The organism is Pararhizobium gei (assembly GCF_029223885.1).
GTDB lineage: Bacteria > Pseudomonadota > Alphaproteobacteria > Rhizobiales > Rhizobiaceae > Pararhizobium > Pararhizobium gei.
On sequence record NZ_CP119409.1, the window covers coordinates 2,311,520 to 2,369,190 of the forward strand.

A 57,671-nucleotide genomic window follows, 5' to 3' on the forward strand; every position below is an offset into this window, starting at 1 on the left:
CGTCTCCCGTGTAACCGCCTTCGTCAAAGCCCAGAAACTTTCCGAGCAAACCCGTTCCGCCGACACTACCACCGCCAAAAATTGAATCCAAAGCCCCGTCAAGCAGGGTGTCGGCGATGCGTGAGAGGGCATTTTTCAATGCGTCTGCCGCACTCGTGCCGCGTACCAGGTCGGTAATGAACCCCTTGGTGACGCCCTTCGCTATCTGCGCGAACTCCTGTGCTGCGCGCCGCAATTCTTGCTGAGATGTCGTCAGCGAGCGCGTTTGCTGTTCGGCCGCTGCCATCTGCGCAGCAAGCGCCTTCAGATTGGCGAGTTGTTCAGGCGATAGCTCAAGCCCGGCTTGCCGCGCCTCGTTTAGAAGATCCTGCTCATGTTTTAGACGAGATGCTGCCTCCGACGTCATGCCCAAGGCTGATTGTTCGACACCTTGACTGGCAACGAACGCATTCGCTTTGGCAATCATCTCGTCGTAGATTTTGACCCTGTCGGCCGCTTTTTCGCGAGCGTCCACTATGCCGCTGTCAAGGCCCGGCATCGCAACGGATGTTTGGTCGAAGGCGCCTCGGATGGTCTCGTCGCCAACGTTGCGCAGACCCTCCCATTCGTTCCGCAGGCCGGCCGGATCGTTGCCACGCTGGCGCAAAAGTTGCTCTGCAAGACGATCCTGTGTCGCCGCGTCAAAGGTATCGGAACCGGACAGTCCTAGCCGATCGCGCAGGCCGCGCAACGTCGTGCGCGTGATCTGGTATCGGCCGAGGGCGGATGAGTTGAAGGTGTTCGAAGGATCCGCGAGCATCTTCGTCTGAAGTGCATCGATGTCGTCGAGGCTCATAAGAACGAGGTTTTTATCGCCGCCTGTGAACTTGCCGTAGCCCAGCGTTTCGTTGTAGCCCCGGCCCCGGTCCGTCCCTTCGGCCGCGCCAATCAGGTCGAGCATGCCTCCCTGTGCCGCGACAGTGTAATCGCGGGAATCGGCGCGGTCGCCCTGGTCGGCGGGCCGGTACAATGTACGGCGTCTGCCGTCATCATTATCCGGCCCAGGCGCGGGGCTCGCATCATTGAGCGCGCGCAGACGGCGGTTCTGTTCCTCGATGATCTTCCGCTCTTCGTCGGCGATCTTCGCCAGTTCGAGCTCAATTTCATGAATGCGGCCCATCGCCAGAGGGCCATCCTCGTTCCAGTAGAACGGGTTCGAACTGTCGCCGTTGGCGATCTGTGCTTTTTTGTTTTCCAGATCGACGCGGCGCAGACCGAGTTTCGCCTGTTGATCATCGAGCGTTCGGGTCTGCTGTTCTGGCAGTTTCTTGTAGGTATCCAGAAAGTCGTTCCATGCCGCCATGGCATCGACAATTGCAGCTTTGATGTTCGTGCTGATTGTCGTGGCGACGATGGCGAATTTCCGATTCACCTCTTCGGCCTTTCGAACCATCTCTTCGTCGAGGACGATGCCGAGATCGTTCGCCGCTTTGATTTGGTCGCGGATGCCCTTTTCGCCCAGGCTGATCAATTTCACGAATTGTTCGCCACCGGAACCGCCGAACACCTCGTCTGCTATACGGATCTGCGCCGCCTCATCGAGTTTTTGCAACTTGCCGATGATTTCGAGAAAAAGCTGATCCGGTTCCTTAAGCTTCTCGGCAAGGCTCACTGCGTTGTAGCCGAGCCGCTGGAACGATTCCCCCGACGATCCGGCGCCGGTCTTGATGAACTCGTCTGCGCGTAGCGAAAGTTCTTTCAGTCCGTCCGTCAAGGCATCGATGCCAATGCGATTTTGCTCCGCGACGAACTTTAACTGCTGAAATGCCCCGAACTTGACGCCGGCAATCTTGGCCTGGTCGCCCATTTCAAGGATGGACCTGGTGCTGTCGATCGCTGCCTCTCGTATGCCTTCGAGCGCGCCGACTCCCGCACCGACGGCGAGGCCGCCAACGATGGCCTTACCGAAACTGCCAATACGGGCAGAGTTTGCCGCCATCACGGAAGCGAAGCGCTGACCGGAATTGCCCATCTTGTCGAACGATCGCGTGGCTTGAGCTTCTGCCTGACGAAATGACCTGTTCGACCTTCGTTCAAAGCCGACGACGGCGACACTGGACTCGTTGAGCGCCTTTGTGAAGCGCTGCGGATCGGCGGTGATTTCGGCAAAAATGCTGCCAACTCTTGCGGCCATTAAGACCTCCGAAATGTGATGGAGACAACAAAAAACCCGCCACTTTTCAGCGACGGGTTTTGATTCGGTGGATGCGGGTCCACGATTATTCGGCGTCAGAACTGACTCGGTTTTCCGAAATCGTCAACAGGGAAAATTGGCGAAGAGAACGCAACAACCTCATGTAATCGCGGACAAATCGATTCAGGCTTGGAGTTTTCGAAGGCCGAAAAAAATTGAAATTCGGGCGTTCAGATTCTTTGAAATGCCAGAATTTCTGGGATTAAACCGACCACATTGCGCCAGTTAATATGGCGGCGGGCCACATTATGGGGCGGCCGGGACGAAGATCCGTTGTTCAATCGCCCTGTCTAAAGCCACCAGTTCCGATGGCGTCAGATCCTTGCGCGTTTCATTCTCCGCTTCCTGGATGGTGAATCCCCTCGGGACAACCTTTGCCTGGATATGAGTCCAGCCAAGGTGCTTCGCGGCAAGTAGGCGACGATACCCGGCCTGTAGGCGGTGGTCTGGATCAATGCAGATCCACTGCAGCATCCCAAGTTTTTCAATTGACGCGGCGAGAGCCGCGATGTCGCCAACGTCTCGGCGGAAGACGTCTTCCAAACTGATGTCTTCGATTGCAACCGTTATAACTCCTGGCGGCTTAAGTCGCAGCCGCTCTGCCTCTTCGCGTGCGGCCTTGGCTTCGGCTTTTAACTCTCTGATTTTTGCCGGGGTAACGACTTTCCCGTCGACGAAAAGTTCTTCGACACGGTCGCGAACTTCTTGGGGGGTAGAGTCAGCCGCCAGTTCATAAAGCGCTTTCACACCCAAATGCGACACCGGTGTCGTATTCCCAGAATAGACCTCCGCGATCTTCATAAACCGCTGGGACGATCTCTCCGTCATCCCAAACTCGGCATCGATCCACCCAAGGAACCGGCCGTGGCCGAGATTTACCTTTTGCCGTACGAGAGCCTGGCCGACGGTGATGACGCTTTCTGCTGCGGATCGAAGGTTGGTCTTGATGATGGCGGCATCTTCGCGGGCCGCCGCCTCGTCTTCGCGGCTTAGAGCCGCATAGAGTCCTTCCGTGGCTGCTTTCTGCGGTGCGGCTTTCTCTTCGCCCTCCATCATGTTCTCCTTCCGTTCCTGTCTGTTTCCGTTTTCCTGCTTCACTCGCTGCGATGCTCGACCCCGGATGAGGGTGGGACCGGAGAGACCGAGAACCGCGTCAGCGGGCTGCTATGGCGGTTTACGCTCTTCGCGGCCCGTCATCCCATCCGGTCGGCCGTGGTGACTGGTTCGCGCGCGCGGCGTTCTTTTGCATCTCGGCTTGCACTGCGTCATGGAGGGCCTGTACCTCTGCCGCTATTTCCTCCTGGCTCAGTCCCCGCTTGGTGAGTTCGTCTATCAAGTTCTTCTGAACGAGTTTCCAGTAGGATTGCCGCTGATCGTACGTCTTTCGACTCTCCAACTTCTCGGCGATGTGGCGAGCCTTTCCGATTCGTGCTGCGATGGGAAAGACAATCACCTGACATGGGGGTGGCCGGAAGTCGAAGCGAAGCAGCGGGGTGTCTTCTTCCTTTTTCATGCTGATCTCCTTTCCTTCGTTACCTGTCGTGGGATCTCGACGCCCTGAGCTCCGTCAGGAGCGAAGGAAGGATCTGACGTAGGAAGATCCTGCAGCGCAGCTGCCCCATCACACGACGAGGAGGTATTCAGGTTAGACTCATCAGGTTCCTGAGACAGGTTACCGGACGTAAATGCGTCCGTACCAAACGACGTGTCTACGTCCCTACAAAACGCCGTGTTTGCGTCCCTACGCGGCCCTTCTACTGCTACCTCTCGTAGGGACGTATTCACGTACTCACGGGAGACGAAGTAGTAGCGGAGAGAATCGCTGATCCCAGTCTTATGGGTAGCGATTAGTCCCGCCTCGCGCAGCGCTTCAATTCCACATTTTACCGCTCGTCGCTTCAAACCGGTCACTTCCGCGATGGTGTCGAATGAGGGAAAGACCTCTGCATTTCTTCCCCATTCATCTACCAATGCCAGCCCCACTCTAAGGGCTGATGCCGGAAGGTCCGACGTGCGCAACTCCCTCCGCCACTTCCACCGATCTGCTTTGAAAATAGCATTTGCGGATCTGATCGAACCCCAGACTTCGGGGTTGTCCTTTTTGAACTTCTGATTTATTTTCATTCATGACTTCCATAGATGGCCGGCTGATCCTGCTCGATCGCGCCGGCCGTTTCTCTCTATCGAGTGACCTGCTGAGCCCATGTCGGCAAGGCCAGTTCTTTGGCGAGACGACGATAGAACGGGCGGTCCTTGATCCAATCCGCAAACCACGTCTTGCGGATCGGCATCAGCCACTGGATGCCGACGCGCTGCCAATCCTTATGGGACGAGAGGGCGTAGAACGCCGCCGCCTCCAGGCACTCCACCTCTCTTTCGGCGAGATTTTCCAGGGTGGCCGTCATGATCTGCTGCATGGCGAATGAAATCACGCTGTCGTTTGGAAACCGGAAAGATTGGGCGTGATCGAAATTCCCCTCCATGACTTCAAGCAGCCATGCCGCTCGGGCTTTCCAATCCCGACATTCCAATGCGGCGGTCACCCATGCTTCTGTGGGTAGATCGTCGCCCGCATCGGCAAGTGACGGATAAACGGGATCGCGCGGGATCGGCAGCGATGGCCGGCGTACAGGAACACCGAACCGCTGCAGAATTTCGACAGGGTTTCCATGTGACAAAGCAGCAAGCGCCGATTTTCGATCGGTTGGCGACCAGATACCCGCAAGTGTCAACGCGGACTCCATCGAGAATACATAACGCTCATCGGAATCCTTTGGAACATCATCGCGCTCCATCACTTCAACCGTGACACCCCACGGGGACGGATACCCAGGGATGACGCGGCTCATGCTGCGTCCCTCCTGCTCATTGCCTCGAAAGCAGAGACGACGGCAGATTTCCGCCAACGGCGGGAGCGAAGCCCGACAAGGTCGCCTTGCGGCAGCAGGCCTTTTTTAACGAGGCGAAAAAGGGTTGGCTGAGAGATGCGATAGGCTCCGGCGATTTCTTTCGCCGTGAGATACTCGTCGTTCAAATCGAACATATGGGACTCCTCTATCGAGGTTAAAGGGGAGAGCTTCCCCCAGTCCGCAAACGCAAAACGGCCGCCGACTGGGAAAAGCTCCGAGTGACGACCGCGATTGGTCAAGGTGATTCGTACATAACAAATGGTTCAGAGACTGTCAACCGCATTATTTGCAACAAATGAAGCCCATGTCTCCATGATCACACGACGCTTATCGAGCGCGCTGCCTCTTCTGTATGCACGTTCCGTCGCGTCTCTAACTATGTGTGCAAGGCACTGCTCTATATCGTCTCGCTGGAAGCTTGTCCGGTCGCCGGCCCAGTCTCTAAAACTGCTGCGAAATCCATGGACGGTCATATGAGGGTCGCCTTCCTTCATGATCCTCCTCAAGCCCATCGTGAGCGCCATCACGGACAATTGTTTCCCTTTCGGGTTCGGAAAGACAAACCCTTCCGCCTTCGGCCTCATCTCCTTCAGGATCTCGACAGCGGCGGCGGAAAGCGGAACGACGTGTTGTCTACCGGCCTTCATGCGCTCGGGCGGGATGGTCCACAGGGCCTTCTCCATATCGATTTCGCCCCATGTCGCGCCGATGGCCTCGCCAGTTCTGGTGGCGGTCAGGATGAGGAAAGCCAGCGCCAGCGGAGACGATGAAGCGCTGTCTCGCAAACGGGAATAGATTGCCGGCACCCGATCGATTTCAGCCGCGGCGTGGTGGCCTCGCTGAAGCTTCGTGCGCTTGGGGAGGAAGTATTCGAGAGACCCGCGTAGGACCGCAGGATTCGGCCCAGGGCGGAGTTTCGCGGCGATGGCAGCACCCAACACCGTCTCAAGCCGGGCGCGCGTCCGTGCGGCTGTCTCGCTTTTGGCGAGCCATATAGGTCGAAGGATCGACAAGACCTCATCCTGCCCGATGGCGGACAAGGGAAGGTCGCGAATGGAAGTGCAGTAGCCGGAATCAAGCCACCGCCCCTGCTCGTCTTTCTGCACGGATAAGGTCATGCGCCACTGTGCTTCGTGTTTCGAGTTGCGCCATCCGTCGGCCTGTCCGTTTACGTATGACCACGCGAATTCACCGAATGTTTGAGGCTTGGCCCGCACCTTGACGGCAACATCGCCATCAGCAACTGCCTTCTTCTTTTCCTCGGCATTGACGCGAGCGGTCGCAATGTCAATCTCAGGATACGCCCCCAGGCCGTATTCGCGCCTCCGGCCTTGTACGGTGGCCAGAAGGGTCCATTTCGCAGAAGTGCCGGCGACCCTGAGATAGAGGCCATCTCCATCACCGTGGCGACCATCAACCTTCGCGAGCTTCGCAACGAGTTTTGCAGTCAACTTGTGTTTTGCCCTTGCCATCTCTGCCAGTCCCACTTTCGCCGGTCACACTTCCGGTCATACTTTAGGATTGGCATTCATTCAATATCACGGGCTATCGTGAATATTCATATGTCCTTCAAGATATTGAAAAAACAACGGATATTTTAGCTCTTGAGATTTCCTGAAAGCGATAGTATAGAGGACACCTCTTCCGCCATCTATATTTTCAGCATTGCCTAAAGCTAAAATAAAATCGGCAACTTGCTCGAACGAACTCTCCTGGTCCTGCCTAAGGCACCTGGCCATACCCTTTTGAGAATGGGGTACCAAGTTAATATTGACGCTTCATCGCCGGGTATTTGGAGTCCGCCATGCATCGGCCGCTAAGCTGCGGCGGTTCAGGTATCTGTCCGGCAGCAAAGAAAAACTTTTGTCGCGCGGTGCGCAGTCTAACATACATCGTCTGTCGGCAGGCTATGGCGCCGAGGCCGCGTCACGAACCGGTCGCGACTTCCAATTACCATGAGGCTGCTGAAGCTTGCAGGAGCCATGGGTGTGGCCAGCAGTTTCAAGGCGATCGCCCCCGAATGATATGAACCACCAAGAGCCAGTGGGTTGGAACGGCACGCATTGGACGTCATCGGCAGCTTCGGAAGGGACACCCTTCTTCACTCAGGCGGGTGCCGCAAGGGCACTTCCGCGCAAGACGTGATTGTCTTGCCGCGGCTTGTTAAGCCCGTGGTGTGAAAGATACAACGCGGTGCATCACCACGCTCACGGTCGCCAAAATTGGGCTGCAGCTTGGCCGTCACCCGGAAAGGGGTGGCTGCTTTTTGCCTATTGGCGCCACTGGTGAAACAACCGGAAATAATCTCGGAACAATTTCATCATTCAGGGGTTGTGTATCGAATCGAGGGTCCGCAGATGGTGAATAACATTTCGATTGCTCCGCAAACTTGCAAGGCCGCAATGTCATTGCTTATCGCCGATTTCGTCACGCGCGCGTCGGACGGAAGATGGACCTGCGCAGAACTCTTGGTTGCGATCAGCGACGCAGCCGACACCGCACTTCTGGATTTGACCGAGTAGGTGTCGCCCCATCAACCAGCCAACCCGGCACTTCATCGTTGCCCCTAGCGTCTTAAATCTTAGCGGCTGCGATGGCCTCGTTGTGTCTGGCTAAAGCCTGCTGTGCGACCGCCGCCACATCGTCGCCGCGTTCGCCGCCTGCGACCTGAACCGTCGGGAATGCGGGCTTGATGTCATTCTCCTGGAATGCCCTGTTGATCATCAGCAGTGCACGCCGCTTCAGCGTAAACTGCTCGCCGGGAAGCGTCGTGAATTTCATCCGCAGGATCAGACCTGAATCGCCCATGCTATCGATGCCCTGCATCTTCAATGGCTCGATGGTAATCGGCCCCAGTTCCGGATCGGCCAGCAGTTCCTGTCCGATCCTCTTGATGATCTTGCGTGCCTTGTCCACGTCGGTATCGTAGCCCACCGTCACCGTAAGTTTCTCGATCACCCAGTCACGGCTGAGATTCTGGACCGCGCCGAGTTCGCTGAATGGAACGATATATATGGCGCCGCGATGATGGCGCAGCTTCACGGATCGGAGACTGAATGATTCGACCGTCCCTTTGTAGCTTCCGCTCGATATATATTCGCCGACACGGAAGGCATCGTCGAGGAGGTAGAACATGCCGCTGATAATGTCCTTCACCACGGTCTGTGCGCCGAAACCGATGGCGACGCCGACGACCCCTGCTCCCGCGATCAAAGGTGCGATCTCGACCCCCATTGCCGACAGCGCCATCATGACGGCAACGGCGACAAACAGGATCATCAGGATATTCTTCAGGATCGGCAGCAACGTCCGGATACGCGCGCGCCTGCGTTCGCTTTCGCTGCCCGCTGCATGTGCGATTTCCGTCTCACCCAGTTTACGATCGATCAACACCTTCACGACGTTCCATATAAGGTCGATGACCATCAGGATGATGCCGGCGCTGAGCGCGCCGCGCATCAGTCTCAACGGGATGGAATCCTCTGCCGTGATGCCTGTCAGATTGACATCGAGAACATGGGCCAGGAAAACGATGGCGCCAACGATAAGGACCGCGCGGATACCCCGCTCGACCATCACCGAAACAACGCCCGGCATGGTTCGCACAGTGACAGTGGCGTCGGACTCGGCATTCGCCAGGCTGCTTTTCAGCAGATTATCGACGGAGGCCCGCGTCAGGGCGATTGCGCCCGGAAGTGCGGCTGCAACGACGGCGATCCAGAACAGTCTCATCGTTCCGGCGACCCACAGGAGCCACAGGGAGGCGAAATAGACCGTCCAGAGCCAGTTGCCCGCATGGGTGCCGATGCGGCCGAAGCGTCCTGCCGGTTTCTTCGACGGTTTCGTTGTCGGGCGGCGCCATACGGCCTCGATACCCAACCCCAGAAGAACGATCCCAAGCGCATAGCCCGCCACCTGTCGCGAAGCATCTGCGAATCCAAGCGTTTTGAGGATGTAAAGCGTGATCGAACCAAACGCATACCAGCCGACGATATAGCCCAGCCGCTTCGTCCAATGGGCGGCGGCCTGATCGTCTATCGGTACGATCCGGAACCGTTCGGCCTCTGCGAATCCCGCCGAGTCGGAGGGTGCGAGAAGGAAGTCGAAGCCAACGCGGGCGAGCCGGAAGATGACCACCGCAAAGAGATACCCCACGACGATTTCGCGAACGAGCAGCGGCCACTCGAATGCGAGGAAAAAACCCATGCTGCCGAACGCGAAGGCCAGCACATAGCAGGTGGCCCAGAGCAATCGGGCCGAAAGTGCCACGAGCTTGTCATGGGCAGTGAGGAGTTTTAGCCTGGCGATCCAGGCGCGCCACCTGCCGCTCGCCCACCAGAAAACCCATTGCGCAGTCAATCCCGCAACGACGAAAGCAAACACGAAAACGATCGGGCGCGCGCTGCGGCGGGCGTCGAGTTCTGCCTGCAGCACGGCGGCAGCTTTGCCCGTTTCTGCCGGGAACGCTTCGAGCCCTTCGACAAGATCCGCCATATGGGCACGAAATTTTGTCGCAAACCCCGCGTAAGAGGTCGGCGGGTCCGCAGTCGGTGCAGCCGGCACGGCGGAATCCGGCTTCGCACTCAGCAGCCAGGATCGAACCTGCGGGTCTTCCGCGAGATCGAGGAAGCGTTGCACCTTTTCCGCCTGGGTGCTGTCCGGCACTGGCGTCTGTGCCACGGCCGGCAGGGGGCAGGCCCAAAGGCCAAGCGCAAGAACCAGCCCGGAATAAACGAGGCGGATGAGGGCAAGCAGTCGGATCGAAAGCGGCATTTTGCTATTTCCTGCAGTTCAGCGTCGCTGCGTTCAGACAGACAGGCACAGGTTTGGACCGCGTTTGTCGGGCGGGACCAAGCGCGTCGACCTGACTTGCGAAGTTCTGCCGCGTATCCGCATCGACGACGGCGACGGGGGCAGCGAGTATCAGACCAGCAGCGTTTCCGGCGGCGGCCGCCGTTCCTGTCGTGGCTGCAAGAATCGTGTCGCCGAACCCGACGCGATTGTCGGTCAGCGTCTGTCCATCGGAAATGCGCGCGCCAATCAAGCGGACGATTTCCGGCGATTCAGCGAACTTACCGTGATTGAGCCTGTCGCCGGCCTTCACCTTGGTCAGATCGATGACCTTGATGTCTGCGTCGGCAAGTTCCTGCTTGTACGGAACCGTCTCCGGGTCGATGGAGCCAAGGCGCGCAACGTCGCCCCAGACACGGCGCGAAACCGCCAGTGCCTTGTCGTCACGCGATACGAACAATGTGAACTGCGGGTGCGGATTGCCCATGTCGACGATCTGCGACCGGAAGACGTCCACATCCACGTCCGGAGCCGCAAGCATCACATTCTTGAACTTGGTGGGAAGCCCGCCATTGCGGATCGCCATCTGCCGAAGCGCCTCTAACGTCAGCCAGTTGCCCATCGAATGGGCGAGGATGGAGACTTCTTTCACCTCGGCGTCCTTGGCAAGGTATTGAAACAGGTTCTCGAGCGCGTTGCGTGTATAGTTGGTGCTCTCCCGGTCATAGCCATAGGCAAGCAGGCTGCCGCGGGACGGCCATGTCACGAGGATCGGCGCACTCTCGACACCGGAATCCTGGACGATCTGGGCAAAACGATAAACGCTGTCTTCGAATTTGGTGTTGAAACCATGGATGAACACGAGCGCGCTGCCATCCGGCGTTTTCTTGACCGACGCGTTCAGCCATGCCTTGGCCGCATCGATATCGATCATGTCGGCCTTGAGCGTGGCAAAGTCGGTTTCGGGGTTTGGCGGAAGCGTCTTCGGCCAGGAGACTTCGCCCACCTTGCGGGCGCCGTCAGGAGGCACGGAGACGGTGATCTCGGCAAAGTTGGGCTCTCGCGCCCGCTCGCCCGTAAACATCTCGCCGGGGACGGTAGACGGACTTCGGGTGGTTGCAATGAGCATATCGATCTTATGCGATTGCGGCGCCGTGTCGGCCACAGGCGTCAGCACGTCCTTGGGGTGTCCTCCGCAACCGGACAGCAACAACAGTCCGCAGAACAACAGTCGGTCCAGAACCCTGCCCCGTCCTTTTTCACGATTTCGGTGTTCGACCTGCACTGTTCCCGCTTCCCCGTTCTTTGCCATGCCGCCCCTGCGATCGTCATTATCTCGGACACAGATCCCAGAACCCGGTCGTGCGCGCGCTGCTGGTGTAATACCAGCAATACCCGGCTTGCGGCGGCGCGCCTGCTACGGAGGCCGCCGCAGCGCCTGCGAGAAACCCGACAGCCGCCCCTGCAGCGATCGCGCCGCCCGGCCGCCAGTAACGGCGGGGCTGAACCACGACAACACCTCTTGCATTTGGACGCCGCTTGGTCGCCGCGCCAACGCAACCACGCGGACCGCAGGCAACGCCCGCGCAGCCTCGTCGCCCGCAGGCCGCCCCTGCCCGACGCGCTTCCGCCGGAGTTGCCGTGAAAATCGGCGCAGCGGCAAGCACAAGCAGCATCACCATGGTCAAGATGTTGAGCAGGAAAAATCCGGATTTCATTTTGGCCTCCATCAGGTTCTCGTGGCGATCATTATGGAGGCCGGTACCCTTCGACGGGAGTATGTTACAGTAACCTACATGCGGATTTCGGGTCAATTCAATCACCGGCCGCCAATGCCGCGCAGCCAATCGTCTATCGATCCGCCAGTTCTGTGGCGGACGCGCTATCTGCGGGAACAGTCACGCCGGCTTTTTTGAGCCCAGCAAGCAGGCGCTCCACGTCCCTGGCCTGCATGTTCCGCGACCGCATCTCGGCGAAGAAACTCGGCATGAAGTCCGGACGCATCTTCATGAAGATATCGCCCTCCCGTTTCGCATCGGACATCAATCCGGCCTCGGCGTAGATGACAGCGGCCACCGCGTGAAACAAAGGAAATTTCTGCAGATCCGCCTGCCGGATCAAGGTTACCGCCTCGGCGGTATCGCCGAGCATGTAGGCAGCCAGCGCACGGGTTCCGCGATAGAATCCGCCTCCGCCGGGGTTCAACGTCACGGCTTTGTCGAGCAGCGCGCCACCCCGTTCCCATTGTCCTGTCAGTGCCAGACGCGTCCCGAATTCGCCCGTCAGTTCGGTGTCATTGGGATTGCGCGCCAAAGCCCGCTCGCCCGTTCGGATCGCTTCCTTGACTTCCTGGCTGAAAAACAGGGCGGTCATCAACGCCTGGAGCCCGCGGGTATTTCCCGGCTCGATCTGGACCGCCCGCCTTGCCGTTGCAAGCGCCCGCGCCAGCGGAGCAGGTCCTCCGGTCGCCCCGGCAAACCGGTACTCGTCGAGATACAGTATGGAGAGCATCGCCCATGCTGTCGCATAGGCGGGATAGTCGGCAACGGCCGCTTCCAGACAGTCGCGGACGGCGGCATGATTTTCCGGGCCGAGTTCCGCGCGGTAGGCATAGAATTTCAGCGTACATTCATAAGCGCCGAAATCGTCGGGAGGTTGTCTTGAAGCATCAGCCTGGGCAATGATTCCATAGGGTTGCGCAATGGAGGTTGCGACCTGATTGGCGACATCGGCCTGTATTGCGAACAGATCCCGGGCTTGCAAATCATTGTCGTAGGTCTGTGACCACAGAATCATTCCGTCGGCAGTGTCGATCAGCCGGGCGCTCACGCGTATCCGCTCACCGGACGTCCTGACGCCGCCTGCAAGCAGATATCGCGCCCCAAGTTCGTCTCTGACCTCCTTGACATCAGCGTCGGCGGACAGTGTCCGTGATGTTTCTCGGCCAAAGACCTTGATCTCGTTGAAACGAGGCAGCGCCGTCAGCAGCTCCTCCGTGAAGCCGTTTGCATATATTTCCGCCTTGGCTCCATCGCCCAGGTTGGCGAATGGTGCGACGACGAGCGTAGGCTCGGCCGGCAATCCGCCTTGGTCTTTTACTGGAAATACCGAATGCATCCAGGCCCAGCTTGCCACGCCAAGCATGGCGACTGTGGCCGCAATTGAAGCGCCGGTCGCCGCTTCCCGGCGTTTGGTCCATCCGGTTACGGCGTGTATGTCGAGGGAGGTATCCGAGCCCTCAGGCTGGGCCGGTTTAGCGATCGAGACTGGCTCCCGCCACTGAAATACCGGGACATAGCCCCCCTTGGGGATGTCGATGCGCACGGGATCTTTTTGTCCGGCGACGAGATAGTAGCGTTCGAGCACGCGCCGCAGCCGGCCGGCTTCGATGCGGACGACCGGATCCTCCTGCGTGAAGTGTTGGTCGCGTTTGAACACTGCCAGCGCAATCGAATAGCCCTTGATCCGGTCTGCCCTGCCCGCCAGCGCTTCTTCAACGATGTAGGTGAGGAAAGCCACCCCGCGGCCGACGGTTGGAAATTCGGGACTTTTGACGATGCGGTCAAGCTGGGCGCGAATCTCTTCGGCACAGGGCATATCGCGGCCGTCGACGACGCTGGAAGTCTGCATTGCCCGCTCCATAAGCCCCGGAGAACTCGACCTGGCGCCCGTATGTTACAGTAACATACTCCCCAAGAGCGCCACGATGCGTCAAACTCTGCCTGTCGGAGCACGGCTGAACGCAAGGTTTTGGTTTAGTCTTTAAGAAGAAAGAAATCAAGCATATGGTCGAGGACGCGACTGCCGCGATACGGCATTTTCCCGACCGCAGTCGCGCGATCGCAGATCTCGTGGTGCGTGATGAAAGCTTTCGCGACATGTGCGCCGACTTCGCGATGGCGCAAGCCGAACTGCAGAAGTGGCGGGCGTCCACCGAGCCGTTCCGGGAACGCCGGATCGGCGAATACGGCATTCTCGTGGAGGAGTTGGCGGCGGAAATTGCAGCAGCACTGGATGCAGCAGCGATCGTCTCCTTTCCCCGGCGGTGACCAAAGGCTGCAAAAACCGACGGTCTGTATACCGCGACCGTTTTTTACCATCGCCGCCTTAAGGTCGGCCAACGAATCGGAGCGATCAATGTCCTTCAGCACTGAAACGACTATCGAGCCCGCCGCGACCTGGCGGTTCAAGCTTGGCATAGCCCTTGTCTGCCTTGCCATCGCCATGTGGCTCTGCGTTCCCATCGCGGCATCGGCCGGCGTTCCGAGCACCCGGATTGCGGCGATTACCGGCGTGATCTTCATCGTGAACAAGGTATTGCTTCTGCTCGTCATCGCCGTGATGGGCAAGGCCGGATTCCAGCAGCTCAAGAGCAAGATCTTCGGCGTCTTCCGTCTTTCACCTTCGACGGAAATCAGCAAGGCGCGTTACACCCTGGGTCTTGTCATGTTTTGTCTTCCTCTGGTTTCGGCCTGGCTCGAACCCTATGTCGACGCCATCGCTCCGGGCCTGCGGCCGAACCTCTGGCAGCTTCAGCTTCTCGGCGACCTGATGTTCATCGCCAGCTTCTTTGTTCTCGGCGGCAATTTCTGGGAGAAAATACGCGCCCTCTTTGTCCGTAGCGCTCGCGTCGTTTACGCGTCTTCTGCAGAATAAGGACAGGATCTTGGCTTCCGACGAACTTCTTACCGAATCTCCCGTCTCACCCCCGCCGGCTAACCCCTTGCGGAAGATCGCCCTCCTCGTCATCATGCTGGCGCTGGTGTTTTTCGTTCTTTCCGTCTTCATGGAGCGTCGAACGCCATCCACGTCACAGGCCCAGGTTCAGGCCTATGTCGTCGGCATATCGCCGGAAGTGACAGGGCGGGTGATCGAGGTCAACGTCACCGACAACTCGGCCGTCGAGCCGGATCAGGTTCTCTTCCGCATCGATCCGGCTCGCTATGAGATCGCCGTTGCGGAAGCCGAAGCTGCTCTCGCCCGCGTTGGCCAGACCATCGGAGCATCGACGGCGCAGGTGGATGCTGTCCAGGCGCGTCTGGTCCAATCGCAAGCGAGCCGCGACAACGCCAGCGAACAGCTCGGGCGCGCAACCGAATTGACCAAGCGCGGCGTCTACGCCAAAGCAAAGCTCGATGAAGCGCAACTGGGGTTCGACCAGGCCGATGCCGCGGTGAAAGCGGCGGAAGCAGACCTTGCCAGCGCACAGGCAGACCTCGGACCTGCCGGCAACGACAATCCCGATATCAAACAGGCGCTTGCCGCCCTTGAGCGCGCCAGGCTCGACCTCTTGAGAACCACAGTGCGTGCACCCTCGGCAGGCGTCATCACCAACCTGCAGCTCTCGATCGGCAAGGTCGTGAGCGCCGGGCAATCGGCCTTGACCTTTATCGATGTCGGCACGGTCTGGATTACCGCAGCCTTCAAGGAAAACAGTCTCGAACGAACTGCAGTGGGCAATAGAGCAGAGGTGCTGTTCGATGCGCTTCCGGGGCAATTGTTCCCCGCCAGGGTCGAAAGTGTCGGTCTTGGGGTCTCTCAGGGCGATACAGACCCGAGTACCGGTCTCCCCAAGATGCGAAACGACAGTGGCTGGGTCCAGGAGGCGCAACGGTTTCCTGTGCGCCTGACGCTAGACGAAGGACGACCGAAAGGTGTCCGCTATGGCTCGCAGGTGACCGTCGTTATCTACACGGGGGACAATCCGGTCACCAACGCCTGGGGATCCCTGTGGATTCGCATGATGTCGGTGCTGACCTATGTCGGGTGACCACCTGATCGCCGAACAGAAAAGGATGGTGTTGCGGGTTGCTTTTGCGGTCTCCATCCTTTTTACGATCTCGGTCGCCTCTGGCGCGCTTGTGCCGTTTCTCGGCCCGGTTTTCGCCGCCCAGTTCCTGCTCTCCGGCTCCCGGCCGATGCCGCTTGCAAAAACAATCGGCATGGCGGTGATCATTCTCGCCGCCGGGGTTTTCATGATGGTCCTCACATCGTGGTTCGGTGATCGCCCCACGACGTTCCTGCTGCTGCTTGGCCTGATCTATTTCCTGTGCTTCGTTGCACAGACCGCTGGCCGGGGCGGACCAGCCATCTTCCTGGTGCTCGTCGTTGCCTTGATTGTGCCGCTGCTCGGCATCCTCAACAAGGAACTGGCTGCCTCGATACTATCGATCCTGATCGGCGGTGTGCTGGGTGGCGCCGGAATGATGTGGCTGGCGCATGTCGTCATCCCGGAGCCGTTTCATGCTGATGCCGCCATTCCCCAGGTGACGCCGGGCGTGCCGGACTATCTGCGGGCGCTGGCCAATGCAGCGATCCTCCTGTCGACCGTTGCCATCTGCCTGACGAGCGACAATCTGACCTCCGCGGCAGTCATTCCGATCACGGTTGCGTCTCTGCTGGGTCAGATCGATATTTCGCAGAGCAGCCGCACCTCCATCGGCCTGGTAGTCGTCAATCTTTTTGGCGGAATCGTCGCTTCGGTGGCCTACGCAGTCTTGACCATACGGCCCGGCCTGCTCTGGATGTTCGTCATCGTGCTTGTTGTCGGCCTGATACTCGGCGGACGCGCAGCGGCACGGACCACGGATGCCAAAATTTATGCGGGAGCCCTGACGACGTTTCTGATCCTGTTCGGGCTGGGCGTTTCGCCCCTGCCCGGGACTGCGGCGGAATCATTTTCCACCCGCATCCTTTTCGTAGCAATGGCCGTTGGCTACGCCTTGCTGATGACGGCTGTGTTATGGCGACACCCGCTGCCGCGACAAGCCGACAACTTTGTCGCCGGGCCGTGATGCGACTGAATATCCCTTCCTCAGTGCGGTTCGCTCTCTGATGAAACCAAATGCCTGCAATGATCGTATCTTTCGTATCGTCGGTACCAGCAGGAGCAGGAAATGATGAAGATTGCGCTTGCATGCATTTGTGTTTTTGCTGCTGTGACATCGGCCTGCTTGGCGGAACCAATCGATGATGCCCGCTCCGTCATCCGCCAACAGGTGGAAGCCTTCCTGAATGACGATGCGGACAAAGCCTATTCTTTTGCGTCACCGCAGATCAGAACCAAGTTTCCCGACAAGACAATTTTCTTCGAGATGGTGAAGCGCAGTTATGCGCCCGTCTTCCGTCCTGACAATTTTTCGTTCGGACGCAGCAAATCCAAAGTCAACGGGATCGTGCAGGAAGTGTTGATTTCCGGTCCCGACGGGAAGAACTGGGTTGCCCTTTACTTCATTGTGATCCAGCCCGACGGCAGTCAAAAGATCAATGGCGTGCAAATCCTACCAAAGGATTCGGGCAAGGAAATATAATGGAACTATCGCACCCTGTTGATTGACGGTCATGCAGCCTCTCGGTAGATGTTGCCAGACGACACAGGGGACGCAGCGTGGCACTATCTCTTCAGAAAATTTGCGACATCTATGATTTTTTCGACCCGGAAATCGATGCCATACTTCGTGACGACCTCAAATCGACCCCGTTCGGTTCACGCCGTGCCTGGGAATTCGCGATGATCTTTCGTGCTCTTCGGCAAAAGGGCAAGATCAGGCCGGACGCGCATGGCCTCGCCATGGGGGCCGGCACCGAGCGGCTGATCTACACCATAGTCCCGCGCGTCGCGAAGACTATCGTTACCGACCTCTACCTGCCGGACAGCGGCTGGGTGGGTGTGCGGACAGACAATCCAACCGATCTTGTCGTGCAGAAGGCGCCTTGGCCGATCGACAGAACCAAGTTCGATGCCATGGCAATGGATATGAGAGCCCTTGAGTTTCCGGATGACAGCTTCGACTTCTGCTGGTCGACGGGTTCGTTCGAGCATATCGGCACGGACGAGGATTTTCTGCGGCATTTCCGCGAAGTCGAACGTGTGCTGAAGCCTGGCGGCGTCTATGCCTTCACCACCGCCGTGACTTTTGGCGGCGTCACCGAGCCCATCCCGCATAACTATTACTTCGATCCGAACCACCTGGTCGATCTGATCCACCAGTCCCCGTTGCACGCCGAGCCCTTCTTCGATTGCTTCATGAGGGAACACACGTTCAACCACCCTCATCCCGAGCGTCTGCAGGATTATGGCTTGTCAGCCGTCACGCGGATGTCGAAGCCGATCATATCCTTCCGCCGCGGGGTTGTTCTGACTGCCAATATCATGGTTCTGACGAAGACGCCGGGTCGGGTAAAAATCCGCCCCCACGTTGTGGGCCTTCAAGCCACGAGCGAGCGCCTCAACGCTAAAGCAGAAGCCTTTGTGAAGGACTTATGGTCGTCTTTTCAATATATTGAAACGTCGATCGACAAAAAGGAGATCAAGGCACAGCCACAGGTCTTCGGCGATGGTGAGGTCGTGGTCGATATCATTCTTCCGCCCGGCTCTCCCCGTAGTCTCAAGTGGAGCGTAAAGCGCCGCGCCATCTCAAGCAATTACAGTTGGGCCAACGAGGCGCAGGGCAAGGTGACCCCTGATGCTGGCACGTTCCGTTTTTCGGCTCGTCGAGATTCCGTATACTCGATCAAACTTTCGGATTGGCAGTCAGGGGATCTCAGCCGCATCGTGATGAAGGCTAAAAGGGCTTGATCCTCATGCGCGGGCGAATTCGCCCACGCGCCATCCCTCCTGAGTCTCCGCCATGAAATCGGCGTATCGCCCCGCCTCGATCGCCCGGCGGGCGCCCGACATGAGATCCTGATAGTAGGACAGGTTGTTCCAGGTCAAAAGCATGCCGCCGAGCGATTCGTTCGCCCGCACGAGGTGATGGAGATAGGCGCGCGAATAGTCGCGGGCCGCCGGACAGGACGAGCGGTCGTCAAGCGGTTGGATATCCTCGGCATGACGGGCATTGCGCATATTGATACGGCCGTGGCGGGTAAAGGCGAGACCGTGGCGTCCGGATCGGGTCGGCATGACGCAGTCGAACATGTCAATGCCGCGCGCCACGGATTTCAGGATATCGTCCGGCGTTCCGACGCCCATCAGGTAGCGCGGCTTTTCCGCGGGCAGATGCGGGCATGTCGTCTCGATCATCTCCAGCATGACGGCCTGTGGCTCCCCGACGGCGAGCCCACCGATGGCGTAGCCTTTGAGATCGAGCCCGCTCAGTGCCTGTGCAGAGCTGACGCGCAGTTGCGGAATATCGCCGCCCTGCACGATACCGAACATCGCCTTGCCAGGTTGATTGCCAAAAGCGACCTTGCAGCGCTCGGCCCAGCGGAACGACATCTCCATAGCGCGCTCGATGTCCTTCGGCTCTGCCGGCAGGCGCACACATTCATCGAGTTGCATCTGTATATCGCTGCCGAGCAAGCCCTGGATCTCGATGGATCGTTCCGGCGACATATGGTGCGTCGAACCATCGATATGGCTCTTGAATGTCACGCCCTGCTCGTCCAGCTTGCGCAGACCAGCCAGCGACATGACCTGGAAGCCGCCGCTGTCGGTGAGGATCGGGTAAGGCCAGCGGATCAGTTCGTGCAGCCCGCCAAGCCGGGCGACACGCTCGGCGCCGGGCCTCAGCATCAAATGATAGGTATTGCCGAGGATGATATCGGACCCCAGATCGCGGACCTGATCGAGATACATGGCCTTGACGGTGCCGGCCGTTCCCACCGGCATGAAGGCCGGGGTCTTGATGTCACCACGCGGCATGGAAACCGTGCCTCGGCGGGCTTCGCCATCGGTCGCGTGAAGGGTGAACTGAAAGTTTTCGGTCATGGAATGTTCCGGAAAAGCAGGCTTGAATCGCCGTAGGAATAAAAGCGGTAGCCTTGGCTGATCGCATGCGCATAGGCGCGCTGCATCGTCTCGAGACCGCAAAACGCCGAAACGAGCATGAACAGCGTCGATTTCGGCAAATGGAAGTTGGTCATCAGCGCATCCGCGGCGCGGAAGCGGTAGCCGGGCGTAATGAAAATTCCGGTCGGTCCGGACCAGGGATGGATCGCGCCGCCGATGTCAGCGGCACTTTCAAGCAGCCGCAACGATGTGGTGCCGACGCAGACGATACGTCCGCCCCTTGCTTTCACTGCATTCAAGCGCTTCGCGACGCCCGCCGTCACCTCGCCGACTTCCTCGTGCATCACATGATCGTCCGTGTCGTCGGCTTTCATCGGCAGGAAGGTGCCCGCGCCGACATGCAGGGTAACGAAATGCCGCTCGACGCCCTTGGCGTCCAGAGATGCGAAGAGCCTGTCGGTGAAATGCAGGCCTGCGGTCGGCGCCGCCACGGCCCCCTGTTCGCGCGCGTAAACGGTCTGGTAGTCGGTGCGGTCCCTTTCATCCTCCGGCCGCTTCGAGGCGATATAGGGCGGCAGGGGAATATGGCCGACGGCCAGAATGGCCTCGTCCAGCGCCGGCCCGGCGAGATCGAAGCGAAGGGTCACCTCGCCTGCCTCGCCCCTTGCCTCGACGGTCGCGTCCAGAGCCCCGAGAAGACAGCTATTCGAGTCATGACCGAAATTGATCCGGTCGCCAGGCTTCAGGCGCCGGGCAGGTCGTGCAAAGACCTTCCATCGGTCCGGCGCTGTGCGCATGTGAAGGGTGACGGAAACCTGGGTGACGAGTTCCTCTCCGCGACGGCGCAGACCTTCGAGTCGGGCCGGAATAACCTTCGTGTCGTTGAAAACCAGGGCATCTCCCGGACGCAAAAACGACGGCAGATCCAGCACCCCATGGTCCGACAGCGGCTCTTCACTCTCCGGCTGGACGACGAGCATGCGGGCGCCGTCGCGCGGGCTTGCCGGCCGCAGCGCGATATTGTCTTCGGGAAGGACGAAATCGAACAGATCGACGCGCATGGCAGTCCCTTGAAATAAAAAACCGCTCCGGCACGCTTGGGAAGCGCTCCGGAACGGGTTGCTGCATGAGCGCAAATCAGGCGTTGGCGGCAAGTTTCATCGAAATGATGCTATCGGGATCCTTGACGGGCTCGCCCTTCTTGATCTTGTCGATATTGTCCATGCCTTCGATGACCTGGCCCCAGACGGAATATTGCTTGTTCAGCCATGGGCTGTCTGTAAAGCAGATGAAGAACTGGGAATTGGCCGAGTTCGGCATCTGGCTGCGCGCCATGGAGCAGATGCCGCGCACATGCGGCGTGCTGGAAAACTCCGCCTTCAGGTCCGGTTTCGACGAACCGCCCATACCGGCGCGCGCCGGATTGAAGCTATCGCCACCCTTCTTGCCGTACTGTACATCGCCCGTCTGTGCCATGAAGTCCGGGATTACCCGATGAAAGACGACGCCGTCATAGGCGCCCTCGCTGCACAGTTCCTTGATGCGGGCGACATGGCCCGGTGCAAGGTCTGGCAGAAGCTGGATGACGACGCGGCCCTGCGTCGTTTCCAAAATGACGGTGTTTTCCGGATCCTTGATCTCGGCCATGATACTCTCCTTTTCAATGGGTTATTTGCCGACCTTGACGCTGATCATCCGGTCGGGATCGGCGACGGAACCATTGTTGGCCTCGTCGCCCTTCTTGATCTTGTCGACATTGTCCATGCCTTCGACGACCTGCCCGACGACCGTATACTGGCCGTTGAGAAAGGAGCCCGGGGCAAACATGATGAAGAATTGCGAATTTGCGGAGTTCGGGTCCTGGCTGCGGGCCATGCCGACGGTCCCGCGCTCGAACGGAACCTGCGAGAATTCCGCCTCGACGTCCGGCTTGGAAGAACCGCCCATCCCGGCCATATCAGCCTTGAAGTCCTTCTCCATATTTCCGTATTGAACGTCGCCCGTCTGAGCCATGAAACCGGGGATGACGCGGTGGAACGCAACATTGTTGTATTCGCCTGCCTCGGCCAGTTCCTTGATTCGGGCGACATGCTTGGGCGCCACATCCGGAAGAAGCTCTATGACGACGGGGCCGTCCTTGAGTTGGACGGTAATATAGTCCTTGGCCTGAGCCAGGGCGCTGCCGGTCAGGGACGCAAAAGCAGCGGCGCCGACAAAAGCAAGTGTGAGAAGTTTCATGAAGGCTCCTGTGAGAATGATTGAACACGTCAGGATGTGCGTCTGGCGCCAAGCGCACGAAAAACGGCCTGCGGAACGAAGGCGCTGACGTCGCCCCCCATGGCAGCGATCTGGCGGACCAATGTGGCGGTAATGGGCCGCGACGCGGTTCCAGCAGGCAGGAACACGGTTTGGATGTCAGGTGCCATCTGCCGGTTCATACCCGCCATCTGCATCTCGTAGTCCAGATCGGTGCCATCGCGAAGACCGCGTACCAGCAGCGAGGCACCGTGTTTGCGGGCCGCGTCAACCACGAGATTATCGAAGGAAACGACGGAAATGTCGTCTGCCCTGCCGGGAAGGAACTCCCGGAGAGACTGGCGGATGAGTTCCGCTCGTTCATCGAAGGAAAACAACGGTGTCTTTCCCGGATGAATGCCGATCGCGACGATCACTTTCGCCGAAACGTTCAGCGATTGAACCAGCACATCGAGATGGCCATTCGTCATGGGATCAAAAGAGCCGGGATAAAAAGCAGTGGTCATCGCGCCTGTTTCCGTTTCGCCAGCCTTTTGTCACGGACGGCATCCAATCGCAAGGGAGGCATTTCATGGCCGGTCCTGTTCCCCTGGAAACAGCAGACAAGAAGGACAAAGGGTAAATGACTGTAACGTTCAAGAGTGCATTAAGCAAAAAGTGACAGTCAAAACAACGGCGACGGAACCTTTTAAAAAACTGGCCGTTACTAAAGCGAAAGGATCACAATCATGGTACTTATTCTTCTCTCGATGACAATGTTTTTTGTCATGCTTTTTGCAACGGCGAATGCAATCCGCAACGAAGCACGTAGCGATCGCGCCGGCTTCCTTAGAGACAGATAGATAGGGGAACACGTCATGGCCATCACAATGATGCTTGTGTCGGCAGCTATCAGTATTGTGTTTCTTGTCGATTTTGCGAAGACGATCATGGAGTTGAAGCGCGACCAGGTCGCCATGAAGAAAAGCAACCGCCATTCGGACGGGTTCAAGGTGTGATCAAATGGAATTCCAAGTGAGCGGCTTCCTCCAGTAGTACGCTCCCCTGAAAACCGGACGGGTCCCTGCCCAGTCCGGTTTTTCTTTGCCATTGCCTCGGTGTACCGGACCGCATTTGACTCAGGCAAAAAGGAAACCCAGCCGGACCGGGTTTCTTTTGATCAGCACGTGGATCATGCGTCCGTAGTTGGCGGCTCGATGCCTGGAACGACGCCTTCATCGGCGCCCTCCTCATCGTCTTCGGCCTCCGGTTCGCTGATCCGCTCGACGGAAACGACCTTTTCGTCCTTCGCCGTGGAAAAGATCGTGACACCCTTGGTGGCGCGGCTTGCAAGGCGGATACCGCCTACCGGCACGCGGATCAACTGGCCGCCATCGGAGACCAGCATGATTTGGTCGCCATCCTCAACGGGAAAAGCCGCAACCAGTTCGCCGATCTCGTTCACCTTGGATGTGTCGGTAGCGCGAATGCCCTTACCGCCGCGACCGGAGGTCCGGAAGTCGTAGGTCGAGGAGCGCTTGCCGAATCCCTTGACCGAGATTGTCAGCACGAATTGTTCGCGCGCCCTTAGTTCTTCGTAACGTGCATCGTCAAGTTGACGTTCTTCCGTAACCTCTTCCCCGACCAAGGAAATTTCCTCGTCATCGCCGGTGATGGTACGCCGTTCAGCGGCAGCGCGCTTCAGATAGGCGGCACGCTCCCAGGGTTCGGCATCGACATGGCTGACGATGGTCATGGAAATGATCCGGTCTTCCTTGCCGAGCGAAATGCCGCGCACACCAATCGAATTACGGCCGGCAAAGACCCGGACATCATCGACCGGGAAGCGGATGCACTGGCCAAGCGCTGTCGTCAGCAGCACGTCGTCATGCTCGGTGCAGGTCTCGACGGAGAGGATTTCGTCGCCCTCCTCCTCAAGCTTCATGGCGATCTTGCCGTTGCGATTGACCTGGACGAAGTCCGACAGTTTGTTGCGCCGCACGGTTCCCCGCGTGGTCGAGAACATCACGTCGAGATTTTCCCACGTCGCTTCGTCCTCGGGTAGAGGCATGATCGTCGTGATGCGCTCACCCGGTTCGAGCGGCAGCATGTTGATCAGTGCCTTGCCGCGTGATTGCGGCGTGCCGATCGGCAAACGCCAGACCTTTTCCTTGTAGACGATACCACGCGACGAGAAGAACAGGATCGGCGTATGCGTATTGGCGACGAACAGTCGCGTGACGAAATCCTCGTCGCGCGTCGCCATGCCGGAACGACCCTTGCCGCCACGCCGCTGCGCCCGGTAGGTCGTCAGCGGCACGCGTTTGATATAGCCGAGATGGGAGACGGTGATCACCATGTCTTCTTGGGCAATCAGATCCTCGTCGTCCATATCCGGACCGCCCTCGACGATCTCGGTGCGGCGTGGCGTGCCGAATTCATCGCGTACCGCAGAAAGTTCGTCCTTGACGATCGTCATGATACGAACGCGCGAACCCAAAATATCGAGATAGTCGCTGATTTCAGCGCCGATCTTGTTCAATTCGCCGCCGATTTCATCGCGGCCAAGCGCCGTCAGGCGGGCAAGGCGCAGCTCGAGGATCGCCCTCGCCTGCTCTTCCGACAGATTATACGTCAGATCTTCATTGATCCGGTGGCGCGGATCGTCGATCAACCGGATGAGGCTCTCGACATCGGCGGCAGGCCAGCGGCGCGTCATCAACTGCTCGCGCGCAGTCGCCGGATCCGGCGCCTCACGGATCAACTTGATGATCTCATCGATATTCGCGACGGCAATGGCCAGACCAACCAGCACATGGGCCCGTTCGCGTGCCTTGCGCAGCAGATACTTGGTACGACGGCTGACGACCTCCTCCCGGAAGGCGACGAAAGCGCGCAGCATGTCGAGCAGCGTCATCTGCTCGGGCTTGCCGCCGTTCAGCGCAACCATGTTGCAGCCGAAGGATGTCTGCAGCGGCGTGTAGCGGTAGAGCTGGTTGAGAATGACCTCCGCATTGGCGTCGCGCTTGAGTTCGACGACGACGCGGTAGCCCTGGCGGTCGGATTCGTCGCGCAGGTCCGAAATGCCCTCGATGCGTTTGTCCTTGACCAGTTCGGCCATCTTCTCGATCATCGTCGCCTTGTTCACCTGATAGGGAACTTCGGTGATGATGATCTGCTCGCGATCGCCGCGCATCGGCTCGATGGTGGCGCGACCGCGCATGATGACCGAGCCGCGGCCTGTCTCATAGGCCGAGCGGATGCCGGAGCGGCCGAGAATGAAGGCCCCTGTCGGAAAATCCGGACCGGGAATGATGTCCATCAGTTGTGCCAGTTCAATCGCCGGCTCATCGATCAGCGCGATACAGCCGTTGATGACTTCCGCCAGATTGTGCGGCGGAATGTTTGTCGCCATGCCGACGGCGATGCCGCCGGCGCCGTTGACGAGCAGGTTCGGAAACTTTGCCGGTACGACGACGGGTTCGCTCAGCGTTCCGTCATAATTGTCGCGGAAGTCGACGGTTTCCTTGTCGAGATCGTCGAGCAAGGCATGCGCTGCCTTTTGCAGACGGCACTCCGTATAGCGCTGGGCTGCCGGCGGATCGCCATCGATCGAGCCGAAATTGCCCTGGCCATCGATCAGCGGCAGACGCAGCGACCACGGCTGCGCCATGCGCGCCAGCGCGTCGTAAATCGCAGAGTCGCCGTGCGGATGGTATTTACCCATCACGTCGCCGGTGACGCGGGCGCATTTCACGTATTTCTTGTTCCAGTCGAGCCCGAGCTCGTTCATCCCGAACAGAATGCGACGGTGTACGGGCTTCAGGCCATCGCGGACATCGGGAAGCGCGCGGCTGACGATGACGCTCATGGCGTAATCGAGATAGGAGCGCTGCATTTCCTCCATGATGGAAATAGGCTCGATGCCTGGTGGGTTCTTGCCGCCGCCGGGTAGGGTTTGTTCAGTCAATTTCGATCACGATCTTTGTTCAGAATCAGACAGAGTTTTATAGCCGAATGCAGTGGCGAGCGCCATTTTCGGAGCCGGGTTTTGAACAGGCTTTTAGGCTATTCGGCGCTTCCGATGGCATTTGCAAGACAAAAGCGCGCGCAGGCCGGGATGAGAGCCTTTCCTTCGCGCGTCCGGTCGCCTAACAATTCTGTCAAGCGGCCGCTTCAACAGGCCGCAGGGGAAGCCGGATGACGCATATCGACCTTCTGATCAACGCGCTGACCACCCTTCTCGTGACGATCGATCCGCCGGGCCTGGCACCGATTTTTCTCAGCCTGACCGTCGGCATGAACAGGCAGGAACGGTTTCTGGTCGCCCGTCGCGGCACGCTGATCGCCTTTTTCATCCTTTCGGCTTTCGCTCTGTTCGGCAACGGCATCCTGTCGCTGCTCGGCATATCGCTGGGCGCCTTCCGCATTGCAGGCGGCATGCTGCTGTTCTGGATCGCCTTCGAAATGATCTTCGAAAAGCGGAACGAACGGAAGGAAAAGACCGGCGAAATCGCCATCACCCAGGACCAGATTCACAATATCGCAGTGTTTCCGCTTGCCCTGCCCCTGATCGCCGGCCCCGGCGCCATCTCGGCAACGGTCCTTTTGTCTGGCCCCTTCTCAGCCACCATCGACCGCGTGCAGCTGATCCTGGTGATCGCGTTCTCCCTTGCGATCCTCTTTTCCTTCCTCGTCATTGCCGAGCGCGTCGACCGCTTCCTCGGCGTCACAGGTCGCGCGATCCTGACCCGCCTGCTCGGCGTCATCCTCGCTGCGCTGGCCGTCCAGTTCGTCGTTGACGGCGTCAAGTCCGTCTGGGCCTGATCTTTTGCCACCCTATCAAAAAGCCCGGTTTCCCGGGCTTTAATGCGATATGGCTGTCAAAACGGAATATCGTCGTCCATGTCCCGGGAAAAATTGCCGCCGCCGCCTGACCTGCCCGCCGGCGCTGCCGCCGGCCGGTTATAGTCGTCTCCACCACCGTAGTTGGCGCTGCCGCCACCATAGTCCGAACCGCCGCGCGCGCCGCCGGAGCCGCCGCCGTCACGGCCATCAAGCATCGTCAGGGTCGAGTTGAAGCCCTGCAGCACGACCTCGGTCGAGTAGCGGTCCTGTCCGTCCTTGTCCTGCCATTTGCGGGTCTGCAACGCGCCTTCGATATAGACCTTGGCACCCTTTTTCAGATATTGTTCCGCTACCTTGCAAAGACCTTCGTTGAAGATCACGACACGGTGCCACTCGGTTTTTTCCTTGCGCTCGCCGCTGCCCTTGTCGCGCCAGGTCTCGGATGTCGCGATGTTCAGGTTGGCGATCGGACGGCCGTCCTGCGTGCGCCGGATTTCCGGGTCGGCCCCGAGGTTTCCGATCAAAATTACCTTGTTGACGCTACCAGCCATCGCGTTTCTTCCCGTTGCAAACCGAGCATTGTCCCGGCATCAAATATTCAGAGCCTGCATCTTAACGCCGCAAGCCGCCTGCCGCGCCTGCCTTGTGATGTAATCCACAGTTCAATTCCGTTCATTTGTTCTTTCTTTGTTCTATTAAATCCTTATTATCTTGTCAACCGACTCGGAAAGCCGCCAGCTTTTGCGCCTTGTCCCTCGACATGGCCTGTGGCGTCCTTAAATAGGAGCTTTCCAATGCATGGACGAAGCTGGGCACGATGAGCAAATTCGAGACCATTTCCATTCGCGGCGCGCGCGAGCACAATCTGAAGGGCATCGATCTTGATCTGCCGCGCAACAAGCTGATCGTCATGACCGGCCTGTCCGGATCGGGTAAATCCTCGCTCGCCTTCGACACGATCTATGCGGAGGGGCAGCGGCGGTATGTCGAGAGCCTTTCGGCCTATGCCCGCCAGTTTCTGGAGATGATGCAGAAGCCGGATGTCGATCAGATCGATGGTCTGTCGCCGGCCATTTCCATCGAGCAGAAGACCACCTCGCGCAATCCGCGCTCGACCGTCGGCACAGTGACGGAAATCTATGACTACATGCGTCTGCTGTTTGCCCGCGTCGGCGTGCCGTATTCTCCGGCGACGGGTCTTCCGATCGAAAGCCAGACGGTCAGCCAGATGGTCGACCGGATACTCGATTTCGGCGAAGGCACCCGCCTTTATGTACTGGCTCCCATCGTGCGCGGCCGCAAGGGAGAGTACAAGAAGGAACTCGCGGAACTCATGAAAAAGGGGTTCCAGCGCGTCAAGATCGACGGGCAGTTCTACGAGATCGCCGAAGCTCCAGCGCTCGACAAGAAATACAAGCACGACATCGATGTCGTGGTCGACCGCGTGGTGGTGCGGGCCGACCTTACAGCGCGGCTTGCCGACAGCATCGAGACTTGCCTTCGCCTCGCGGATGGGCTGGCGATCGCCGAATTCGCCGACAAGCCGCTGCCGCCTGAGGAAACCTCGGCCGGCGGTTCGGCGAACAAATCGCTGAACGAGACGCACGAGCGCGTCATGTTTTCGGAGAAATTCGCCTGCCCCGTCTCCGGCTTTACCATTCCGGAAATCGAGCCTCGCCTGTTTTCCTTCAACAATCCATTCGGTGCGTGCCCGACCTGTGATGGCCTCGGCAGCCAGCAGAAGATCGACGAGGCCCTGATCGTTCCAGAGCCCGAGCGCACGCTGAAGAGCGGCGCCATTGCACCCTGGGCAAAATCCTCGTCTCCCTATTACAATCAGACACTCGAGGCGCTGGGCAAGGCTTTCGGCTTCAAGCTGTCGAACAAATGGAGCGATCTTTCGAGCGATGCCAGGCACGCAATCCTGCATGGCACCGAAGAAAAAATCAGCTTTCATTACGAGGATGGAGCCCGCTCCTACAACACGACCAAGAATTTCGAAGGCATCGTTCCCAACCTCGAGCGGCGCTGGAAGGAAACCGATAGTGCCTGGGCGCGCGAGGAGATCGAGCGCTACATGTCGGCCGCGCCCTGCCCGTCGTGCATCGGTTTTCGGCTCAAGCCCGAGGCGCTGGCGGTCAAGATCGACAAGCTGCATATCGGCCAGGTCACGGAAATGTCGATCCGCGTCGCGCGCGACTGGTTCGACGTGCTGCCCGGCCATATGAGCGCCAAGCAGAACGAGATCGCAGTTCGTATTTTGAAGGAGATTCGTGAGCGGCTGCGTTTTCTGAATGATGTCGGCCTGGAATATCTCAGCCTGTCGCGCAATTCCGGCACGTTGTCGGGCGGCGAGAGCCAGCGCATCCGGCTGGCGTCACAGATCGGCTCGGGTCTGACCGGTGTTCTCTATGTTCTGGACGAGCCCTCGATCGGCTTGCATCAGCGCGACAATGCGCGCCTTCTCGATACGCTTCGTCATCTGCGCGATATAGGCAACACGGTGATCGTTGTCGAGCATGATGAGGATGCCATCCTGACTTCGGATTATGTTGTCGATATCGGCCCGGCCGCCGGTATTCATGGAGGCGAGGTCGTTGCGCAAGGCACACCGCAACAGATCATCGACAGCCCGAATTCCTTGACCGGCAAATATCTGTCGGGTGAGCTTTCCGTTGCAGTCCCCGCCGAACGGCGCAAGCCGAAGAAGAATAGGGAAATAACCGTCGTCGGCGCCCGCGCCAACAACCTTAAGAATGTTACGGCCTCGATCCCGCTCGGGATCTTTACGGCGGTTACCGGCGTGTCCGGCGGTGGCAAATCCACGTTCCTGATCGAGACTTTGTACAAGGCGGCCGCGCGCCGGATCATGGGCGCCCGTGAAAATCCCGCCGAGCACGACCGCATCGACGGCTTCGAGCATATCGACAAGGTGATCGACATCGATCAATCTCCCATCGGCCGCACGCCGCGCTCCAATCCGGCCACCTATACCGGCGCCTTCACACCGATCCGCGACTGGTTCGCTGGCCTGCCGGAGGCGAAAACGCGTGGCTACCAGCCAGGCCGCTTTTCCTTCAACGTCAAGGGCGGCCGCTGCGAGGCCTGCCAGGGCGATGGCGTCATCAAGATCGAGATGCACTTTTTGCCAGATGTCTACGTCACCTGCGATGTCTGCCATGGCAAGCGCTACAATCGCGAGACCCTCGACGTGCATTTCAAGGGTAAATCAATCGCCGATGTGCTCGACATGACGGTCGAGGAAGGCGTCGAGTTCTTTGCCGCCGTCCCGGCCGTGCGCGACAAGCTGCAGGCGCTTGCCGGCGTCGGTCTCGGCTATATCAAAGTCGGCCAGCAGGCCAATACACTGTCCGGCGGCGAGGCGCAGCGTGTCAAGCTTGCCAAGGAATTGTCGAAACGCTCGACCGGACGGACGCTGTACATATTGGACGAGCCGACCACCGGCCTGCATTTCCACGATGTCGCCAAGCTGCTGGAAGTGCTGCATGAACTGGTTAACCAGGGGAATTCGGTCGTCGTCATCGAACATAATCTGGAAGTCATCAAGACGGCCGACTGGGTGATCGATTTCGGTCCGGAGGGCGGCGATGGCGGCGGCGAGGTCGTGGCCATCGGGACGCCGGAGCAGATCGTCAAGGAAAAACGCTCGCATACCGGCACATTCCTGAAGGAACTTCTCGAGCGGCGTCCGATGCGCAAGGCGGCGGCGGAGTAAATTGAATAAGGGGGAACGGCATGACCAAATCAGGTACGATCCGATGTGGTATCGGCGGCTGGACCTTCGATCCGTGGGAAGGCACATTCTACCCGGAAAAGCTGCCGAAGAAGCGGCAGCTCGAATATGCCAGCAGCCAGTTGAAGGTCATTGAGGTCAACGGCACCTATTACAGCTCGCAGAAGCCGGAAACCTTTGCCAAATGGGCCTCCGAAGTGCCTGAGGATTTCGTCTTCTCGCTGAAGGCGAGCCGCTATGCCACGAACAAGAAGGTTCTGGCGGAAGCCGGCGAATCCATCGCGAGATTCCTCGGGCAGGGATTGACGGAGCTCGGTTCGCACCTCGGGCCGATCCTCTGGCAGTTCATGCCGACCAAGAAATTCGACGCGGAGGATTTCGGCGCCTTTCTTGCGTTGCTTCCAAGGACGCAGGATGGGCTTCCGCTGCGGCACGTCGTCGAGGTGCGTCATCCGTCTTTCCGCGTTCCCGAATTCGCTCAGTTGCTGACAAAGAACGACGTGGCAGTGGTCTGCGCCGACCATGCGGACTATCCGATGTTTGCCGACGTGACCTCGGATTTCATCTATGCGCGTCTGCAGACGGGAAGCGACGAGGTTGCGACCTGCTATGACCAGACGCGGATGAATCTATGGGCCGACCGCCTGAAAATATGGGCGGCGGGTGGCGATGTCGTGGATCTGGAAAAAGCTGATCCTTCTCTGGAGGTTGCGAAAAGGCCGCGTGACGTATTCGCCTTCTTCATTCACGAGGGCAAGGTCAACGCTCCGAACGGCGCCCGGACGCTGCAGAATCAACTCGCCTGATCAGCCCCGCCCAAGGGCTCGATAGCACCGGCGAGGTCTTCTGCCGTCATCCCCTCGCCGGCCTTCAAGGCGGCTCTGCCGTGACGCCAAACGGCCGCTGCCGCCGCCTCGAAGGACGGCATGCCCTGGGCCAGGTGCGCGCCGATCAGGCCAGCGAGTGTGTCACCTGACCCGGCTGTCGCAAGCCATGGCGGTGCATTGGTGTTGATTGTCGCGCGGCCATCAGGTGCGGCAATCACGGTGTCCGCGCCTTTGTATACGACGATTGCGTGGCTGCGTTGCGCGGCGGCGACAGCGCGATCAACTTTCGACAAGGTCTCGTTCTCGGCCAAATCCGGAAACAGTCGTGAAAATTCGCCTTCATGCGGTGTCAGCACCAGACGTACCTCTCCTTCGGAAAAGCGGTCGAACAGAGCGCCGGGATCGCCCTTGAAAGCGGTAATTCCATCGGCATCCAGCACCAGCTTTCTGTCTGCCATCACAGGGACATAGGCCTGTGCCCGCGCCAGATCGCCAAATCCGGGACCAAGAACGCAGGCTGTCACCCGGCGGTCGGAGAGGAAAGCGACGAGGTCTCGAATGCTGTCTATCTCCTTCAGCATGGCGGCGGTCAATTGTGCCGCATTGGCGGCGAGAGCGTCGCGCGGAGAAGCGACGGTCACCAGACCCGCACCACCACGCAGGCCGGCGATAGCGGACAGCCGCGCTGCACCGGTCGAGAGCGCGCCACCAGAGAAAACGGCCAGATGCCCGCGCTTGAACTTGTGAGCCGCAGGGTCGAGCACGAAGGCGTGCGCCTGCCACAGATGCGGACCATTTTCGCAGAGTGATCCCGTGCCTGTCCGCAGAATTCTCTCGGGAATGCCGATATCGGCGACCTCCAGCGTTCCGCAAAGCATCCGTCCCGGCAGAAGAAGATGCCCCGGCTTGCGGGCCGCAAAGGTAATTGTGTGTTTGGCGCGGAAGCTTTCGCCAAGCACCTGCCCCGTGCGTCCATCGACACCGGAAGGGAGATCGATCGAAATCACGGGCAGATCGTTGTCCCGGACAATTTGCATGACGCGGGCGATAGTATCCGGGATTGTCTTGGAAAGCCCCGCTCCGAACAGTGCATCGATGATAACGTCATCTGCATCCGGATCATAACGCGAAAGCGCTGCTATATCGCCGCGGTAACCCTCGCGGGCTCGGCGCGCATCCCCCTTTATCGCGGCGGGATCGACGGCTGAGAAAACTGCGGTTACGGCACCGGTCTGCCGCAGGGCGGCAGCGGCAATATAGCCGTCTCCGCCGTTGTTTCCCGGACCGCAGAACACAGCGAACCGTTTGGCTTGCGGATAGAGCCTGAGGGCGGTTGCGGATACAGCGGTGCCGGCGGAACGCATCAGCCCGAAACTGTCGATACCGGAGGCGGCCGCCGCGGCATCGATGCTCGACATTTCAAAAGGTGTCACGATCAGATCGGCGTTCGTCTGGAGCATGCATCAAGATGGCAATCGGCGATCATGACTGCAAGGCCAAATAGCAGTCGAAATTTGCACTTAAATTATGCAAATGCATAGATTTAAGACCTTTTTTTCGACTCGTGCGAATTCAGTGACCCTCGACGAGCCGTGCTCCACAGAAAAAGGTAGAAAATCGCAAAAAACCGTCAAGAGGCGCTGCTAATTCTCAGGAAAAGGCTATTATCGCGTTCGGCGGAGGAGTTTTCGTCGGAAACCATGCCGAATTTCAATATTTGGCATATAAAATGCATGTAGAGGGCGAGCGGGCATAAGCCCGCCATAACGGGAGAAGCGGAGAGAAATTTTCTCATGAAAAAGATCGAAGCGATCATAAAGCCTTTCAAGCTTGATGAAGTTAAGGAGGCCCTCCAGGAAGTCGGCCTGCAGGGAATAACTGTCACCGAAGCAAAGGGTTTTGGACGCCAAAAGGGCCACACCGAACTCTATCGTGGCGCGGAATATGTTGTTGATTTTCTGCCGAAGGTGAAAGTCGAAGTGGTTTTGGCGGACGAGAATGCAGAGGCTGTGATCGAAGCCATCCGCAATGCGGCCCAGACCGGTCGAATCGGAGACGGGAAGATCTTTGTGTCCAACATCGAAGAGGTCATACGCATTCGCACTGGCGAAACCGGCATCGACGCCATCTAGTTCGTCCGGCTTCAGAAAGCCCGGACACCCTCGTCATCTCAAGGAGGACTTTCGAAAAATGACGACTGCAAATGACATCCTCAAGCAGATCAAGGACAACGACGTCAAGTTCGTGGATTTGCGCTTCACCGATCCAAAGGGCAAGCTGCAGCACGTAACCATGGACATTTCCTGCGTTGACGAGGACATGTTCGCTGACGGCGTCATGTTCGACGGTTCATCGATCGGCGGCTGGAAGGCCATCAACGAATCCGACATGGTTCTGATGCCCGATCCGGCAACGGTTCACATGGACCCGTTCTTCGCCCAGTCGACCATGGTCATCGTCTGCGACATTCTGGATCCGGTTTCCGGCGAAGCCTATAACCGCGACCCGCGCGGCATTGCCAAGAAGGCGGAAGCCTATCTCAAGGCATCCGGCATCGGCGATACCGTCTTCGTTGGACCTGAGCCAGAGTTCTTCGTCTTCGACGACGTGAAGTACAAGGCCGATCCCTACAACACGGGCTTCAAGCTCGACTCCTCCGAGCTGCCATCGAACGACGATACGGATTACGAAACCGGCAATCTCGGTCACCGTCCGCGCGTCAAGGGCGGCTATTTCCCGGTTCCGCCGATCGACAGCTGCCAGGACATGCGTTCTGAAATGCTGACCGTGTTGACCGAAATGGGCGTCACGGTTGAAAAGCAGCACCATGAGGTCGCGGCTGCCCAGCACGAACTCGGCGTCAAGTTTGACACGCTGGTGCGCAACGCCGACAAGATCCAGATCTACAAATATGTCGTGCACCAGGTCGCCAATGCCTATGGCAAGACGGCAACTTTCATGCCGAAGCCGATCTTTGGCGATAACGGCTCGGGCATGCACGTGCATCAGTCGATCTGGAAGGATGGCAAGCCGACCTTCGCCGGCGACGAATATGCCGGTCTGTCGGAATCCTGCCTGTTTTATATTGGCGGCATCATCAGGCATGCCAAGGCGATCAACGCCTTCACCAACCCGACGACGAATTCCTACAAGCGTCTGGTTCCAGGGTATGAAGCGCCGGTACTGCTCGCCTATTCGGCACGCAACCGCTCGGCCTCCTGCCGCATTCCCTTCGGCACAGGTCCGAAATCGAAGCGTGTCGAAGTCCGTTTCCCGGACCCGCTGGCAAACCCGTACCTCGCCTTCGCCGCGATGCTGATGGCCGGCCTCGACGGCATCAAGAACAAGATTCATCCCGGCAAGGCCATGGACAAGGATCTTTACGACCTGCCGCCCAAGGAACTGAAGAAGATTCCGACGGTCTGCGGCTCATTGCGGGAAGCACTGGAGAGCCTTGACAGGGACCGCAAGTTCCTGACAGCCGGCGGCGTTTTCGACGACGACCAGATCGATGCTTACATCGAACTGAAAATGGTCGAAGTGATGCGCTACGAGATGACGCCGCACCCGGTCGAGTTCGACATGTATTACTCGGCATAGACATCAAACAGAACGTATCTGTCATCACTCGCATAGTAAAAAGCCGGCGTCTGGCACGCCGGCTTTTTCGTTGTCATGGCTGATGTGGACTGGCGGCCTAGTTCTTCTTCAGCCGCTGCTTCAGGAGATTGAGATATTCCTCGTTTCCATCCTGCCTGCTGGCCTGTGGCCGACGCGGGCGCCTTGCAGGCTGGCTTGTAGTCGAGCGCCATGCCGGCCTTGACGCAGACACCGACCTGCCAGCCCGGCGGTAATGCCGTCAGATCGACATCCTTCCATTTCGGATGTCCGGATTGCTGCAGCTTGTCCAGATTATTGAGAATGAGATTCGAGAAATCCGACACGGCCTTGCAGCTTTCCCGCTGATAGGCGTTGCGTTTGACGTCGTAGTCATAGGTCATCATGACGGCCTTCACGGCGATCAGGTCGACCGGTTGCGTCTGGAAATCATATATGCCGGCATCGATCCGGGATGCCGTATAGGTGGCAAGCAGCGGCGCATCGGCGATCGGCAGGAGATGAAAGCGGGCGCCGTCGATTTTGTTGTCCTTGAAGAGGGAAGCAGGTGCTCCCGCAACATAGAAGAAGGCATCGATCTCGCCGGCAAGCAGTTTGGGCAGCGCCGCATCCGGATTGAGCGGTACGCGCGCGCCGGTCTTCACCTGAAGGATATCCAGAATGAGCGACGATGTGAGAAAGGTGCCGCTGTCCTTGACGCCGACGGCCACCGTCTTGCCTTCAAGGCCCTTCATGTCCTTGATGTCGGAACGCGCGAGGACATGAACCTCCTCGTTGTAGAGCGGAAACATGATCTTGACGCCGCGCACGGCCTGCTGCACCTCTGGATCGTTGGCCTCGAAGGTCTTCAGATATTCGAGTACGTCGCTCTGAACGATGCCGAACTGGGTGTTACGGCGGTTGCGAACGCCGACGAAGTTCTCGAGCGACCCCGCCGAGGGCTGGACAGTGAGGCTTATGCCGCAGGCTTTGCCCAGGTCAGCGACGTTGCGCCCGATCTGGATATAGGTGCCCTGCGGTCCGCCGGTCATGATGTTTCTCTCGAACTCGGCCGCAGCGGCCGGCTGAGATGCGAGTATAATTGTCAGGAATGCGGCAATCCGGGCCAATCCAGCCATCTTCTTCTCCCCAGGATCGCCTCTTCAGCAATCGCTTTTGAAATCGCGCATGAGATTGCGCATCAGCACGAGCGGCACCTTGTCGAACACGGTTTCCAGCGCGTCGGTCACGCACGCACCGGCGACGAGTTCATCCTTCAGGCGTTCCGTGCTCGCCTCGTCCAGCAAACCGAGGCCGCGTGTTCCACTGACGATTGTCTCGACGAGCGCGCTGTCGCGTGGCTTCACCGCGGCATTGGAGGTTTCTACGGTGTTCTGCGGTACTTTGGCCTTCGCCTCGCCGCTGGTTTCGCCGTCTACCGGATCGGCCGACGCCGGTCGTCGGGCAAGCTCTTTTTCGAGCGCAGCCGTTTTTCGGCGCTCCTCCGACAGGCTTCGTTCAAGAGCCTGGATCTGGGAATCACGGGCGAGATCGAGGGCCGATTTGAAGGTCGGCGGCTTTTTTTCCTGCTCCGCGGTGCGGGACTCCAGCGCCTTTCGCGCGGAAACCGTATCCGCTTGTGCACGCTCGAGGGCGGAGCGGAGGCTGGCGGCTTCGGTCGTGAGCTTCGATGCCTGTGCGGCCAGTTGCTCCATCGCCCTGGTGCGGTCCGAAGCCTGCTGGACGGCGTCTGCACTTTCCTTCTTCGCCGTCGAAAGCTGCTGGCTCAGCCCGTCGATCGTCTCTCTGAAACCGGTGGCGGCCGATTCTGCTGCTTTTTGTTCCACAGCAAGGCGCTTTTCGAGCACGGAAATATCGGCGTCGCGCTTGTCGAGAAGCCGGTTGAGCTTCGGTATCTCGTTTAACGTGAGGTTGGCATAGTCCTTTTCGAGTTCACCCGCCCAGTTTCCGGAATTCTTGCGGAAGCTTTCAAGATCTCCAACCGCTTTTTCCCGTTCGGCCGTCACGCGAGCCAGTTCCGCAGACAAGGCCTGGGTGCGCGACCCAAGTGCCGATATTTCAGTCTGCAGACTTTGACGAATATACCAGAAGTAACCGCCGGAGCCGATCAAAGCGAGGCACAGAAAGGCAGGAAGCACGATGCCAAATCCGCTTGAACCGCCTCGCGTCACCTGATTGTTCCGACCCCATTGGTTCGTCATGGCTCAATTGTCCAAAAGATTACCTGTTCCAATGAGGTACGATGATTTCACGGACGTGGCAAGCAAGGGCGGCGTGTCGTTCCAAGCGATCGTGGTACGGCTTGGCACGATCCTTGCTCTTGATGTTTGGCCGGTAGTACCCACATAATCAGGCGAAAGGAACCTAGCATGATCAAACAGAGAGACGCTAAATTTCAGATTGGTCAGGTCGTTCGCCATCGCGTGTTTCCATTCCGCGGCGTCATTTTCGATGTCGATCCGGAATATGCAAACACCGAGGAATGGTGGGCCGCTATCCCTGCTGACGTTCGCCCGAGCAAGGACCAGCCATTCTATCATCTGCTTGCCGAAAATGAGGATACTGAATATGTCGCCTATGTTTCGGAGCAGAACCTGGTCACGGACGAAAGCGGCCAGCCGGTTCGGCACTCGCAGGTGAACGCCTTCTTCGACCCTAAGGACACCGGATTGTACAAGCCCAAAGCTGTTGTTCAGCACTGACGGCGATGTACGCAGGTTAAAACCGTAGAGGAACGCAAAAAGCCCGGGTTTTCATGCCCGGGCTTTGTTATTATGGGTTGGTCTCGCGATCAGTTCTGTTTTGCAGCCTTCTGAGCTTCTTCAAGCTTCTTGCGGGCATCTTCCGCCTTCTTCTGCATTTCTTCCTGCAGCAGACGCTGGCGCTCTTCGAGTTTGGACTGCTCGATCGGCTCTCCATCGAAGACGCCGGTAAAGCCGGACAGCGAAATCTTGATCGGGTTCGGCGCGCGCTGGAAGTTGACGGATGTAAAGATTACCTCACCGCCCTTTTTCAGGCTGGCCAGAACGCCGTCGCTGAGGGGTACTTCGGCAATGCATTTGTCAGGCATGCAGATGGCGTAGTCCAGCCTTGATGGCTTGCCGCCGTCGATCTGCATCTGGATACCCGGCGGAATGAGACGCGCGGCTGGAACGGAAACCTGCAGCGCCTTGCGGTTGACCTTGCCCTGCACATTGATGAGACCAACAGCCGTGATCAGCTGTCCGTTGCCGGCGGTCAGCAAATTCTGAACGATGCAGACGTCATTGTCTTCCTGCTTGGTGCAGATCTTGAACCAGCCCTGCGGAGGACGTCCGCCAGGTGCCTGCTGCGCCAGGGCGGCAACCGGCATCGCAGCAACGGCAACTGCGCCGGCAATCGCCGACAGAGTGGCTTTTTTGGTGAAATGCGACTTGAAGATCATAACCTTATCCGTCTCCTGAATTCCGGTGCCTGAGCGAATACGGGTCGCTCGTCCTTTATGGTCAGTTGCCCGCTCTCCTGTTTGGCAAATAAGGCAATTGCATGACCCCCGTCTGTGCAGCACCTGTTACAGCGCGCAGCCGCGGATATCCAGTCTCCTGCTGATTTTTTTCAACGCACAAGCGGGTGCGACGATTTTATAGAAGTATCTTCCAGTTGGAAAAGCCCGTCAACGTGCTAGTTTGCCGTGATTCACTTCGATATGGCATGAGGAGGCGGGTTTGCGCGCACTGTTCCTGGGTTTGATTTCGTTGCTCGCAATTCTCGGTTCCCAGGCGCCGGTGATGGCGGACCCTGTCCACGGTATTGCCATGCACGGGCAGCCTGCCCTGCCCGCAGGTTTCAAGAGCTTTCCCTATGTCAATCCGGAGGTGAAAAAGGGCGGACGCGTCGCCTATGGCGTCGTCGGCACTTTCGACAATCTCAATCCCTTTATTCTCAAAAGCATGCGGACCACGGCGCGTGGCATGCTTGATCCGGAATACGGCAATCTCGTCTACGATTCGCTGATGCAGCGGTCTCGGGACGAGGCATTTTCGCTCTACGGGCTTCTTGCCGAAACGGTGGAATGGGACGAGGACCGGACCTTCATCCAGTTCAATCTCAACCCGAAGGCGAAGTGGGCGGACGGCCAGCCCGTGACACCCGAAGACGTTATCTTCACCTTCGAGATCTTTCGTGACAAGGGGCGCGTACCATTCAGCACGCGCCTTGCGAAAGTCGACAAGATGGAGAAGGTTGGCGAGCGCAGTGTGCGCTTCACCTTTAACGACAAGGCCGACCGCGAATTCCCCCTGCTGATCGCCATGACGCCGATCCTGCCGAAACATGCCACCGATGTCGCAACCTTCGACCAGACGACGTTGAAGCTTCCCCTCGGGTCCGGGCCGTACCGGGTCAAGGATGTGAAACCCGGCGAGCGGATCGTTTATCAGCGCAATCCGGATTACTGGGCGAAAGACCTTCCCTCGAAGGTGGGTTTCGACAATTACGACGAGATTTCCGTCGAGTATTTCCTTCAGGATAATTCGCTGTTCGAGGCGTTCAAGAAGGGCGAGGTCGACATCTATCCTGAGGGCAGCCCGACCAAATGGACACGCAGCTACGATTTTCCGGCAGTCCAGTCCGGCAACGTGATCAAGGATACGTTCGCGCCGAAGCTGCCCTCCGGCATGTTCGGGTTCGTGTTCAACACCCGCCGCCCGATGTTCGAAAACGTCAAGCTGCGTCAAGGGCTCGCCCTGATTTTCGATTTCGAATGGGTGAACAAGAACCTGTTCGATGGCGCCTATACGCGCACCCAGAGCTTCTGGCAGAACTCCGCCCTCTCCTATCTCGGCGTTGCTGCTGATGATCGCGAACTGGGGCTTCTTGGCAATATTCGCAACCGGATCAACCCATCGGTACTTGACGGATCCTACAGGCTCCCGGTGACCGACGCCTCGGGTCGCGACCGAAACGTGCTGCGCGAAGCTGTCACCCTGTTGCGGGAAGCTGGCTACAGCATCAAGAACGGCAAGATGGTCAATGAGCGCGGCGAGACGCTCGCCTTCGAAATCATGACGCAGAACGAAGGCCAGGAAAAACTGGCACTCGCCTATCAGCGCTTCCTGGTCGCTCTCGGCATCACCGCCTCGGTCAGAACGGTTGACGATTCCCAATATCAACAGCGCAGCCAGACCTTTGACTACGATGTCATTGTCAAATCTTTCCCCTCGTCCCTGTCGCCGGGGATCGAGCAGCTCTCCTATTGGAGTGCACAGTCACGCGACCAGCCGGGAAGTTCGAATTTCGCCGGCGTCGCCGATCCGGATGTCGATACGCTGATCGGCAATATCCTGAAAGCCGTCAATGTCGAGGATTTCACCGCTGCGGTGCGGGCGCATGACCGCCTGCTGGTGTCGAATTTCTATGTCGTTCCGCTCTACCATGTCCCCAACCAGTGGGTGGCGCGAAAGAAGCATATCGGCCGGCCGCAGGCTGTGGCGCTCTATGGTTACCAGCTCGGCACCTGGTGGGACCAGACAGTCCAGTGACTGTCAGGCCAACCCACAGCGTTTGTGGTTGGGAAGAGCCCGAGTGCGCCCGGGTGCGCTCGTCAGCATATGATTTTTATTAGAATGCAGGGTCTACAAGCATGGAAACCGTAGTCGTTGATGTTGTGTCGGATGTCGTTTGCCCCTGGTGCTATCTCGGCAAGGCGCGGCTGGATCAGGCCATCGCGGCTGTGGCCGGCGATGTTGATGTGGTGGTGACCTGGCGTCCATATCAGCTTAATCCTGATCTTCCCCCCGAAGGCGTCGATCACAAGGCGCATCTGGCCGCCAAGCTCGGCGGGCAAGCCGCTGTTGAGCGGGCTCATGAGATGTTGACCGGTCTCGGTCGCGAAGCAGGCATCGCATTTGATTTCGATGCCGTGAAGATAAGCCCCAATACTCTGGACGCACACCGGTTGATCCGCTGGGCGCTGACGGAAGGTGCGGACGCCCAGAACAGTGTTGCCACGCTTTTGTTCAAGGCGAATTTCGAAGAAGGCCGCAATGTCGGCGATCCCGAGGTGCTGCTGGATATCGCACAGGCTGCGGGCATGGAGAGACCGGTCATCGCCGCTCTGCTCGCCTCCGACGCGGACAAGGACGATGTCAGTCGAGAAATCGACATGGCGCGCGGCATGGGCGTGACGGGCGTCCCCTGCTTTATCATGGACGGCAAATACGCCGTCATGGGCGCCCAGTCCGTCGAAGTGCTGACGGATGCCCTGCGCGATATCGCCAGCATGAAAGACGCCTCCCAGATCAACTGAGCCAAGGCCGGCCGGCGACAACGGGCATCACCTGCGCCGCCGCTGAAACGATACGCAGTTTGCGCGTCTGTCAGGTGGCCTTCGCCAGCTCCGCAAGCTGGGTCATCAGGATCGCGGCCCCTGCCAGTCGTTTCTCCGGAACGGGCAGGTCGCGTTGGAAAAAGATGCTGTGATCGGCGCGGATCTTCGCCATGGTGCCCTGTTTGGCTATATAGCCGACGAGCGCTCCTGGGTTCGGAAATTCACGGTTGCGGAACTGCACGACGACACCCTTCGGACCGGCGTCGAGCTTCTCTACATTGGCTATCCTGCAGAGCGATTTTATATAGACGATCTTCAGGAGATGCTGGACCTCCAGCGGCAACGGCCCGAAACGATCAATGAGTTCCGCACCGAACGCATCGATGTCTGGCAGTTCGGTGATTTCGCCAAGGCGGCGATAAAGGCCAAGGCGCAGATGCAGATCCGGCACATAGTCGTCCGGGATCATCACCGGCGTGCCCACCGAGATCTGCGGCGACCAGCCCGTGTCGATGATTTCTTCCTCGCCCTTCAGCTCGGCGACGGCCTCTTCCAGCATCTGCTGATACAGTTCGAAGCCCACCTCCTTGATATGGCCGGATTGCTCGTCCCCCAGCAGGTTGCCGGCGCCGCGGATATCGAGGTCATGGCTTGCCAGCTGGAAGCCCGCGCCGAGCGTGTCGAGGGACTGCAGCACCTTCAGGCGCCGCTCGGCCTGGCCGGTCAGCTTGCGGTTGACCGGCAGCGTGAACAGCGCGAAAGCGCGAACCTTGGAGCGACCCACGCGCCCTCTCAACTGGTAAAGCTGGGCAAGGCCGAACATGTCGGCGCGGTGGACAATCAGCGTGTTGGCCGTCGGCACATCCAGCCCGGATTCAACGATGGTCGTCGACAGGAGGACGTCATAGCGGCCCTCATAGAAGGCGTTCATGATATCTTCCAGCTCGGTCGCTGGCATCTGGCCATGGGCAACGGCGACCTTCAGCTCGGGAACGTCAGATTTCAGGAAGTCATGAATATCCGACAGATCGCTGAGGCGCGGGCAGACGTAAAAGCTCTGGCCACCGCGATAATGCTCACGCATCAGCGTCTCGCGGATAACCAGAGCGTCGAACGGCGAGATGAAGGTGCGCACCGCCATGCGATCGACCGGCGGCGTGGTGATCAACGAGAGTTCCCGCACCCCGGTCAGGGCCAGTTGTAATGTTCTGGGGATAGGCGTGGCCGAGAGCGTCAGGACGTGCACGTCCGATTTAAGCTCCTTCAGCCGTTCCTTGTGCTTGACGCCGAAATGCTGCTCCTCGTCGATGATCAGCAGGCCGAGATTGGCGAAGTTGATCGTTGTGCCGAGCAGCGCATGGGTTCCGACGACGATGTCGGTCTTGCCTTCGGCCACTTCCTTCTTCGTCAGCGCCAGTTCCTTCGAGCCGACCAGACGCGACGCCTGGGCGATCCGGATGGGAAGGCCGCGAAACCGTTCGGAGAAGGATTTGAAATGCTGGCGGGCAAGCAGGGTCGTGGGCACGACGACCGCCACCTGCACCCCGTTCATCGCGGCGATGAAGGCCGCGCGCAAGGCAACTTCGGTCTTGCCGAAGCCGACGTCGCCACAGACCAGCCGATCCATCGGACGACCGGCGCCAAGATCGTCGCGGACGGCCTCGATCGAGGTCATCTGGTCTTCGGTTTCATCGTAGGGGAAACGCGCCGCAAACTCGTCGTAAAGCCCGTCCGGCGTCGATAGCACCGGCGCATGGCGCGTCAGCCGTTCGGCGGCGATGCGGATCAGCCCTCCGGCCATGTCGAGAAGGCGCTTCTTCAGCTTCGCCTTGCGCGCCTGCCAGGCAACGCCGCCCAGCTTGTCGAGAACGGCATCGCTGCCCTCCGCGCCGTAGCGCGACAGAAGATCGATGTTTTCCACCGGCAGGAAAAGCTTGGCATCGCCGGCATAGACGAGTTCGAGGCAGGCATGCGGCGCACCCGCCGCCTCGATCGTGCGCAGGCCGACGAAGCGGCCGATGCCGTGCTCGGCATGGACGACGATACTGCCTTCGTCGAGACCCGCGACCTCGGCGATGAAATCCGCCCCGCGCTTCCGGCGCTTGGATCGGCGCACCATGCGGTCGCCGAGAATGTCCTGCTCGCCGATGACGACGAGATTGCCCGTCTCGAAGCCGCTCTCGAGGCTGAGTACGGCCGATGCCGCCTCACCGGGCTTTAACCCGGCGACCTCGGACAGCCTGTCGACCGGCTTGATGTTGCCCAGTCCATGTTCGGCCATCACCTGCAGGAGGCGATCGAGCGATCCTTCCGACCAGGCGGAGATCAAAACCTTGGCGCCCTTTGAGCGCCGGTCTGCAATATATTTCACGGCCTGGTCGAAGACGTTGACACGTTCGGCGTTACTGGTGCTTTCGGTCGCGTTTTTCGCCCACCGAACCCCCAGCCGCGCGTCGATCGTGACTACCTGCCGCGCTTCGCCCTCATGCTCGCTGAAGGGCGAGAGCCGGACAGCGTTGCGCGATGCAAGGACCGCATTGAAGGCATCCGTATCGAGGTAGAGCTGGTTCGGGGGAACGGGCTTGTAAGGCGTCCCTTGCGACAACTGCGCCTTTGCCGGCATCGCGGAGGACTGGCGGGCCTCGTAGTAATCCTGGATAAGCTTGGCCCGCTCCGCGGCCGCCTCTCGAACGACGTGATCGGTGACAATCCTGAAGCCGGAGAGATAGTCGAACACCGTGTCGAGCCGGTCGTAGAACAGCGGCAGCCAATGTTCCATGCCGGCGTAGCGCCGTCCCTCGGATACCGCCTGATAGAGCGCGTCGTCGCGTGTCGCTGCTCCGAACATCGACAGATATTGCGTGCGGAAATGGCTGATCGTTTCCGGTGTCAGCGACACCTCGCTCATCGGGCTGAGATCGAGCGAGCGCGCCTGCCCGGTCGTGCGCTGACTTGCCGGATCGAAGTTGCGGATCGATTCCAGCGTATCCCCGAAGAAATCGAGCCTGACCGGCTCGCCGCTGCCGGGAACGAAGACATCGAGAATGCCGCCACGCACCGCAAATTCACCGACCTCGCGGACGGTCGCAACACGCTCGAACCCGTTGAGAGCCAGCCGCGATGCGATATCGTCCATGCGGATCGTGCTGCCGGGCCTCGCCGAGAAGGCAAGGCTTTCGATGATCTCCCGCGGAGCGCTTCTCTGCAGGGCCGCATTGACGGTGACCAGCACAATCGCGGGGTGCGGTTTCTTGGCATGGGCGATCAACCCGCCCAGCGTCGCAAGCCGGCGTGCCGAGGTATCGGCGCTCGGCGAGACCCGGTCATAGGGCAGGCAGTCCCAGCCGGGCAAAGTCAGGACGGGAATGTCGGGAGCCGCGAAACCGAGCATCTGCTCGATATCGGCGATGCGCTGACCATCGGACAGGATATAGGCGACGGGTCCGGTGGACCGCGCAAGCTCCGCGAGAATCAGTGGCTCGACGCCGGCAGGCACCGGCCCGATGGTGAGTTCGCGCGTCGCCCGCGACACCTTGTTGACGTCAAATCCGGAAATCATGACTGTACTTCTGTCCCGACGGCTGAAGCCGGATCGAAGTCCGGGCGATAGGAGGCAATCCGCGCAAAGAGATCTGTCTGATATCGGTCCGGCACGGGCCGCGAGCCGAGAATCCATTGCACCAGATCATTGTCCTCCTCGGCCATGATCGTCTCGAGCTCATCGAGATCCCCATCGTCGAGACCGGCGAGTTCGTGATCGGCGAACTGGCCGAAAACCAGGTCCATCTCCCGAATGCCGCGATGCCAGGCGCGAAAAAGAATGCGCCGGCGGCGCGGATCGAGATCGGCGCTGGTGCGGGTGATGCCTGTCATCGAAACGTCCTTCCTGGCACCGCCTTGTTGCAGGCGGCGCGGTATCGTCGCTCTATAAACACTGAAAAGAGGATTGTCAGCCTTGCCAAAGGGCTAATCCTTGTTTCAGTCTCTCTCCATGCGCCCAGCCATACTCGATCCCCTTTTCGCTCCCCTGAACACGCTCAGCGGCATCGGCCCGAAGGCGGGCGATCTGTATGCTCGCCTGTTCGGGCGCGAAAGCATCGACGATTGCCGGGTGATCGACCTTGTCTTCCATGCGCCGCACTCGCTGATCGACCGGCGCCACCAGCCGGGCATCGCACGGGCGCCGCAGGGTTCCATCGTGACGATCACCGGCCGGGTGGACCGGCACCAGCCGGCACCGCCGCGAACCAGCCAGCCCTACCGGGTGTTTCTGCATGACGATACCGGAGAACTGGCGCTGACTTTCTTTCGCGTCAAGGGAAACTGGCTGGAAAAAGCTCTGCCGGTGAACGACACCGTAACGGTAAGCGGCAAGGTCGATTGGTTCAACGGCCGGCCCTCCATGGTGCATCCCGACTATATGGTGCGTGCGGCGGAGGCGGAAAACCTGCCGCTGGTCGAGCCCGTGTATCCCCTGACTGCCGGACTTTCGGCACGCATCCTCAGAAAATCGATCGAGGCGGCCCTGCCGCGCCTGCCGGATTTCCCGGAATGGATCGATGAAGCTCTGATGCTGAAGCAGGGTTTCGCAAGTGCCCGCGACTGTTTCCTGGCGCTTCACGAGCCCCGCGACGAGATGGACATCGATTCCCAGGCCCCCTCCCGCCGGCGGCTCGCCTATGACGAATTCCTGGCCGGCCAGCTTTCGCTGTCGCTTGTGCGGCAGCGGTTGCGGAAAGTGGCAGGTATCCCCGTCCATGCGACGGGCAGGTTAAGCGGACCTGTACTCGACGGTTTGCCCTTCTCCCTGACGCAGAGCCAGACGACAGCCATTGCAGATGTCCTCAAGGACATGGCCGGAGAGGAGCGCATGCTCCGCCTGCTGCAGGGTGACGTCGGCTCCGGCAAGACAGCCGTGGCCCTGATGACGATGCTGGCAGCCGTCGAGGCGGGCGGTCAGGCGGTCTTGATGGCGCCCACCGAAATCCTAGCGCGCCAGCACTTCGCGACGCTGTCCAGGATGGCGGCTCCCGCCGGCGTGACCATCGACGTCCTGACCGGGCGCACCAAGGGGCGTGAGCGGGAAGCCATTCTGGAGCGCATCGCCTCGGGCGAGACGCGGATCGTCATCGGCACCCATGCCTTGTTCCAGGACACGGTGATGTACAGCAACCTGCTTCTGGCCGTGGTTGACGAGCAGCATCGCTTCGGCGTCCATCAACGCCTGCGGCTGACCGCGAAGGGGATCTCGCCGCACATGCTCGTCATGACGGCGACGCCGATCCCGCGAACGCTGGTTCTGGCAGCCTTCGGCGACATGGATGTGTCCAAACTCACTGAAAAGCCGGCGGGCCGCAAGCCGATCCAGACGGTGACCGTCCCCACGGAACGAACCGGTGACATTGTCGAGCGACTGCACGGAGCGCTTGCCGAGGGCAAGAAGGCCTACTGGATCTGTCCGCTGGTCGAGGAATCCGAATCCTCCGATCTGATGTCCGCCGACGAACGGTACCAGACGCTGAAGAGCAGGCTCGGCGACCGGGTTGGACTGGTGCACGGACGGATGAACGGCGCGGAAAAAGATGCCGTGATGCTGGCCTTCAAGGCCGGCGACATCCGCCTTCTCGTGGCGACAACCGTCGTCGAGGTCGGCGTTGACGTGCCCGACGCGACGATCATGGTGATTGAGCATGCCGAGCGCTTCGGCCTTGCCCAGCTTCACCAGTTGAGAGGACGTGTCGGGCGCGGCGAGGAAGCCTCTACCTGCATCCTGCTCTACAAGGGGCCGCTCAGCGAAAACGGCCGGGCCCGGCTGTCGATCCTGCGGGAAACCGAGGACGGCTTTCTGATCGCCGAGGAGGATCTGAAACTGCGCGGCGAAGGCGAACTTCTCGGCACGCGCCAGTCCGGCACTCCCGGTTTCCGGATTGCCAGCCTGGAGGCTCATGCGGACCTTTTGGAAATTGCCCGCAAGGATGCGGCCTATATCATCGAACGGGATCCGGAGCTGACATCGGAACGGGGCACTGCACTGCGCACCTTGCTCTATCTTTACCGCCGGGACGAAGCGATCCGCTTTCTCAGGGCCGGCTGAACATTTTTCCACGCTTTGCAGTGGTCGTGATGGTGTCTGTCGGTACAGGCAGCGCGCCGGAAAAATAGTCGGGTGCGACGAGGCCGCCGGAGAGGAGCAGTTTGGCGGCGTCCTCGGAACTCATATCCAGCGGAACGATTTTTTCCCGCGGTACGAAGATGAGAAACCCTGCTGTCGGCACCGGCGTGGGCGGCAGGAAAACCGCCACCATATCCAGCCCCCGGTCCTGAAATTTGACAGCAATTTCGCCCTTGGCATCTGTCGCGATGAAGACCAGAGCCCAAAGGCCGGCGCTGGGATATTCAATCAGCCCGGCTTTCTTGAAGGAGTTGGACTGATCCTGAAGCACGGTTTGAAAAATCTGCTTCAAGCCCTTGTAAATAGGACGAACAAGGGGCGTACGGACCAACAGCGATTCGCCGAAGCCGACAATGCTCCGGCCGATAAGGTTGGCGGCGAAAAAGCCGACAAGCGTGATCAACAGCAGAGCGGTGAGCAGGCCGAAGCCGGGCACGGGATAGGGAAGGAAATTATCGGGATTGTAGCGAAAGGGCAGATAGGGTTTCACCCAGCTATCGGCCCAGAGAATGAAAGACCATGTGATCCATGCGGTGATCGCCAGCGGTGCGCAGATAATCAGGCCGGTGAGGAAGTAGTTCCGCAACCGCGTCGCCAGAAATCCCCGTGCAGGCTTGTCCGTCATGCCGATCCATTCACCCGTCTGCGCCGCCGTAGAAAGCCGCGTGATACGTCACCATGCCGGAGGCATGATTGAAGGACAAGGGCTGCGCCAGAAAATATTGCGGCGCACAATCGGCAAGCACCAGCCGTGGGTCGCTTTTGAAACCGAACTTTCCGTAATAATTGGGATCACCCATCACGACGCACCCTGCCGCGCCCTGCCTGCTTAAGTCCCGCAATCCGGCCTCGACCAGCATCCGGCCAAAACCTTGGCGCTGATGTGAGGGCAGGACGGACAAAGGTCCGAGCCCGAACCAATCTTTTGTCCCGTCCGATATCAGCACAGGCGAAAACGCCACATGGCCAACCACGGCCCCAGCGGCCTCCGCGATAAGCGAGAGGCTGAGTCCGCCGCTGTCGCGCAGCCGGTCCATGATCAGGTGTTCGGTCTGGTCGCTATGCGGATGATCCCGGAACGCCTCCATCGTGACCCGGCGAATGGCGTCGGCATCCGCCGGCGTCTCCGGCCGGACGTTCACTCCACGGTCACCGACTTCGCCAGGTTGCGCGGTTGGTCGACATCCGTGCCCATGAAGACGGCGGTGTGATAGGCAAGCAATTGGATCGGCAGCGAGAATATCATTGGCGCGATGATCTCCGCGACATTCGGCAGCACGATCGTGGTCATCGTCTCGAGTTTCGAGGCCGCCGCACCCTTCTCATCGGTAATGAAGATGATGCGGCCGCCGCGGGCTGCGACTTCCTGCATGTTCGAGACGGTCTTTTCAAAAAAGCGGTCATGCGGCGCGATCACGATTACCGGCATGTTTTCGTCAATCAATGCGATAGGCCCATGCTTCAATTCGCCCGCGGCATAGCCTTCTGCGTGAATGTAGGAGATTTCCTTCAGCTTCAGCGCGCCTTCCATGGCGAGTGGATAGCTCGTGCCGCGGCCGAGATAGAGCACATCCTTGCACTTCGACAGCTCGCGCGCCAGGCTCTCCATTGCCGGCTGGATGCTGTTCAGCACCTTGCTCATGATGCGCGGCATTTCCACGAGATGGCGAACCAGTTCCTTTTCCTCGTCTTCCGACACGGTTCCACGGGCGCGGCCGGCGCCGATCGCAAGCGCCGCAAGGACAGACAATTGACAGGTGAAGGCCTTGGTCGAGGCGACCCCTATCTCGGGGCCTGCGAGAATCGGAAAGACCGCATCCGATTCCCGGGCAATGGTGGACTCCTTCACATTGACCACGGCGCCGATCTTAAGGCCCGCGTCCTTGCAATACCGCAGGCACGCCAGTGTGTCGGCCGTCTCGCCGGACTGGGAGATGAACAACGCCGCCGACTGCGAAGACAGCGGAATTTCGCGGTATCGGAATTCCGACGCCACATCGATTTCCACCGGCAGGCGGGCATAGCGCTCGAACCAGTATTTGCCGATGAGGCCCGCCAGATACGCAGTTCCGCAGGCGGAGATCGCAAGGCTCGGCACTTTGGCGAAATCGATCGCAGAGGACTGCGCGGTCACTTTGTTTTCGATAAAATCCACATAATGGCCGAGTGCATGGGAAATCACCTCCGGCTGCTCGTAGATTTCCTTTTCCATGAAGTGGCGGTGATTGCCCTTGTCGACCATGTAGGCAGCCGCGACCGACACTTGCCGGGGGCGTTCCACCGCCTTGCCTTTATGATCGAGAATCTCGACCCCGTCCGGCGTCAGCACCGCCCAGTCGCCATCGATCAGATAGGTGATCTCGTTGGTGAAGGGCGACAGGGCAATGGCGTCCGAGCCGAGATACATCTCGCCTTTACCGAAGCCGACCGCCAGCGGCGGTCCACTGCGGGCTGCCATGATCATGTTCGGCGCGTCGTCGAAGATCACGGCAAGCGCATAGGCGCCGGTCACACGGCCGAGCATCGCCTGCATGGCGTCCCGGTGGCCGAGCCCGCTCCGGACCAGCTTGGCCAGCAACTGTGCGACTACCTCGGTGTCCGTCTGCGTGGCGAAGCGGGCGCCGCCAGCAATGAGGTCGTCTTTCAGTTCCGAGAAATTCTCTATGATCCCGTTGTGGACGACCGCGACGCCGTCGGTAAAATGCGGATGGGCATTGTTTTCGGTCGGCGCGCCATGCGTCGCCCAGCGGGTATGGGCGATCCCGGTCTCGCCGGCGAGCGGTTCGCCGCGCAGCTTCGTTTCGAGATTGACCAGCTTTCCCTCGGCGCGGCGGCGGTCGAGAACACCGTCATGGATCGTTGCTACACCAGCGGAATCGTAACCGCGATATTCCAGACGCTTCAGCGCATCGACGAGGCGCTCCGAGACCGGCTGACGTCCAACGATGCCGACAATACCGCACATGGGTGTTCTTCTCCGCGATGGTTGCAAAAACAGCGCCGCAGGTCACGGAGCGCCGATGGATTTCAATGTCCGGGTGCCGCTTTTGGTATCGCAATTTCCGAGATGCGCAATCGGCTCCGGTTTCACTTTCCATGTCAGGTTTTAATCCCTGCCTAACGGTCTGTCTTTCTTGCCGCTTTTTCAGCTTGATATCGTTCCCGAAGCAGTTTGGCGCGCCCGGGCTTGACGTCCTGACGGGCGCGGCCGAAGGCCACGGCATCGGCCGGAACCTCCTCGGTAATCACGCTGCCGGAGGCGACCAGTGCGCCGTCGCCGATCGACACGGGCGCCACCAGCGAAGAATTGGACCCGATGAAGGCGTTCGCCCCGATATGGGTGACGTGCTTGTTGACCCCGTCATAGTTGCAAGTGATCGTGCCCGCGCCGATATTGGTGTTCTCACCGACGAAGGCATCGCCGATATAGGTGAGATGATTGACCTTGGCGCCGGCGCCGATTTCAGCTTTTTTGACCTCGCAGAAATTGCCGACCTTGGACCCCTCGCCCAGATTGGCGCCCGGCCGCAGCCGCGCAAACGGACCGACCGTCGCGTCAGTCGCAATCCGCGCGCCCTCGATATGCGAGAAGGCGTGGATGACGGCGCCGCTCTCGATGGAAACGCCCGGTCCGAAGACCACGTTCGGCTCGATCGTCACATCCTGCGCAATCTGTGTATCGAAAGCCAGAAACACCGTTTCCGGGGCAATCATCGATACGCCCGAGACCATCAGCTCATGACGACGGCGCTTCTGCCATTCGGCCTCGATCAGTGCGAGTTCGGCACGGTTGTTGCACCCCATCAGTTCGGCGGCAGGCGCTTCGACGGCGACGGCTTTTCCACCTTTGGCCCTCACAACCTCGACAATATCGGTCAGGTAATATTCGCCCTTGGCGTTCGCATTTCCGATATGACCTAAGAACTCAAGCGCCCTCGCGCCATTGATCGCCATCAGCCCGCCATTGCAATAGGTAATGCGCCGCTCCTCTGGCGTTGCGTCCTTCTCCTCGCGGATCGCCAGCAGTTCCCCGTTTTCGACGATCAGGCGCCCGTAACCGGTCGGCTCCGGGGTTTGGAAGCCGATGACGACGACGTCTTGCCCTTCGGCAAGCGCCTGCCGCGCAGCAAGCAAAGGCGCCGCCGTAATCAGCGGTGTATCGCCGAAAACGACGAGGATATCGTCATAGCCCCCTGCGATCGCCTCTCTTGCCGCAAGCACGGCGTGACCGGTTCCAAGCCGCTCGGTCTGCACGAAGGTGGAGATCTCAGCGCTGCCGCCTGCCGCTTCCGCAACTTTTTCGGCATCGCGGCCGACAACGAGCGCGACCGATGAAATTCCGGCATCGGCAAGGGAAGAAACCACATGCGCGATCATCGGCCGGCCGGCAACGGGGTGAAGCACCTTCGACATCGAGGATTTCATCCTCGTGCTTTCTCCCGCGGCCAGAATGATCGCCAGACAGCTTCGTGTCATGCCAGTCTCCTTTGTACGGCCTGCCTTGACAGGCGGCAGCCCGATTCCAGTCGCTACATAGCAGGAAGATATTGCGGGGAATATAATAGTGCGCGACCGGCGTTGTTAACGCAGAGAAAACTGGATCCTGTCATAAGCGACAGGCGACGCAACAGGATTTCCGGCGAGAACTGACATGACGCTTCAAGCAATCGAAACAGTTCCTGCCGAAACAGGCCCCAAGGAGCATCTGGTGTTTGCCCGCTCTCCTTTGATCCTGCTGTTCCTGGTCCTCCTGTGCCTGCCGCTGGCGCTTGCCGGAACCCTGGCAATGCCGGTGGGACCGATGTTCTGGGATCACTATATCTATCTCGATGCCGCCAATCGTATTTTCGATGGTCAAATCCCGTCGGTGGACTTCTTCGCGCCGGTGGGAGGGCTGGGCTACTATCTCTTCGCCGGCTGGCTCTATGTCTTTCCAAAAGGCCACCCGCTCCTCTTGTCGAGCTGGTCCCTGCTGGCGGTAACCGCGCCTTTGATGGCGCTGATCGTCTGGAATATCCGGAAAAGATCGGCTGCGCTTGCCTATGGCGTTCTGCTGCCGTTCCTGCTCTTTTCGGTTCTGCCGTTCAATACCGGCGATTTTTATCCCTATCCCGGCTCCGACGGCTTCGGCATCTACAACCGCCAGATTTGCCAGCTTCTCTATGTCCTTTCGGCGGCGCTCGTCTTCATGAGGGGATGGAAAACCTTGGCCGCAGTGACGGCCGTGGCCATGCTCGGGCTTTTCTTCACGAAGATCACCGGTGTGGCCGCGGGCACTATTCTGTGTCTGATGGCCTTCGTGGCGGGCCGGCTGAGTTTTCGCGCGGCAATCCTCGCCGGCCTGGGATTCCTGGCGTCGATCGCCCTCCTGGAAGGCAGCTCCGGCGCCGTTTCAGCCTATCTTTCGGATATCCTGTCCCTGCTCGCCATCAACGACAGCAGCCTCCTGCCCCGCCTGTTGCAGGCGGCATCTCTCAATTTCGGCATCGTGCTGTCCACGGTGCTTTTGGGCCTTTGGCTCTTTGTCATCGGCTTCGGCAGGTTTCGCGCTGACATGGTTGCCTTCATGGCGAAGCCCGGCTTCGGCCGGTTTGCTGATATCGCGGACCAGCCATTCATCTGGCTTGCTGCGTTCCTGATCGCCGGCCTCGTGTTCGAAAGCCAGAACACGGGCAGCCAGGCTTTCATTTTTCTCTGGCCGCTTCTCCTGGCCATCCTGCTCGAAAGCTACAGGCGATGCGGCGCGTCACGGCGGTTCGCGGCGATCCTTGTTCTGGCAATGGCCGCCTCCCTGCCGCCTGCAGTGGTCGTTGTACAGAAGGCGGCGCGCGCCTGGGTGGGGTCTCTCAGTTATCAGGCTCTCGAAAACCGCAACCTGAAAAATCTCGGCGCCGTTCGCGCCCGGGACATCGTAGAAATCCGCGCCGGGCGGCTAAGGTCCAACTATCTGCAGTACAGGGACACCTACCAGGCCCTGGCGACCGCGGGGGAACTGCCGTCTTTCCTGCTTTACAGCGACTTCGAGTTCCAGATTTTGCTTCTTCAGACCATGGATGAGGCGGTATCCGCCTTGTCGGCCTTCGAGGCTGCCAACAATGTCCGCTTCGAAACGGTGATGACGATCGACTTCACCAACCCATTCCCCTGGCTGATGGATCGTCATGCTCCCAAACATATAGCTATCGGGGCAGATCCTTATCGCGCGGTGCCTCCGGCAGACGCGGATGTCCGCGCATCCGTCGGCGCGGTCGATATCGCTCTTTATCCGACATGTCCGCCGACCACGGCACGCCAGGCGTTGCTCAATCTTTACGAACCGATCCTGGCGGCAGGCCATCGCCGCATCACGCTGACCCCCTGTTTCGATGCCTTCGTGCGCAAGGCGCTGGATCCGAAAACCTGAAATCTATCGCGACAGCCTGAGGCGGCTTTCCACCAGAAGCCCGCTTTCGTCGAGAATGGGATGGGCAACGGATACGATATGCGCGTTGATCCGCTTCAGGTCGCGAAGGATATCCAGATGCACCGAGCTTGTCTGAAGACTGTCGGCACGGCCGTCCCGCAGCCGTTCGAGATGCTGCTCCGACGACCGCTTCTCCATGTGCCGAACCTCCACCTTCACTTCCATCAGATGACGTGCCAGATCGGCGTCGCGGGTAACGAAGATTGTCTGGGCGATCCTCAGATTGTCGATCGTCAAAGCAAACAGCGTCATCAGCTCCTGATAGCCTTCGTCTGAAAATCTCAAGCCTTTTTCGATTTTCTTCCTGATCTGCCCGGCGAGGCTTTTCTCGATGATATCGCCCATATGTTCGAGATTGATCGCGTAGTCGATGACGACGATGGTTCGACGTCCCTGCTCGTCGCTCAAACCGTCACGTCCGAGCCGCGAGAGATAAACCTTAACCTCCTGCTGAAGCATATCGACCTGTCTTTCGGATTTGCCGATATCGTAGAGGTTCTTGAGGTTGTTCCCGTCGAAGGCCTTCATCGACGCGATCAGCATAGCCTCGATCAGATCGCCGACTCGCAAGACTTCCCGTGTTGCGCCGGACAGGGCGATGACCGGGGTCGATAAGGCGCGCGCATCGAGATAAAGGGGACCTGCTTCGTCCTTTGGATCATCGGCGATAAGCGTCTGCATGACGCCGGACAGCACGCCTGAAAAAGGCCAGGCGACGATTGCAAGAGCAATGTTGAACAGAAGATGCACATCGACCGGCAGTTTCTCAACGGGAAGGGTGAGCCATTGCAGAAAGGCTGCGGCCGGTTCGGCAGCCATGAGCGCGATCAGACAGCCGATTGCCCGAACGGCAAGATTGCCCGCGGTTACCCGGCGCGCCGATGCGGATGCAGACAGCGTCGCGACGAAGGGTGCGACGGCGCCGCCGAGATTGGCCCCGAGCACGAGCGCAATCGTGAGGCCGGACGAGAGCACGCCGGCGGTGGACAGCGACAGGATAAGAACCACCACGGCAAGACTGGAAGACGAAACGAACGCGAGACCCGCCGCAAACAGCAGCGCGACCGGCAGGGCACTGTCGAGCATCCCGAGAAACGCCGCCAGCGCCGGTGAATGCCGCATCGGTTCCGTCGCCAGACCGAGAAGATGCAGAGACAGAAGCATTAGCCCAATGCCCACGAGCGCTGTCCCGGCTGCCTGCTGCGCACTGGATCGTCCACCGCGATTGAGGGCAACGCCGGCCAGAATCGCCAGGGGCGAGAGCCACCCGATGCCGGCGGCGACGATCCACGCCGTCACCGCGGTTCCGACATTGGCGCCCAAAAGAACGATCTGCGCCATACGTGCGCGCACCAGCCCCTTCTCCACGAAAGACGCGATCATCAGTGCTGTCGCCGTCGAACTCTGAAGGGCGACCGTCGCAACGAAGCCGGCGGCAAACGAGCGAAACTGGTTGCTTGTCCCCTGCGCGAGCCCGGTTCGCAACCTGATGCCGAAAGCGCGGGTGGCTCCTTCCTTGACCTGCGACAACCCGAACAGAAGCAATGCCACTGCACCGGCGAGGTTGACCATGATGATTGTCGATTCCATGAAGACTCTCCGGCTCCGCCGCCGTTGATCGCCGGGGGACGATTCGATGCAGGCGGATGGGAACAGTACCAGTTTTTACCGTACCGACATTGAAGCAGGCGGCGATGGTGACAGATATTTTTCCGTTGCCGGCTAATGATTCCGACATGCACCGGTCTTTGTGCGCCATGGCGTCCGGAGCATGTCCCGCAATCGAAACCGAGGGTTCCGCACAGCGCAAGGGGATAGCGACATCGCTCGACCTTATCCGCAGGCCGGGCGCGGTTTTGGCTGTCTCTCCCCCTTCAATTCCCTATCGGTTTGCTCTAAGGAACGGAACCGGCCGCGTTCGCGGCCTCGAAATACGACGAGGTACGCAGTCCCATGCTTGAATTGCTGAGAAGAGGCTCCCAGACCTGGGTTGTCAAAGGCCTGATGGTTCTTCTTGTCCTGTCATTCGCTGTCTGGGGTGTCTCGGCATCTCTTGTCACCAGCACGGCCGACGCCGTGGTCACGGTCGGGGATGTGAAGGTCTCGCCGAGCGATTTCCGTCTGGCCTATGAACGTCAGATCGCCCAGCTGTCGCGACAGTTCGGCACGCGCCTCAGCCGCGACCAGGCCAAGGCAATCGGTGTCGAATCCCAAGTCTATTCACAGCTCGTAGCCGGTGCGACGCTCGATCAGCTTTCAAACGAGATGAATCTGGGCCTGTCGCAGGACCGGCTGGCGACGCTGATCAGCGAAGATCCTGCCTTTCACGGTTCGAACGGGCGGTTTGACCGCCTGCGGTTCTCGAGCGTGCTGAGAAATGCCGGCCTGCGCGAACAGGACTATATCGCCAATCGCAGCCAGGTGGCCATCCGCTCGCAGGTGGTGGAAGCCCTCTCGGATGGTTACGCCGCGCCGAAAATCCTGACCGAGGCGTTGAAGACCTATCGCAGCGAAACCCGTGCGATCGAGTATCTCCTGCTTTCCAATGCCAATATTGATCCGGTCAAGGCACCCTCCGACGAAGTGCTGACGCCTTGGTTCGAGAGCCGCAAGGCGGAATACCGCGCGCCGGAATTCCGAAAGATCAGCTATGTCAAGCTTGAGCCGTCCGACATTGCCACGCCTGCAAATGTCACCGACGAGGAAATCCGGGCCGAATACGACAAGCGCAAGGCGAGCTTTCTGACGCCGGAAACGCGCACGGTCGAACAGTTGGCCTTTGCTTCCAAAGCCGAAGCAGACGCTGCAGCGGCCAAAATCGCCTCGGGCGCCAGTTTCGACGAAATTGTCACCGCCTCGGGGAAAACTGCGACAGACGTTCTGCTCGGCGACTTCACGCGCGATCGCATGCCTGATCCGAAGCTCGCCGAGGCGGCCTTTGCGGTTGTCGCGGACGGCCAGACCACCCCGGTGGTCGAAGGTGCCTTCGGACCGGTCATTCTGCGCGTGACGAATATTAAACCTGAAGTCGTGCGCGGCCTCGACGAGGTCAAGGAAGAGCTGCGCCAGGACATCGCGCTCGGCAATGCCGCCAATGAGATCATGTCGATCCATGACAAGTTCGAGGATGCGCGCGTGACCGGCGGCTCGCTGGCGGAGGCGGCGACGCAGACCAATCTCAAGCGCGTGACCCTCGATGCCGTAGATGCCCGCGGCAACGATGCGACCGGCGAGGAAATCGTCGGCATTCCTGAGGCAAAAACCTTGCTCGAAGAGGCGTTCAAGGCCGATCCCGGCACCGAAACATTGCCGGTCAATCTCGGCCGTGATGGCTATGTCTGGTTCGAAGTGGAACAGGTCACGCCATCGCGCGACCGGACGCTCGACGAGGCCCGCGAAAAGGCTGTTGCCGACTGGACAGCGGAACAGCAGCGGACAGCTCTTTCCGCGAAGGCGGCGGAGTTGAAGGCCCGTGTCGAAAAAGGCGAGACCCTGGCCGCGATCGCGACAGACCTCGGCATCGCCGTCGAGACGAAAAGCGGATTACGCCGCTCGGCGGAAGATGCGTCTCTCAGCCCCCAGGCCGTGACCGCTGCGTTCAGCGGACCGAACGGCCTGATCGCCAGCGCGCCCGGCATCGGAGGCGAAGGGCAGATCCTGTTGAAAGTCACGGAGGTCGATACCAACGCTCCCGTCGATGCGCTCGACAGCGATGACCGCCAGATCGAAGCCATCGCCCAGGCGAGCGGCGACGATATTCTGGACGAGATGGTCAGCGAAC

The 57,671-nt window shown here is 59.5% G+C and carries 47 protein-coding genes (2 of these 47 running past the window's edge); 18 read left to right on the forward strand and 29 right to left on the reverse strand.

The window, feature by feature from the left end; all coding sequences use genetic code 11:
- The 11 genes from PY308_RS11435 to PY308_RS11480 form a co-directional block, all read right to left on the reverse strand.
- Positions 1–2,173: the 5' portion of a hypothetical protein gene (locus PY308_RS11435; RefSeq protein WP_275782489.1), read on the reverse strand. The gene continues 440 nt to the left of window position 1, outside the view; only the first 2,173 of its 2,613 coding nucleotides appear in the window; it begins with the start codon at positions 2,171–2,173; the stop codon falls past the left edge of the window.
- A gap of 306 nt (positions 2,174–2,479) precedes the next feature.
- Positions 2,480–3,289 (reverse strand): ParB N-terminal domain-containing protein, encoded by an 810-nt coding sequence (locus PY308_RS11440; RefSeq protein WP_275782490.1) that lies wholly within the window; start codon positions 3,287–3,289, stop codon positions 2,480–2,482.
- A gap of 118 nt (positions 3,290–3,407) precedes the next feature.
- On the reverse strand, positions 3,408–3,746 hold the full coding sequence (locus PY308_RS11445; RefSeq protein WP_275782492.1) for a DUF6074 family protein: 339 nt from the start codon (positions 3,744–3,746) through the stop codon (positions 3,408–3,410).
- The gene (locus PY308_RS22965) at positions 3,743–4,357 is read right to left on the reverse strand and encodes a helix-turn-helix domain-containing protein (protein ID WP_350339834.1); all 615 of its coding nucleotides are present in this window, start codon (positions 4,355–4,357) and stop codon (positions 3,743–3,745) included. Before PY308_RS22965 ends, PY308_RS11445 begins: the two co-directional genes overlap by 4 nt.
- A 56-nt stretch (positions 4,358–4,413) precedes the next feature.
- Positions 4,414–5,082: a hypothetical protein gene (locus PY308_RS11450; protein ID WP_275782494.1), complete on the reverse strand. Its 669-nt coding sequence runs from the start codon at positions 5,080–5,082 to the stop codon at positions 4,414–4,416.
- Complete coding sequence (locus PY308_RS11455; protein ID WP_275782495.1) at positions 5,079–5,276, reverse strand: helix-turn-helix transcriptional regulator; 198 nt, start codon at positions 5,274–5,276, stop codon at positions 5,079–5,081. The genes PY308_RS11450 and PY308_RS11455 overlap by 4 nt, the downstream gene beginning before the upstream one ends.
- A gap of 129 nt (positions 5,277–5,405) precedes the next feature.
- Positions 5,406–6,614 (reverse strand): tyrosine-type recombinase/integrase, encoded by a 1,209-nt coding sequence (locus PY308_RS11460; RefSeq protein ID WP_275782497.1) that lies wholly within the window; start codon positions 6,612–6,614, stop codon positions 5,406–5,408.
- Between the two features lie 1,102 nt (positions 6,615–7,716).
- The gene (locus tag PY308_RS11465) at positions 7,717–9,915 is read right to left on the reverse strand and encodes a mechanosensitive ion channel family protein (RefSeq protein ID WP_275782498.1); all 2,199 of its coding nucleotides are present in this window, start codon (positions 9,913–9,915) and stop codon (positions 7,717–7,719) included.
- 4 nt (positions 9,916–9,919) lie between these two features.
- Positions 9,920–11,245: an alpha/beta hydrolase gene (locus PY308_RS11470; RefSeq protein ID WP_275782499.1), complete on the reverse strand. Its 1,326-nt coding sequence runs from the start codon at positions 11,243–11,245 to the stop codon at positions 9,920–9,922.
- Positions 11,246–11,264: 19 nt separating this feature from the next.
- Positions 11,265–11,615: a hypothetical protein gene (locus PY308_RS11475; RefSeq protein WP_434064255.1), complete on the reverse strand. Its 351-nt coding sequence runs from the start codon at positions 11,613–11,615 to the stop codon at positions 11,265–11,267.
- Between the two features lie 169 nt (positions 11,616–11,784).
- Positions 11,785–13,563 (reverse strand): adenylate cyclase, encoded by a 1,779-nt coding sequence (locus PY308_RS11480; RefSeq protein WP_275782501.1) that lies wholly within the window; start codon positions 13,561–13,563, stop codon positions 11,785–11,787.
- A 155-nt stretch (positions 13,564–13,718) separates the two neighbouring features.
- Between PY308_RS11480 and PY308_RS11485 the strand changes: the two genes are divergently transcribed.
- From PY308_RS11485 to PY308_RS11510, 6 genes are all read left to right on the forward strand, one after another.
- Positions 13,719–13,982 carry a hypothetical protein gene (locus PY308_RS11485; RefSeq protein WP_275782503.1) on the forward strand — a complete coding sequence of 88 codons (264 nt, stop codon included), beginning with the start codon at positions 13,719–13,721 and terminating at the stop codon, positions 13,980–13,982.
- Positions 13,983–14,070: 88 nt separating this feature from the next.
- Positions 14,071–14,589, forward strand: coding sequence for a transporter suffix domain-containing protein (locus PY308_RS11490; protein ID WP_275782504.1), 519 nt, complete (start codon positions 14,071–14,073; stop codon positions 14,587–14,589).
- 10 nt (positions 14,590–14,599) lie between these two features.
- Complete coding sequence (locus tag PY308_RS11495) at positions 14,600–15,703, forward strand: HlyD family secretion protein (RefSeq protein ID WP_275782505.1); 1,104 nt, start codon at positions 14,600–14,602, stop codon at positions 15,701–15,703.
- Positions 15,693–16,727 (forward strand): MFS transporter, encoded by a 1,035-nt coding sequence (locus PY308_RS11500; RefSeq protein ID WP_275782506.1) that lies wholly within the window; start codon positions 15,693–15,695, stop codon positions 16,725–16,727. Before PY308_RS11495 ends, PY308_RS11500 begins: the two co-directional genes overlap by 11 nt.
- A 102-nt stretch (positions 16,728–16,829) precedes the next feature.
- Complete coding sequence (locus PY308_RS11505; protein ID WP_434064147.1) at positions 16,830–17,243, forward strand: DUF4864 domain-containing protein; 414 nt, start codon at positions 16,830–16,832, stop codon at positions 17,241–17,243.
- Positions 17,244–17,320: 77 nt separating this feature from the next.
- Positions 17,321–18,511, forward strand: coding sequence for a class I SAM-dependent methyltransferase (locus PY308_RS11510; RefSeq protein ID WP_275782507.1), 1,191 nt, complete (start codon positions 17,321–17,323; stop codon positions 18,509–18,511).
- 3 nt (positions 18,512–18,514) lie between these two features.
- Here PY308_RS11510 and tgt read toward each other — a convergent pair whose 3' ends face one another.
- The 5 genes from tgt to coaD all read right to left on the reverse strand — a co-directional run bounded on the left by tgt (position 18,515) and on the right by coaD (position 22,428).
- Entirely contained in the window at positions 18,515–19,645 is a 1,131-nt protein-coding gene (gene tgt / locus PY308_RS11515) for a tRNA guanosine(34) transglycosylase Tgt (RefSeq protein ID WP_275782509.1), read from the reverse strand.
- On the reverse strand, positions 19,642–20,727 hold the full coding sequence (queA, locus tag PY308_RS11520) for a tRNA preQ1(34) S-adenosylmethionine ribosyltransferase-isomerase QueA (protein ID WP_275782511.1): 1,086 nt from the start codon (positions 20,725–20,727) through the stop codon (positions 19,642–19,644). Before queA ends, tgt begins: the two co-directional genes overlap by 4 nt.
- Before the next feature lie 76 nt (positions 20,728–20,803).
- Positions 20,804–21,313, reverse strand: a complete 510-nt coding sequence (locus tag PY308_RS11525) for a peptidylprolyl isomerase (RefSeq protein ID WP_275782512.1) — start codon at positions 21,311–21,313, stop codon at positions 20,804–20,806.
- 21 nt (positions 21,314–21,334) lie between these two features.
- Positions 21,335–21,904, reverse strand: a complete 570-nt coding sequence (locus PY308_RS11530; protein ID WP_275782513.1) for a peptidylprolyl isomerase — start codon at positions 21,902–21,904, stop codon at positions 21,335–21,337.
- Positions 21,905–21,933: 29 nt separating this feature from the next.
- Positions 21,934–22,428: a pantetheine-phosphate adenylyltransferase gene (gene coaD, locus PY308_RS11535; protein WP_275782515.1), complete on the reverse strand. Its 495-nt coding sequence runs from the start codon at positions 22,426–22,428 to the stop codon at positions 21,934–21,936.
- A gap of 351 nt (positions 22,429–22,779) precedes the next feature.
- Here coaD and PY308_RS11540 point away from each other — a divergent pair, with 351 nt between their 5' ends.
- Positions 22,780–22,920, forward strand: coding sequence for a hypothetical protein (locus PY308_RS11540; protein WP_275782516.1), 141 nt, complete (start codon positions 22,780–22,782; stop codon positions 22,918–22,920).
- 173 nt (positions 22,921–23,093) lie between these two features.
- Here PY308_RS11540 and gyrA read toward each other — a convergent pair whose 3' ends face one another.
- The gene (gene gyrA, locus PY308_RS11545) at positions 23,094–25,871 is read right to left on the reverse strand and encodes a DNA gyrase subunit A (RefSeq protein WP_275782518.1); all 2,778 of its coding nucleotides are present in this window, start codon (positions 25,869–25,871) and stop codon (positions 23,094–23,096) included.
- Positions 25,872–26,101: 230 nt separating this feature from the next.
- Here gyrA and PY308_RS11550 point away from each other — a divergent pair, with 230 nt between their 5' ends.
- Positions 26,102–26,728: a MarC family protein gene (locus PY308_RS11550; protein WP_275782520.1), complete on the forward strand. Its 627-nt coding sequence runs from the start codon at positions 26,102–26,104 to the stop codon at positions 26,726–26,728.
- A 56-nt stretch (positions 26,729–26,784) separates the two neighbouring features.
- Here the strand turns inward: PY308_RS11550 and PY308_RS11555 are convergent, their stop codons facing one another.
- Complete coding sequence (locus PY308_RS11555) at positions 26,785–27,300, reverse strand: single-stranded DNA-binding protein (RefSeq protein ID WP_275782522.1); 516 nt, start codon at positions 27,298–27,300, stop codon at positions 26,785–26,787.
- Between the two features lie 266 nt (positions 27,301–27,566).
- On the opposite strand from PY308_RS11555, the gene uvrA reads away from it, so the two are divergent.
- Positions 27,567–30,485: an excinuclease ABC subunit UvrA gene (gene uvrA / locus PY308_RS11560; protein WP_275782524.1), complete on the forward strand. Its 2,919-nt coding sequence runs from the start codon at positions 27,567–27,569 to the stop codon at positions 30,483–30,485.
- 20 nt (positions 30,486–30,505) lie between these two features.
- Positions 30,506–31,309, forward strand: a complete 804-nt coding sequence (locus tag PY308_RS11565) for a DUF72 domain-containing protein (RefSeq protein WP_275782526.1) — start codon at positions 30,506–30,508, stop codon at positions 31,307–31,309.
- On the opposite strand, the gene PY308_RS11570 is transcribed toward PY308_RS11565, so the two are convergent.
- On the reverse strand, positions 31,297–32,790 hold the full coding sequence (locus PY308_RS11570) for an NAD(P)H-hydrate dehydratase (protein WP_275782527.1): 1,494 nt from the start codon (positions 32,788–32,790) through the stop codon (positions 31,297–31,299). The two genes, PY308_RS11565 and PY308_RS11570, sit on opposite strands and share 13 nt — an antisense overlap.
- Positions 32,791–33,123: 333 nt before the next feature.
- On the opposite strand from PY308_RS11570, the gene PY308_RS11575 reads away from it, so the two are divergent.
- Together PY308_RS11575 and glnA are read left to right on the forward strand one after the other, a co-directional pair.
- Positions 33,124–33,462, forward strand: a complete 339-nt coding sequence (locus tag PY308_RS11575; RefSeq protein ID WP_018324798.1) for a P-II family nitrogen regulator — start codon at positions 33,124–33,126, stop codon at positions 33,460–33,462.
- 58 nt (positions 33,463–33,520) lie between these two features.
- Positions 33,521–34,930 carry a type I glutamate--ammonia ligase gene (gene glnA, locus PY308_RS11580; protein ID WP_275782534.1) on the forward strand — a complete coding sequence of 470 codons (1,410 nt, stop codon included), beginning with the start codon at positions 33,521–33,523 and terminating at the stop codon, positions 34,928–34,930.
- Here the strand turns inward: glnA and PY308_RS11585 are convergent.
- Together PY308_RS11585 and PY308_RS11590 are read right to left on the reverse strand one after the other, a co-directional pair.
- Positions 34,918–36,066: a TAXI family TRAP transporter solute-binding subunit gene (locus tag PY308_RS11585; protein WP_275782536.1), complete on the reverse strand. Its 1,149-nt coding sequence runs from the start codon at positions 36,064–36,066 to the stop codon at positions 34,918–34,920. The genes glnA and PY308_RS11585 overlap by 13 nt on opposite strands.
- Before the next feature lie 24 nt (positions 36,067–36,090).
- Positions 36,091–37,149 (reverse strand): coiled-coil domain-containing protein, encoded by a 1,059-nt coding sequence (locus PY308_RS11590; RefSeq protein ID WP_275782539.1) that lies wholly within the window; start codon positions 37,147–37,149, stop codon positions 36,091–36,093.
- Between the two features lie 171 nt (positions 37,150–37,320).
- On the opposite strand from PY308_RS11590, the gene hspQ reads away from it, so the two are divergent.
- A complete protein-coding gene (gene hspQ / locus PY308_RS11595; RefSeq protein WP_275791099.1) occupies positions 37,321–37,650 on the forward strand; it encodes a heat shock protein HspQ in 330 nt (109 codons plus the stop codon).
- Between the two features lie 89 nt (positions 37,651–37,739).
- On the opposite strand, the gene PY308_RS11600 is transcribed toward hspQ, so the two are convergent.
- Positions 37,740–38,372 (reverse strand): invasion associated locus B family protein, encoded by a 633-nt coding sequence (locus PY308_RS11600; protein WP_275782542.1) that lies wholly within the window; start codon positions 38,370–38,372, stop codon positions 37,740–37,742.
- 280 nt (positions 38,373–38,652) lie between these two features.
- On the opposite strand from PY308_RS11600, the gene PY308_RS11605 reads away from it, so the two are divergent.
- On the forward strand, positions 38,653–40,467 hold the full coding sequence (locus PY308_RS11605; protein WP_434064148.1) for an extracellular solute-binding protein: 1,815 nt from the start codon (positions 38,653–38,655) through the stop codon (positions 40,465–40,467).
- A 101-nt stretch (positions 40,468–40,568) separates the two neighbouring features.
- A complete protein-coding gene (locus PY308_RS11610; protein ID WP_275782544.1) occupies positions 40,569–41,234 on the forward strand; it encodes a DsbA family oxidoreductase in 666 nt (221 codons plus the stop codon).
- 70 nt (positions 41,235–41,304) lie between these two features.
- Here PY308_RS11610 and mfd read toward each other — a convergent pair whose 3' ends face one another.
- A complete protein-coding gene (gene mfd, locus PY308_RS11615; RefSeq protein ID WP_275782547.1) occupies positions 41,305–44,814 on the reverse strand; it encodes a transcription-repair coupling factor in 3,510 nt (1,169 codons plus the stop codon).
- The gene (locus PY308_RS11620; protein ID WP_275782548.1) at positions 44,811–45,128 is read right to left on the reverse strand and encodes an FAD assembly factor SdhE; all 318 of its coding nucleotides are present in this window, start codon (positions 45,126–45,128) and stop codon (positions 44,811–44,813) included. Before PY308_RS11620 ends, mfd begins: the two co-directional genes overlap by 4 nt.
- Positions 45,129–45,246: 118 nt before the next feature.
- Here PY308_RS11620 and recG point away from each other — a divergent pair, with 118 nt between their 5' ends.
- A complete protein-coding gene (gene recG / locus PY308_RS11625) occupies positions 45,247–47,349 on the forward strand; it encodes an ATP-dependent DNA helicase RecG (RefSeq protein WP_275791101.1) in 2,103 nt (700 codons plus the stop codon).
- Here recG and PY308_RS11630 read toward each other — a convergent pair.
- The 4 genes from PY308_RS11630 to glmU all read right to left on the reverse strand — a co-directional run bounded on the left by PY308_RS11630 (position 47,336) and on the right by glmU (position 51,903).
- Positions 47,336–48,052, reverse strand: coding sequence for a DUF502 domain-containing protein (locus PY308_RS11630; protein ID WP_275782551.1), 717 nt, complete (start codon positions 48,050–48,052; stop codon positions 47,336–47,338). The genes recG and PY308_RS11630 overlap by 14 nt on opposite strands.
- 10 nt (positions 48,053–48,062) lie before the next feature.
- Positions 48,063–48,569: a GNAT family N-acetyltransferase gene (locus tag PY308_RS11635; protein WP_275782553.1), complete on the reverse strand. Its 507-nt coding sequence runs from the start codon at positions 48,567–48,569 to the stop codon at positions 48,063–48,065.
- Positions 48,566–50,392 (reverse strand): glutamine--fructose-6-phosphate transaminase (isomerizing), encoded by a 1,827-nt coding sequence (gene glmS / locus PY308_RS11640; protein WP_275782555.1) that lies wholly within the window; start codon positions 50,390–50,392, stop codon positions 48,566–48,568. Before glmS ends, PY308_RS11635 begins: the two co-directional genes overlap by 4 nt.
- A 152-nt stretch (positions 50,393–50,544) precedes the next feature.
- Positions 50,545–51,903 (reverse strand): bifunctional UDP-N-acetylglucosamine diphosphorylase/glucosamine-1-phosphate N-acetyltransferase GlmU, encoded by a 1,359-nt coding sequence (gene glmU, locus PY308_RS11645; protein WP_275782557.1) that lies wholly within the window; start codon positions 51,901–51,903, stop codon positions 50,545–50,547.
- A gap of 175 nt (positions 51,904–52,078) precedes the next feature.
- Here glmU and PY308_RS11650 point away from each other — a divergent pair, with 175 nt between their 5' ends.
- Positions 52,079–53,830: a hypothetical protein gene (locus PY308_RS11650; RefSeq protein ID WP_275782558.1), complete on the forward strand. Its 1,752-nt coding sequence runs from the start codon at positions 52,079–52,081 to the stop codon at positions 53,828–53,830.
- Positions 53,831–53,833: 3 nt separating this feature from the next.
- Here PY308_RS11650 and PY308_RS11655 read toward each other — a convergent pair whose 3' ends face one another.
- A complete protein-coding gene (locus PY308_RS11655; RefSeq protein WP_275782561.1) occupies positions 53,834–55,480 on the reverse strand; it encodes a Na/Pi cotransporter family protein in 1,647 nt (548 codons plus the stop codon).
- Between the two features lie 363 nt (positions 55,481–55,843).
- On the opposite strand from PY308_RS11655, the gene PY308_RS11660 reads away from it, so the two are divergent.
- On the forward strand, positions 55,844–57,671 hold the 5' portion of the coding sequence (locus PY308_RS11660) for a peptidylprolyl isomerase (RefSeq protein WP_275782563.1). Its footprint extends 71 nt past the window's final position; only the first 1,828 of its 1,899 coding nucleotides appear in the window; it begins with the start codon at positions 55,844–55,846; the stop codon falls past the right edge of the window.

Coding starts and splice junctions, on each gene's coding strand:
- PY308_RS11490 (WP_275782504.1), top strand. CDS start 14,071: ATGTCCTTCAGCACTGAAACGACTATCGAGCCCGCCGCGACCTGGCGG.
- PY308_RS22965 (WP_350339834.1), bottom strand. CDS start 4,357: ATGAAAATAAATCAGAAGTTCAAAAAGGACAACCCCGAAGTCTGGGGT.
- PY308_RS11575 (WP_018324798.1), top strand. CDS start 33,124: ATGAAAAAGATCGAAGCGATCATAAAGCCTTTCAAGCTTGATGAAGTT.
- PY308_RS11550 (WP_275782520.1), top strand. CDS start 26,102: ATGACGCATATCGACCTTCTGATCAACGCGCTGACCACCCTTCTCGTG.
- PY308_RS11555 (WP_275782522.1), bottom strand. CDS start 27,300: ATGGCTGGTAGCGTCAACAAGGTAATTTTGATCGGAAACCTCGGGGCC.
- PY308_RS11530 (WP_275782513.1), bottom strand. CDS start 21,904: ATGAAACTTCTCACACTTGCTTTTGTCGGCGCCGCTGCTTTTGCGTCC.
- PY308_RS11485 (WP_275782503.1), top strand. CDS start 13,719: ATGGTCGAGGACGCGACTGCCGCGATACGGCATTTTCCCGACCGCAGT.
- mfd (WP_275782547.1), bottom strand. CDS start 44,814: ATGATTTCCGGATTTGACGTCAACAAGGTGTCGCGGGCGACGCGCGAA.
- PY308_RS11585 (WP_275782536.1), bottom strand. CDS start 36,066: ATGGCTGGATTGGCCCGGATTGCCGCATTCCTGACAATTATACTCGCA.
- PY308_RS11600 (WP_275782542.1), bottom strand. CDS start 38,372: ATGATCTTCAAGTCGCATTTCACCAAAAAAGCCACTCTGTCGGCGATT.
- uvrA (WP_275782524.1), top strand. CDS start 27,567: ATGAGCAAATTCGAGACCATTTCCATTCGCGGCGCGCGCGAGCACAAT.
- PY308_RS11480 (WP_275782501.1), bottom strand. CDS start 13,563: ATGCAGACTTCCAGCGTCGTCGACGGCCGCGATATGCCCTGTGCCGAA.
- PY308_RS11450 (WP_275782494.1), bottom strand. CDS start 5,082: ATGAGCCGCGTCATCCCTGGGTATCCGTCCCCGTGGGGTGTCACGGTT.
- PY308_RS11475 (WP_434064255.1), bottom strand. CDS start 11,615: ATGGTGATGCTGCTTGTGCTTGCCGCTGCGCCGATTTTCACGGCAACT.
- PY308_RS11470 (WP_275782499.1), bottom strand. CDS start 11,245: ATGGCAAAGAACGGGGAAGCGGGAACAGTGCAGGTCGAACACCGAAAT.
- PY308_RS11505 (WP_434064147.1), top strand. CDS start 16,830: ATGATGAAGATTGCGCTTGCATGCATTTGTGTTTTTGCTGCTGTGACA.
- PY308_RS11570 (WP_275782527.1), bottom strand. CDS start 32,790: ATGCTCCAGACGAACGCCGATCTGATCGTGACACCTTTTGAAATGTCG.
- PY308_RS11455 (WP_275782495.1), bottom strand. CDS start 5,276: ATGTTCGATTTGAACGACGAGTATCTCACGGCGAAAGAAATCGCCGGA.
- PY308_RS11500 (WP_275782506.1), top strand. CDS start 15,693: ATGTCGGGTGACCACCTGATCGCCGAACAGAAAAGGATGGTGTTGCGG.
- tgt (WP_275782509.1), bottom strand. CDS start 19,645: ATGACCGAAAACTTTCAGTTCACCCTTCACGCGACCGATGGCGAAGCC.
- PY308_RS11620 (WP_275782548.1), bottom strand. CDS start 45,128: ATGACAGGCATCACCCGCACCAGCGCCGATCTCGATCCGCGCCGCCGG.
- PY308_RS11630 (WP_275782551.1), bottom strand. CDS start 48,052: ATGACGGACAAGCCTGCACGGGGATTTCTGGCGACGCGGTTGCGGAAC.
- queA (WP_275782511.1), bottom strand. CDS start 20,727: ATGCGCGTCGATCTGTTCGATTTCGTCCTTCCCGAAGACAATATCGCG.
- glnA (WP_275782534.1), top strand. CDS start 33,521: ATGACGACTGCAAATGACATCCTCAAGCAGATCAAGGACAACGACGTC.
- PY308_RS11650 (WP_275782558.1), top strand. CDS start 52,079: ATGACGCTTCAAGCAATCGAAACAGTTCCTGCCGAAACAGGCCCCAAG.
- PY308_RS11445 (WP_275782492.1), bottom strand. CDS start 3,746: ATGAAAAAGGAAGAAGACACCCCGCTGCTTCGCTTCGACTTCCGGCCA.
- PY308_RS11525 (WP_275782512.1), bottom strand. CDS start 21,313: ATGGCCGAGATCAAGGATCCGGAAAACACCGTCATTTTGGAAACGACG.
- PY308_RS11610 (WP_275782544.1), top strand. CDS start 40,569: ATGGAAACCGTAGTCGTTGATGTTGTGTCGGATGTCGTTTGCCCCTGG.
- PY308_RS11465 (WP_275782498.1), bottom strand. CDS start 9,915: ATGCCGCTTTCGATCCGACTGCTTGCCCTCATCCGCCTCGTTTATTCC.
- PY308_RS11565 (WP_275782526.1), top strand. CDS start 30,506: ATGACCAAATCAGGTACGATCCGATGTGGTATCGGCGGCTGGACCTTC.
- glmU (WP_275782557.1), bottom strand. CDS start 51,903: ATGACACGAAGCTGTCTGGCGATCATTCTGGCCGCGGGAGAAAGCACG.
- PY308_RS11540 (WP_275782516.1), top strand. CDS start 22,780: ATGGCCATCACAATGATGCTTGTGTCGGCAGCTATCAGTATTGTGTTT.
- recG (WP_275791101.1), top strand. CDS start 45,247: ATGCGCCCAGCCATACTCGATCCCCTTTTCGCTCCCCTGAACACGCTC.
- PY308_RS11655 (WP_275782561.1), bottom strand. CDS start 55,480: ATGGAATCGACAATCATCATGGTCAACCTCGCCGGTGCAGTGGCATTG.
- glmS (WP_275782555.1), bottom strand. CDS start 50,392: ATGTGCGGTATTGTCGGCATCGTTGGACGTCAGCCGGTCTCGGAGCGC.
- coaD (WP_275782515.1), bottom strand. CDS start 22,428: ATGACCACTGCTTTTTATCCCGGCTCTTTTGATCCCATGACGAATGGC.
- PY308_RS11460 (WP_275782497.1), bottom strand. CDS start 6,614: ATGGCAAGGGCAAAACACAAGTTGACTGCAAAACTCGTTGCGAAGCTC.
- PY308_RS11440 (WP_275782490.1), bottom strand. CDS start 3,289: ATGATGGAGGGCGAAGAGAAAGCCGCACCGCAGAAAGCAGCCACGGAA.
- PY308_RS11590 (WP_275782539.1), bottom strand. CDS start 37,149: ATGACGAACCAATGGGGTCGGAACAATCAGGTGACGCGAGGCGGTTCA.